The sequence below is a fragment of the Paenibacillus sp. J31R34 genome, from assembly GCF_059383715.1.
On record NZ_JBXENU010000005.1, the window covers coordinates 461,370 to 519,040 of the forward strand.

At 49.2% G+C, this 57,671-nt stretch carries 49 protein-coding genes and 1 riboswitch (2 of these 50 cut by a window edge); of the genes, 35 read left to right on the top strand and 14 right to left on the bottom strand.

Annotated features, from left to right (window positions below):
• From AC50YG_RS17010 to AC50YG_RS17035, 6 genes are all read left to right on the top strand, one after another.
• Positions 1-666, top strand: the 3' portion of a protein-coding gene (locus AC50YG_RS17010) for an aminotransferase class I/II-fold pyridoxal phosphate-dependent enzyme (RefSeq protein WP_341278801.1). 552 nt of this gene lie to the left of the window's left edge; 666 of the gene's 1,218 nt are visible here — the last part of the coding sequence; its start codon lies off the left edge, out of view; it ends in the stop codon at positions 664-666.
• Positions 667-880: 214 nt separating this feature from the next.
• Positions 881-1,453: a cob(I)yrinic acid a,c-diamide adenosyltransferase gene (locus tag AC50YG_RS17015; protein ID WP_473760375.1), complete on the top strand. Its 573-nt coding sequence runs from the start codon at positions 881-883 to the stop codon at positions 1,451-1,453.
• A gap of 17 nt (positions 1,454-1,470) precedes the next feature.
• On the top strand, positions 1,471-2,442 hold the full coding sequence (locus tag AC50YG_RS17020) for an RluA family pseudouridine synthase (RefSeq protein WP_494828195.1): 972 nt from the start codon (positions 1,471-1,473) through the stop codon (positions 2,440-2,442).
• Positions 2,443-2,472: 30 nt separating this feature from the next.
• Positions 2,473-2,856, top strand: coding sequence for an arsenate reductase family protein (locus AC50YG_RS17025; protein WP_494828151.1), 384 nt, complete (start codon positions 2,473-2,475; stop codon positions 2,854-2,856).
• A 7-nt stretch (positions 2,857-2,863) separates the two neighbouring features.
• Entirely contained in the window at positions 2,864-4,099 is a 1,236-nt protein-coding gene (locus AC50YG_RS17030) for an aminotransferase class I/II-fold pyridoxal phosphate-dependent enzyme (protein WP_494828152.1), read from the top strand.
• A 75-nt stretch (positions 4,100-4,174) separates the two neighbouring features.
• Positions 4,175-5,035 (top strand): 5'-3' exonuclease, encoded by an 861-nt coding sequence (locus AC50YG_RS17035; RefSeq protein ID WP_494828153.1) that lies wholly within the window; start codon positions 4,175-4,177, stop codon positions 5,033-5,035.
• Between the two features lie 299 nt (positions 5,036-5,334).
• On the opposite strand, the gene AC50YG_RS17040 is transcribed toward AC50YG_RS17035, so the two are convergent.
• Positions 5,335-6,612 carry an MFS transporter gene (locus AC50YG_RS17040; protein WP_494828154.1) on the bottom strand — a complete coding sequence of 426 codons (1,278 nt, stop codon included), beginning with the start codon at positions 6,610-6,612 and terminating at the stop codon, positions 5,335-5,337.
• A gap of 146 nt (positions 6,613-6,758) precedes the next feature.
• Here AC50YG_RS17040 and AC50YG_RS17045 point away from each other — a divergent pair, with 146 nt between their 5' ends.
• The 14 genes from AC50YG_RS17045 to AC50YG_RS17110 all read left to right on the top strand — a co-directional run bounded on the left by AC50YG_RS17045 (position 6,759) and on the right by AC50YG_RS17110 (position 23,123).
• Positions 6,759-7,568 (top strand): acyl carrier protein, encoded by an 810-nt coding sequence (locus tag AC50YG_RS17045; RefSeq protein WP_473760345.1) that lies wholly within the window; start codon positions 6,759-6,761, stop codon positions 7,566-7,568.
• A complete protein-coding gene (locus AC50YG_RS17050) occupies positions 7,565-7,840 on the top strand; it encodes a hypothetical protein (protein WP_494828155.1) in 276 nt (91 codons plus the stop codon). Before AC50YG_RS17045 ends, AC50YG_RS17050 begins: the two co-directional genes overlap by 4 nt.
• A gap of 14 nt (positions 7,841-7,854) precedes the next feature.
• Positions 7,855-9,024, top strand: a complete 1,170-nt coding sequence (locus AC50YG_RS17055; RefSeq protein WP_494828156.1) for a beta-ketoacyl-[acyl-carrier-protein] synthase family protein — start codon at positions 7,855-7,857, stop codon at positions 9,022-9,024.
• A gap of 3 nt (positions 9,025-9,027) precedes the next feature.
• Positions 9,028-9,852, top strand: coding sequence for a hypothetical protein (locus tag AC50YG_RS17060; RefSeq protein ID WP_494828157.1), 825 nt, complete (start codon positions 9,028-9,030; stop codon positions 9,850-9,852).
• On the top strand, positions 9,830-12,604 hold the full coding sequence (locus tag AC50YG_RS17065; protein WP_494828158.1) for an AMP-binding protein: 2,775 nt from the start codon (positions 9,830-9,832) through the stop codon (positions 12,602-12,604). The genes AC50YG_RS17060 and AC50YG_RS17065 overlap by 23 nt, the downstream gene beginning before the upstream one ends.
• 20 nt (positions 12,605-12,624) lie before the next feature.
• Complete coding sequence (locus AC50YG_RS17070; protein ID WP_494828159.1) at positions 12,625-14,955, top strand: PEP/pyruvate-binding domain-containing protein; 2,331 nt, start codon at positions 12,625-12,627, stop codon at positions 14,953-14,955.
• Complete coding sequence (locus AC50YG_RS17075) at positions 14,952-15,566, top strand: gamma-glutamyl-gamma-aminobutyrate hydrolase family protein (RefSeq protein WP_494828160.1); 615 nt, start codon at positions 14,952-14,954, stop codon at positions 15,564-15,566. Before AC50YG_RS17070 ends, AC50YG_RS17075 begins: the two co-directional genes overlap by 4 nt.
• On the top strand, positions 15,559-16,332 hold the full coding sequence (locus tag AC50YG_RS17080; protein WP_494828161.1) for a class I SAM-dependent methyltransferase: 774 nt from the start codon (positions 15,559-15,561) through the stop codon (positions 16,330-16,332). Before AC50YG_RS17075 ends, AC50YG_RS17080 begins: the two co-directional genes overlap by 8 nt.
• A 17-nt stretch (positions 16,333-16,349) precedes the next feature.
• Positions 16,350-17,087 carry a phosphocholine cytidylyltransferase family protein gene (locus AC50YG_RS17085; protein WP_473760331.1) on the top strand — a complete coding sequence of 246 codons (738 nt, stop codon included), beginning with the start codon at positions 16,350-16,352 and terminating at the stop codon, positions 17,085-17,087.
• Positions 17,088-17,107: 20 nt separating this feature from the next.
• A complete protein-coding gene (locus tag AC50YG_RS17090; protein ID WP_494828162.1) occupies positions 17,108-18,163 on the top strand; it encodes a hypothetical protein in 1,056 nt (351 codons plus the stop codon).
• The gene (locus tag AC50YG_RS17095) at positions 18,160-18,675 is read left to right on the top strand and encodes an adenylyl-sulfate kinase (RefSeq protein ID WP_473760328.1); all 516 of its coding nucleotides are present in this window, start codon (positions 18,160-18,162) and stop codon (positions 18,673-18,675) included. The genes AC50YG_RS17090 and AC50YG_RS17095 overlap by 4 nt, the downstream gene beginning before the upstream one ends.
• 34 nt (positions 18,676-18,709) lie before the next feature.
• Positions 18,710-19,519 carry a helix-turn-helix transcriptional regulator gene (locus tag AC50YG_RS17100; RefSeq protein WP_473760326.1) on the top strand — a complete coding sequence of 270 codons (810 nt, stop codon included), beginning with the start codon at positions 18,710-18,712 and terminating at the stop codon, positions 19,517-19,519.
• A gap of 242 nt (positions 19,520-19,761) precedes the next feature.
• Entirely contained in the window at positions 19,762-21,582 is a 1,821-nt protein-coding gene (locus AC50YG_RS17105; RefSeq protein WP_494828196.1) for a helix-turn-helix domain-containing protein, read from the top strand.
• 131 nt (positions 21,583-21,713) lie between these two features.
• Positions 21,714-23,123 carry a phosphodiester glycosidase family protein gene (locus tag AC50YG_RS17110; RefSeq protein WP_494828163.1) on the top strand — a complete coding sequence of 470 codons (1,410 nt, stop codon included), beginning with the start codon at positions 21,714-21,716 and terminating at the stop codon, positions 23,121-23,123.
• Between the two features lie 198 nt (positions 23,124-23,321).
• On the opposite strand, the gene AC50YG_RS17115 is transcribed toward AC50YG_RS17110, so the two are convergent.
• The gene (locus AC50YG_RS17115; protein ID WP_494828164.1) at positions 23,322-23,606 is read right to left on the bottom strand and encodes a hypothetical protein; all 285 of its coding nucleotides are present in this window, start codon (positions 23,604-23,606) and stop codon (positions 23,322-23,324) included.
• A 264-nt stretch (positions 23,607-23,870) separates the two neighbouring features.
• Between AC50YG_RS17115 and AC50YG_RS17120 the strand changes: the two genes are divergently transcribed.
• Positions 23,871-24,872: an HRDC domain-containing protein gene (locus AC50YG_RS17120; RefSeq protein ID WP_494828165.1), complete on the top strand. Its 1,002-nt coding sequence runs from the start codon at positions 23,871-23,873 to the stop codon at positions 24,870-24,872.
• A gap of 235 nt (positions 24,873-25,107) precedes the next feature.
• Entirely contained in the window at positions 25,108-25,569 is a 462-nt protein-coding gene (locus AC50YG_RS17125; protein ID WP_494828166.1) for a chemotaxis protein CheX, read from the top strand.
• Positions 25,570-25,656: 87 nt separating this feature from the next.
• Here the strand turns inward: AC50YG_RS17125 and AC50YG_RS17130 are convergent, their stop codons facing one another.
• Complete coding sequence (locus AC50YG_RS17130; protein WP_494828167.1) at positions 25,657-26,307, bottom strand: DUF2625 family protein; 651 nt, start codon at positions 26,305-26,307, stop codon at positions 25,657-25,659.
• A 140-nt stretch (positions 26,308-26,447) separates the two neighbouring features.
• Here AC50YG_RS17130 and AC50YG_RS17135 point away from each other — a divergent pair, with 140 nt between their 5' ends.
• The 4 genes from AC50YG_RS17135 to AC50YG_RS17150 all read left to right on the top strand — a co-directional run bounded on the left by AC50YG_RS17135 (position 26,448) and on the right by AC50YG_RS17150 (position 31,085).
• A complete protein-coding gene (locus AC50YG_RS17135; RefSeq protein ID WP_494828168.1) occupies positions 26,448-27,221 on the top strand; it encodes an SDR family NAD(P)-dependent oxidoreductase in 774 nt (257 codons plus the stop codon).
• A 26-nt stretch (positions 27,222-27,247) separates the two neighbouring features.
• Positions 27,248-28,789: a DEAD/DEAH box helicase gene (locus AC50YG_RS17140; protein WP_473760314.1), complete on the top strand. Its 1,542-nt coding sequence runs from the start codon at positions 27,248-27,250 to the stop codon at positions 28,787-28,789.
• Between the two features lie 257 nt (positions 28,790-29,046).
• The gene (locus AC50YG_RS17145) at positions 29,047-29,799 is read left to right on the top strand and encodes an ABC transporter ATP-binding protein (RefSeq protein ID WP_494828169.1); all 753 of its coding nucleotides are present in this window, start codon (positions 29,047-29,049) and stop codon (positions 29,797-29,799) included.
• On the top strand, positions 29,799-31,085 hold the full coding sequence (locus tag AC50YG_RS17150) for an ABC transporter permease (RefSeq protein WP_494828170.1): 1,287 nt from the start codon (positions 29,799-29,801) through the stop codon (positions 31,083-31,085). The genes AC50YG_RS17145 and AC50YG_RS17150 overlap by 1 nt, the downstream gene beginning before the upstream one ends.
• A 242-nt stretch (positions 31,086-31,327) precedes the next feature.
• On the opposite strand, the gene AC50YG_RS17155 is transcribed toward AC50YG_RS17150, so the two are convergent.
• The 3 genes from AC50YG_RS17155 to AC50YG_RS17165 form a co-directional block, all read right to left on the bottom strand.
• Entirely contained in the window at positions 31,328-32,263 is a 936-nt protein-coding gene (locus AC50YG_RS17155) for an AEC family transporter (RefSeq protein ID WP_473760311.1), read from the bottom strand.
• Between the two features lie 135 nt (positions 32,264-32,398).
• Positions 32,399-34,339 carry an ABC transporter permease gene (locus AC50YG_RS17160; RefSeq protein WP_494828171.1) on the bottom strand — a complete coding sequence of 647 codons (1,941 nt, stop codon included), beginning with the start codon at positions 34,337-34,339 and terminating at the stop codon, positions 32,399-32,401.
• Entirely contained in the window at positions 34,314-35,084 is a 771-nt protein-coding gene (locus tag AC50YG_RS17165; RefSeq protein ID WP_473761251.1) for an ABC transporter ATP-binding protein, read from the bottom strand. Before AC50YG_RS17165 ends, AC50YG_RS17160 begins: the two co-directional genes overlap by 26 nt.
• Positions 35,085-35,303: 219 nt before the next feature.
• Here AC50YG_RS17165 and AC50YG_RS17170 point away from each other — a divergent pair, with 219 nt between their 5' ends.
• Entirely contained in the window at positions 35,304-35,591 is a 288-nt protein-coding gene (locus AC50YG_RS17170) for a DUF1330 domain-containing protein (protein WP_473760307.1), read from the top strand.
• Positions 35,592-35,669: 78 nt separating this feature from the next.
• On the opposite strand, the gene AC50YG_RS17175 is transcribed toward AC50YG_RS17170, so the two are convergent.
• From AC50YG_RS17175 to AC50YG_RS17185, 3 genes are all read right to left on the bottom strand, one after another.
• Positions 35,670-36,686 carry a sensor histidine kinase gene (locus tag AC50YG_RS17175; protein ID WP_494828172.1) on the bottom strand — a complete coding sequence of 339 codons (1,017 nt, stop codon included), beginning with the start codon at positions 36,684-36,686 and terminating at the stop codon, positions 35,670-35,672.
• Entirely contained in the window at positions 36,683-37,402 is a 720-nt protein-coding gene (locus tag AC50YG_RS17180) for a response regulator transcription factor (RefSeq protein WP_494828173.1), read from the bottom strand. Before AC50YG_RS17180 ends, AC50YG_RS17175 begins: the two co-directional genes overlap by 4 nt.
• 137 nt (positions 37,403-37,539) lie before the next feature.
• Positions 37,540-38,835: an aminotransferase class I/II-fold pyridoxal phosphate-dependent enzyme gene (locus AC50YG_RS17185; RefSeq protein ID WP_494828197.1), complete on the bottom strand. Its 1,296-nt coding sequence runs from the start codon at positions 38,833-38,835 to the stop codon at positions 37,540-37,542.
• A gap of 199 nt (positions 38,836-39,034) precedes the next feature.
• Here AC50YG_RS17185 and AC50YG_RS17190 point away from each other — a divergent pair, with 199 nt between their 5' ends.
• On the top strand, positions 39,035-39,829 hold the full coding sequence (locus tag AC50YG_RS17190) for a helix-turn-helix domain-containing protein (RefSeq protein WP_338552302.1): 795 nt from the start codon (positions 39,035-39,037) through the stop codon (positions 39,827-39,829).
• Between the two features lie 195 nt (positions 39,830-40,024).
• On the opposite strand, the gene AC50YG_RS17195 is transcribed toward AC50YG_RS17190, so the two are convergent.
• The gene (locus tag AC50YG_RS17195) at positions 40,025-40,666 is read right to left on the bottom strand and encodes a pyridoxamine 5'-phosphate oxidase family protein (protein WP_494828174.1); all 642 of its coding nucleotides are present in this window, start codon (positions 40,664-40,666) and stop codon (positions 40,025-40,027) included.
• A gap of 198 nt (positions 40,667-40,864) precedes the next feature.
• On the opposite strand from AC50YG_RS17195, the gene pdxR reads away from it, so the two are divergent.
• On the top strand, positions 40,865-42,352 hold the full coding sequence (pdxR, locus tag AC50YG_RS17200) for a MocR-like pyridoxine biosynthesis transcription factor PdxR (RefSeq protein ID WP_494828175.1): 1,488 nt from the start codon (positions 40,865-40,867) through the stop codon (positions 42,350-42,352).
• A 213-nt stretch (positions 42,353-42,565) separates the two neighbouring features.
• Here the strand turns inward: pdxR and asd are convergent, their stop codons facing one another.
• A complete protein-coding gene (gene asd / locus AC50YG_RS17205) occupies positions 42,566-43,354 on the bottom strand; it encodes an archaetidylserine decarboxylase (protein WP_494828176.1) in 789 nt (262 codons plus the stop codon).
• Positions 43,355-44,094: 740 nt separating this feature from the next.
• On the bottom strand, positions 44,095-44,856 hold the full coding sequence (locus AC50YG_RS17210) for a TspO-related membrane protein (RefSeq protein WP_494828177.1): 762 nt from the start codon (positions 44,854-44,856) through the stop codon (positions 44,095-44,097).
• A 142-nt stretch (positions 44,857-44,998) separates the two neighbouring features.
• Between AC50YG_RS17210 and AC50YG_RS17215 the strand changes: the two genes are divergently transcribed.
• The 3 genes from AC50YG_RS17215 (at position 44,999) to thiC (ending at position 48,747) form a co-directional block, all read left to right on the top strand.
• On the top strand, positions 44,999-45,295 hold the full coding sequence (locus AC50YG_RS17215; protein ID WP_494828178.1) for a hypothetical protein: 297 nt from the start codon (positions 44,999-45,001) through the stop codon (positions 45,293-45,295).
• An 88-nt stretch (positions 45,296-45,383) separates the two neighbouring features.
• The gene (locus AC50YG_RS17220; RefSeq protein WP_494828179.1) at positions 45,384-46,553 is read left to right on the top strand and encodes a glycosyltransferase family 4 protein; all 1,170 of its coding nucleotides are present in this window, start codon (positions 45,384-45,386) and stop codon (positions 46,551-46,553) included.
• Between the two features lie 34 nt (positions 46,554-46,587).
• Positions 46,588-46,693: riboswitch (TPP riboswitch) on the top strand.
• A gap of 284 nt (positions 46,694-46,977) precedes the next feature.
• Complete coding sequence (thiC, locus tag AC50YG_RS17225) at positions 46,978-48,747, top strand: phosphomethylpyrimidine synthase ThiC (RefSeq protein WP_494828180.1); 1,770 nt, start codon at positions 46,978-46,980, stop codon at positions 48,745-48,747.
• A 12-nt stretch (positions 48,748-48,759) separates the two neighbouring features.
• Here thiC and AC50YG_RS17230 read toward each other — a convergent pair whose 3' ends face one another.
• Positions 48,760-49,332 (bottom strand): NAD(P)H-dependent oxidoreductase, encoded by a 573-nt coding sequence (locus tag AC50YG_RS17230; protein ID WP_494828181.1) that lies wholly within the window; start codon positions 49,330-49,332, stop codon positions 48,760-48,762.
• 63 nt (positions 49,333-49,395) lie between these two features.
• A complete protein-coding gene (locus AC50YG_RS17235; RefSeq protein ID WP_494828182.1) occupies positions 49,396-49,977 on the bottom strand; it encodes a TetR/AcrR family transcriptional regulator in 582 nt (193 codons plus the stop codon).
• A gap of 199 nt (positions 49,978-50,176) precedes the next feature.
• Between AC50YG_RS17235 and AC50YG_RS17240 the strand changes: the two genes are divergently transcribed.
• The 3 genes from AC50YG_RS17240 to AC50YG_RS17250 all read left to right on the top strand — a co-directional run.
• Positions 50,177-51,223: a FecCD family ABC transporter permease gene (locus tag AC50YG_RS17240; RefSeq protein WP_473760269.1), complete on the top strand. Its 1,047-nt coding sequence runs from the start codon at positions 50,177-50,179 to the stop codon at positions 51,221-51,223.
• Between the two features lie 2 nt (positions 51,224-51,225).
• Positions 51,226-52,260 carry a FecCD family ABC transporter permease gene (locus AC50YG_RS17245; protein WP_494828183.1) on the top strand — a complete coding sequence of 345 codons (1,035 nt, stop codon included), beginning with the start codon at positions 51,226-51,228 and terminating at the stop codon, positions 52,258-52,260.
• 272 nt (positions 52,261-52,532) lie between these two features.
• Positions 52,533-57,671, top strand: part of the annotated coding region (locus AC50YG_RS17250) for a hypothetical protein (RefSeq protein ID WP_494828184.1) (this coding region is incomplete at its 3' end). 144 nt of the annotated region lie beyond the right edge of the window; 5,139 of its 5,283 annotated nt are in view.

Genomic DNA, 57,671 nt, shown 5'->3' on the forward strand with positions numbered 1-57,671 from the left:
TTATGTTATCCGAGCAATCCGACTGGCGGCATTATGACTTATGAGGATTGGCTCCCGATTGCCAAGGTGGTCGAGGATAATGATCTGATTGTCATTTCAGATGAAATTTATGCCGAGCTTACTTATGGAACAAAGCATTGCAGCTTCTCGGCGATGCCGGGCATGCGGGATCGTACTATTCTCGTCAGCGGCTTCTCGAAGGCATTTGCGATGACGGGCTGGCGGCTTGGCTATGCTTGCGGACATCCTGATCTCATTGCCGCAATGCTTAAAATTCACCAATATACGGTCATGTGTGCTCCGGCAATGGCACAATATGCTGGTGTAGAAGCGTTGACCAGAGGCTTGGAAGAGAAAGACCGGATGGTTGATGCTTACAATCAGCGTCGCCGCCTTGTTGTGAAGGGCTTCCGTGATATCGGGCTGGAATGCCATGAGCCGGAGGGAGCATTTTATGCATTTCCTTCGGTTAAGGCGACGGGGCTTACATCCGAAAAATTTGCCGAACGCCTGCTTGAGGAAGGCGGCGTAGCAGCTGTTCCGGGCGATGTGTTTGGCCTTGGCGGCGAAGGACATTTGCGCTGCTCCTATGCAACCTCTGTTTCGAACTTGGCTGAAGCGCTCGATCGCATTGGCGGCTTTGTTCATAAGCTGAGGCAGGGATAAACGGGAAATCCGAAGAGCAGCGTTCTGAAGCTTTTTATATGGAAATTTTTGAACGATAGGCGGTGTTCCAGTTCGAGCTGGAATGCCGCTTTTTTGTGCCGCACACGGGCAGATTTCTCCGGGAATGCTTCGGCAGGAGTGGCCGTTTATGGTATAGTGTATAGTAGCTTTTTAAAAACAGACGGCAGTGTAACGAGAGGGGCAAGATTGAGCCATGAGATTATATACGCGTACGGGAGATAGTGGAGAAACGGCCTTAATTGGCGGGCGTGTCCGCAAGGATGATATTCGGGTAGAAGCCTATGGCACGATTGATGAGCTGAACTGCTTCGTTGGGCAGGCGGCTGCAGAAGCTGCACAGCATGAGCAGCTCGCAGAGATGGCAGCACTGCTGGTCGATATTCAGCAGGAGCTGTTTGATTGCGGATCAGACCTTGCTTATGCGAGGCCGGGAGCACCGCTTAAAGTGACGCCGGAACCGGCAGAGCGGCTGGAGCAGGTCATTGACGTATATATTACGGAGGCGCCGGAAATTACTCGGTTTATTTTGCCTGGGGGAAGTCCGCTGTCGTCACTGCTGCATGTTTGTCGCACCGTTTGCCGCCGGGCCGAGCGCCGTGTCGTGACGCTGGCTGCGGATCATCCAGCTAACCCAGAGGTGACGAAATATTTGAATCGCCTTTCGGATTTCTTTTTTGCAGCTGCACGTGTAGCGAACGCCAAGCTCGGCGTTCCGGATACCGAATATGTTAGAAGCAAGGAAGTGTTCCGGAAACGGAAAAAATAATGGATGCGGGCGATTTGATGAATACCGATGGAATAATGGATATGGATGCTAATTATTATAAGCCTCTGATTGTCGTCGTGGGGGCGGAGGATGCGGGGAAGTCCGTACGCGCCATAGTGGAGCGAAGGCTTGGCGTATCGCGCAGCCTGCTGTCGCGAGTCAAGCTGACGGAACATGGCATTACGGTCAATGAACAGCGTGTCTATACGACCGCGACTGTTGCGGAAGGGGATATTATTCGCATTCGGATGGAGAAAGAGATATCGGAAGATATTTTGCCGGAGCCAATCCCGCTCCAAATTGTGTTTGAGGATGAGCATTTGCTCATTCTCAATAAGCCGCCCGGCATTGTCGTGCATCCAACGCATGGGCATTACACGGGGACGCTGGCAAATGGCGTTGTGCATCATTGGCGGGAACGTGGCGAGAGGGTGCGCTTCCGCCCGGTAAATCGCTTGGATGAGGATACCTCGGGGCTTGTTGTCGTTGCGAAGAGCCCGTATATTCACCAGCAATTATCCGACCAGCTCCAGGCAGATGCCATTACGAAGCGTTATGCGGCTTTCGTATATGGTGTTCCTCCCGAGCAGGCAGGTACGATTAATGAGCCGATTGACCGTGATCCAGATTCGCCGCATGTCCGTATTGTGACGCCGGCTGGCTATCCCTCGGTCACGCATTATGAGGTTGCGGCGGAGTATGGAGATGGCGCTGCAACCCTTGTTCGTTTGCGGCTGGAAACAGGACGCACGCACCAAATTCGCGTGCATATGAAATATATCGGCTGCCCGTTGATAGGCGACGCTATGTACGGACTGTCGCCAGAAGCAGAGGAAATCTGCGCAGCGTGGGAGGAAGCAGCTGGCAGGCAGGCTCTGCATGCGGAGATGCTAGGCCTGACCCACCCAATGACGGGGCAATGGATGGAGTGGCGCGCCGAGCTGCCAGAGCAGCTCAAGCTGCTGGAGCAAATGTTGGAGCAAAAGTAAGGATACGAGCCAGAAGGAGGAGAACCGACTATGAGTGAAAATACATGGCAAGCGGGGACGATAACCGTCTATCAATATCCCAAATGCGGAACATGCCGCAATGCGGTGAAATCACTGCAGGCGAAAGGCAATCAGCTGGAGCTGAAGCATATTGTGGAGGAGACGCCTACAGCTGAGCAGCTTAAAGAGCTGGTCAAGCTCAGCGGACTTGGGCTAAAGAAGTTTTTTAACACCTCTGGCGACGTATATCGGGAGCTAGGTCTGAAGGACAAGCTTGCTTCCATGAGCGAGGACGAGCAGCTTGGCTTGCTGGCTTCAAATGGCATGCTGATCAAACGCCCGATTGCGACAGATGGTACGAAAGCGACGGTTGGCTTTAAAGAAGAGCAATATGAACAGGAATGGAATGGGTGAGCGTAGGATGACAACAGGAAAGTGGCGTTCCAGTCGGCTGGATGAGCTGGGCTCCTCCATTTTTGCCGAGGTCATTCAGTGGAAGAAGCAGGCTGGAGCTTCAGGCATGGATGTGATTGATTTAGATATCGGCAGTCCGGACAAGCCGCCTTCAGAGGCCGTCATGCAAGCTCTCGGCGCTGCTGCGCTTCGCCCAGATCAATATGGCTATATGGGCACGAGGGGCAGTGACGCTTTTCGCAAAACGGCAGCGGAATGGATGGCATTTCGTTTTGGCGTTCAGGTAGATGCAGAAGCGGAAATGCTTTCTTTAATGGGCTCGCAGGATGGGCTGGCTCATTTGGCGATGGCGATCTGCAACGCGGGGGACGAGGTTCTGCTGCCGAATCCGGGTTATCCGATTTATGCAGGCTCGCTTGCAATTGCCGGTGTAAAGCCGATTTTTTATCCGCTGACGGCGGCGGGCGGATTCTTGCCTGATGTGGAGGCCATCACGGAAGAGGAGTGGCGGCGTGCCCGGTTTATTTTGCTCAATTATCCAGGGAATCCGGTATCTGCTGTAGCGGATATGTCGCTATTTGATAAGGTGCTGGACAAAGCTCGCAAATATGACGTACTCGTTATAAACGATGCCGCCTATTCTGAAATGGCGTTTGACGGTTTTGAGCCGCCCAGCATTCTTGCCGCGGGTGGAGCGATGGAGCGCGCAATTGAAATTCATTCCTTATCGAAGAGCTTCAATATGGCTGGCTGCCGCATCGGCTTTGTGACAGGCAATCGGGAAGCGGTTGGCGCGCTGCGCGAGCTAAAGGAAAATATTGATTACGGCATTTTTGCCGCCGTGCAGGAGGCGGGCGTTGCGGCGCTGAAAGAAGCGATGTCCAAGACAGCTCCTCCTAAAGTGGGGCAGCTGTATGAGCGCCGCCGCGATGTTTTCATCGACGCACTTGGTGCGAGAGGCTGGCAGGTGGAGAAGCCTAAAGCGACGATGTTTATTTGGGCAGCGCTGCCAGCTATGGAGTGGACGCATCCGGAGGGGCCTTGGACGTCGCGTCTGATTGCCCGTGAACTGCTCGAACAGACGGGCGTAGCGGTCATTCCAGGCGAAGCATTCGGCAGCGAGGGTGAAGGTTATGTGCGTCTGGCGCTTGTGGTGGATGAGGCGCGGCTGCTTGAGGCAGCGGAGCGCATTGGCCGTTTTATTCGTGGCGAAGCACGTGTGCATCAACGCTCAACAACATAGCAGAACCCTTCTAATAAGAGTGCTCTATGATTCAATATGTACAGATCGTATTCAAATAGGGAAGGGCTTTTTATAATGAATGAAAATAAGATTCTTATAGTGGATGGAATGGCTCTTCTTTTTAGAGCATACTTTGCTCAGTCGTATAGTCCTAGGCGCATTGAAGACGGGACCCCAACAAACGCAATATATGGGTTCTTACAATACCTTTTTGACGCAATCAACCAGTTCCAACCTACCCATGTGGTTTGCTGCTGGGATATGGGAAGGAAGACATTTCGAACGGAACTTTACTCTGGTTATAAAGCTAACCGACCAGAAGCTCCTGAAGACTTAGTGCCGCAGTTTTCTTTAGTTAAGGATATTGTAGCAGCTCTTGAAATTCCTAATATCGGTATTGAAGGCTATGAAGCGGATGATTGCATAGGTACCGTGTCTCAAAAGCTAAGTCAGTTAGGCCACGTATATATCCTCACTGGGGATCAAGACATGCTCCAGTTGGTATCTGAGCGCATTCATGTAGTCATCATGAAGAAAGGCAGATCCAACTATGCTGTTTATGATTTAGATTTTCTGAAAGCTGATAAAGGTATCCATCCTTTTCAGGTCATCGAGATGAAGGGTCTTACAGGGGATACAAGTGATAATTACCCCGGAGTAAAGGGAATAGGGGAAAAAACCGCACTTAAATTACTGAGCGAATTCGAATCAATCGACGGCATATTAAGTAATTTAAACCATTTACCGAAAAGTGTAAAATCGAAAATCGAGTCTGATTTAGAGATGTTGCATCTTTCAAGAACGCTTGCGAGAATTAACATTGAGGTTCCAATTGAATGCTCCCTCGAAGAGTGTTTATGGAAGGTGAATTTGGAATCAGCAGAAATTTTATTTGAAAAATATAGGCTAACCTCTTTATTAAAAATGATCGGTTAAATACTAACTAGCGAAGGCTAACGGCTATCGAGGACATCTCGATAGCCTTTTTATATTTTTTTATAGATCCCATTAAACATGAATGTAGCCGTTCAGAACATGCAGTAGAGCATGGGCCTGTTTGATTTGTACACCAATCTATGCATGGAAACACCTGTGAACAGCCCAATATCAAAGGGGAACAGAGCTATTATTAAAAAATGGTAAAGGTTGAAAAAAGGTGAATCCTCTCAATCTAATAAATGTTAATCCGTGAAATATAGATAATATCATTAGAATGGACCGAAACGGTATAGTCGTTACATGGATTGGGTTTTTTGTTGATTATTGCTAGCGATATCGGCAATTGGGTTGATCTGAAGCTTCAAACGAAACATCAGAGAGATGACAACTGTGGAGACAATAAACGCAATGCCTGAGCATATGTACATGAAGGCTAATGGCAGGAACGTGCTAAGCCATCCGGAAACCATGGTCATGAGTACCATGGAGCCCATGAAGATCGGGCCAAAAGCTCCGTTAACTCTTCCAACATAAGCTTCATCCGTCGTTTTCATGACAATGGAGTTAATTCCCACTTGTATGAAGGGGAGGACAAAACCGCGAATGAACTGCATCGCCAGAGATAAGGAGAGAAGGGTTGAAAATCCCATGCCGATCACGGAGAAGGCGCTGAAGAGATTGCCGATGGCTAAAATTTTCTGAGAGGGTACAAGCTTCGAGATTCCTACAACGAGCAAACCTCCAGCAATGGTTGCTACAACATTGGTACTGGCAAACCACTGATAATATTCTTTATCCAATTGCAGCTGATCAACGACGATGAAAATGCCGAGCGGCTGAATGATACCGACCGCAATTCCCCCTAGGCCGTAAGCGATGCCAAGCAAACGAAGTGCCGGATTTTGAAGGACATATGTAAAGCCGCCGCGTAATTCAAACCAGAAGGAATCCCTTTTGTTCCCGGTTTTGTCCTGCTTGTCTGGTGGCAGCAAGGTTAAAGTGATGGCCGACAATACAAATGCGATGGCTACTAATGCGAGGGAAACGTTAATGCCGTATGCGCTATAAACGAAAGTTCCAAATACCGGACCTATGACCACAAAGACGCTAATCAACGTTTGGTACATCGCCATGCCTGTCTGAATATGCTCCTCCGGCACATGCTGCTTAAATAATTTCATTCCGGAGGGCTGAGAGAATTGCGATAGAACCGCGGATAGCAGCGTCGTGAAGAATATTGCTTTCCATGAGCCTGCGATTAAGGCTGCCAGGATGGCCAGCAGCGATAGGGCACTGAGCAAATCACAGTAAATCATGGTTTTTTTGGGTTTCCAACGATCCGCAAACGTTCCGCCGATGACAGAGAAGATGAGAATCGGTGCAAATTCGGCCACATAGAGCAGTGACACGGCAACGGTATCGTTATTCGTCATTTCCATAACGAACAGTAGAATGGCAAAATTCCGCATCCAGACGCCTATTTGCAGAAACAGACTGGATATCAGAATGACACGAATAAACTTGTTGCCGAAAAAATCGGACGCAGATAAAAACCGTTTTACTCTTTGCACCATGATTGATCGCTCCTATTAATCTTTGATCTTTCCGTCTTTGCATTAAAAATACCACGAACCGCTCACACCTACAACAGAACCTTAAAATGTGGATACATTATGTGATTTCAGCTATTAACGATTAATAGAAAGGAGGTGAATACAATTTGGAAGACCAAAATCAATTGAAGTGGATTATCTTGCAAATGCTTGTGACCTCAAACAGCCGTACCACGGATTTGCTCGAGGTTATAACGATGGATCGGCTGCGGCCTATTGTTGCGAGTCAATCTCATGTATCCGGAGGGAAGATCTTGCGTGAGTCTTTCCTGATTACGGAGAGGGATGGGCGGTATGTATCGCAGAATATCGTTTTAATTGATCCGGCCTACGTTCCCTCTATGCTGCTGGAGCAGATTATGAGTAAGAAGGAGGGAATCGGTCATGTGCTCAGAGTAAACCATACTCGTGATATTCGGAGCATGATTCAGTACGGCTGGCGGCTGACAGCCGAGGCCGTGGATTTATTCGATAAACCATATCACCTTCGATTTCAAGAGCATCGCCGGGTTCCATTCAAGGAATATAAGATGACTTTTCCTCCATTTCAGGAAAGCGGCGTGCATCTCATCGAATATTTTAATCCAGATATGATCCGAATGAATACCAAATCGACCCAGCCATTTATGGATGAGGAAGGGGACTACGATAGGATGAACAGACAACAAATGTTCGATGAAGTGATGAATATGATCACCAGGCAGATGAATATACAGATGAATCAAGACGAGGTTGACGAGACAATGCCACTTGGGGACAAGGGGCTCGAGCTTGACTCTATTCAAATTATCGAGCTTGCTGCAAGAATAGAGACGCAGTTCGGCTTGACCATAGCCGATAGCGAGCTCATTCAAATTAGCGGGTATACGGTCGGACAACTGATTGGCACTCTGCATGAGCGAGTCAATGCAGTATGAACGAGAGTCCGCTGATAAGCAAGGGGGCAATCAAAAGTCTGCTGCTAGAGAATCAGTTGTTCGTCTCAAGGCCAGATGAGATGAACGATGATTCACCCATTATGATGGATTCTTTATGCCTCATATGGTTTCTCGATATGCTTGAGCATCGAAATCATATCTATTTGCAGCTTGAAGACGAGGACTACGAGCGCTTCGACTCTATCACATCCATTTACCGGCTCATTCAGGAGAAGGGAGCAATGATTGAGAGGCATACAAACATGATGTGAGAAAGGGGTACGCGATGAGCAATCGGGTAGTGGTAACGGGAATCGGTTTAATGATTCCAAACGGATTTGGAGAAGAAGCTGTTAAGAGGAGCGTACTGGCGGGAGAGCATCTTTTTAGGCCGGTTACACGCTTTGATAGCACACCTTTCCGGTCTGCTTTCGCAGCCGAATCCGATTTCAAAGGAAGCTTGCTCGAACTGGGGTTGCGCTTGACCGAGGAGGCCGTTGCTTCCTCCGGCATAAACGATTTATCGGAATCTTCCATCGTACTTGGCCTGCAAGGCGATTACAATGCGCTTCAACAGTACTGGAGGATGAAGTCCTCCGGTCAACATTCAGCTATACCGATATCGGAATTTCTGCCATCCTACCATTTGAAGGTATTAGCTGACCTGTACCGAGTTAAGGGCCACAGAAAAAAAATAAGTTTAAACAATGCTTGTATTGCATCCAGCAACGCAATAGGCGTTGCTTACGAGATTATTAATAGGGGACAATCGGAAACAGCACTTTGCGGCGGATATTCTCTAGTAACGGAGGAGATGTTTGCGAAGTTTAATTCAGGCCGCACCTTTGCTTCGGACGGCCGCGTAAGGGCATTTTCGTCCAATCGATCAGGCATGCTGCTCGGGGATGGCGGCGCTATGCTTTTGCTCGAAAGTCTGGAGCATGCCCAGAAGCGCGGAGCTACGATTCTAGCGGAAATGCTTGGCTGGGGACTATCCTGCGACGCCTTCCATGTGTGCCAGCCTCACCCTGATGGAACCGGTATGGCACTTGCCATTGAGCGGGCATTGGCCGCAGCTTCTATTCAAAAGGAAGAAATAGATTATATTCATGCCCATGGAACAGGCACTCCTCTTAATGACCGTGCAGAAACGGCGGCGATTAAGCAAGCGTTTGGTTCGAAGGCTTATGATACACCGATCTCATCGACGAAGACGGTGACGGGACATATTCTGGAAGGCACAGGAGCAGTTGAGACCGCTCTCTCCATCTTGGCTATGAAGCACAATACGATTCCGCCCACGATGGGGTATGAACAGAAGGATCCCAATTGCGACTTGGACTATGTACCGAATTACCCAAGGAAGAAGCAGCTGAACAAGGTTATTAATTTAAATGCATCCTTCGGGGGCAACAATACGGCTATTGTTCTGCAAAAATCGGTTGAGAGGGGGTAATTTATGCTGAAGGTGACAGCGACTGAATGCTTAGGTCCATGGGGACATTCCATCGAAGGTCTCGCCGATTATGCGGATATGCTTAAAGCGGCGGAAGAGCCAACCCGGTCGATTGCGATAGAACCCGTCCCCGGTTTTATCGAATCCGCCTTCAATCCCATGGTGTATCAGATTTTGAAAAAACATGTGGAGTCGGGTACGATTCGCTCGCACCAGAAGCTGGCTATCTTGCTTGGCAGTGCGTTTGGCGATACGGCTACTGCAGATCGGGCAAGTCAGAACTTGCTTCAAGGCAAAGTTCATAATCCTTTATTGTTTTATCAATCCGTTCCTAATTCCATTCTTGGCTACGCTTCCAAACAATTTGGCTTTACCGGCTTGATATCAGCGGTCTCCCACTTCGGGAACGGACTTGTCTCCTTGCTCGATCTAGCTGCAATCTATATGGATCAACCAGATGTTGAGCAGGTACTAGTCATTGGAGTAGAGCTGCAAAGCAGCCGTTCCGACGAACTGCTTGCGGAGCTTGTTGATTCAGAGGTGACCTTGCGATCATGCGATCATGCCATCTCGCTCTTACTGGAGAGCGCCAAGGGAGATGGTTTCTCAGATTGTGGCGATGAGCTTCTTATTTATATTGAAGCGGTCGAAAGCTTGACTGAGCCCTTGAGCACCGGGCTGCCTGTACGACCGTTTGCCGGCAACCAAGGGTTAGCGGATTTGGTCATTGCTGTCGATCGATTAAAAAAAGGGGAATTAGCCGCCCCGGTTATTATTTACGATTATGAATTCGGTGGAGGCTGCCATGCAATTAAACTCAATCGATAAGCAAGCATTCTATCAGGCGTTGATTTCAAGCTCAGCAGAGCCCTCGCGCTTGGCTATGAAATTCTCTTCTTCTGTAACGTACGGGCAGCTTTTCGAGGAAATCGAAAGAGGGCGGCTGCAGCTGTCGGAAGCAGGCGTCAAGGAAGGGGATCTCATTGCGCTGCAAGTCAAAAGCTCCCTGACCTTTGTTTATATGTTATTTGCCGTATGGAGTCAAGGGGCTCAGGCGATGCTGCTGGACAGCCGTTTGAAACGGACGGAAACCGAGGCGTTGCTGCAGGAATATGGTCCACACTATTATATTCGCTCAACCGATCAGAGTCATCCGCTGGCAACCTTTGCCGAAAAAGTTTCCTTCGAAATCGTGAAGCTCCAGCAAAGCAAAAGCTGCGAGCCCGAATGCGTGCTTCATTTGTTCACATCGGGCTCAACGGGCAAGCCGAAAGCAATCGGTAGAACGGCAGAAGCGATCCTTGGCGATCTGCACAAATTGACAGCGGTACCTTTGTTATCAAGCGATGATCGTGTTCTGGCCTTGTCCCCGCTTACGCATACATTCGGTTTGCTTAATGGACTGCTGCTCACATTATTCACAGGGTCGTGCTTATATTTTCCGCGAAGTCACCAGAGCCAATCTATCCTTCAGACACTCCGGGAGGAAAGGATTACGGTGATGTATGGCGTTCCGTTCCACTATCAACTATTAGGACAAGCGCCGGGTTCGGGGCCTCTCCCTGACCTTAAGCATGCCATTTCTGCTGGGGAGGCTCTCTCTCTAGAGGTTTATGAAGCTTTTTACGACAGATATGGAGTCAGGATCGGTCAGCAATACGGGACAAGCGAGACCGGCGTTCTGACCATGGACTGGGACGGCAAATATCCGGAGAGCGTAGGTCGCCCACTGCCGGGAGTAAGCTTGCGGATTGAGAACGATGAGGTGCTGGCGGAATTGCGGGAATCTCCCTATCTTCCTCGCACCGTGAACGAAAGATGGAGCAAGGGATGGTTCAACACATCGGATACGGGTTCCATTAACGAGGAGCAGTTTTTATATTTAGCCGGGCGTTCAGACAGTATTAAGATAATCGGCGGACTTAAAGTGAATCTTCAGGAGATCGAGCTTAAGCTGAAGTGCCACCCGAAAATCCGTAATGCGCTTGTCTGTTTGTCAGAGGACAACAAGATTGTTGAAGCTCATATTGAGCGGCAGGAATCATTGCTGGAGTCCAGCTTGCTGGAATGGTGTCGAGAACACATGGCCGATTATAAAGTGCCTAGACGGTTTTATTGGACAAGCAAGCTTCCAAGAACATCGACGGGCAAGTTGATTCGGATAAATCCCCATTTACTGAATCGGGAGGAGGAACGGTTGCAGAAGCTGCTTTACCAGGAACCTCAAAAGGTGTCACTGCTGCTGGAGCTCGGATCTTTATACGAAAAGCAAGGCCGGCTGCTTGAAGCAAATGATCTCTATAGGAGAGCGAAACGTTCTTCAGTCTCTAGTGAATATATGCCTGAGATTGAGAAAGATCTTGCGCGTATTCACATGCTTATGGAACGCGCTGCATTCACGAAGAGAGACTTTGCGGCTTCATTAAATAAAGTGGTAAGTATGTATTGCTATGGTCGAAGCGGCACGCATTTGATGAAAAGTCTGCTAGACGGTCATCCGAATATTATATTAACCATGTTGAACGGTATGGAAATTTTCAAGCTGTGGCAATCAACGATCAAACCGAGTGAAGGGAGCATGGACAAGGAGGGAATCGTTGATGCGATATTCAAAACGTTCCCTGACGAGTTCAATGAGGGCTGCATTCTCGAAGAACCGAAGCAAAACGGGATGTGCACCTTAGGTGAAGGCAGAGATCAGATTTTCACGATTGACCGAGTCCAATTTAAGACGGCATTTCTGGAAATTACGGAGTCGGCGGATCTGATGGACAAGGCATTTTTCTACCAAGCCGTACAGCTTGCGGCATCTTGCGCGATGGGAAGAACCTATGACTTCACCTCAGAGCTTCCGGTCATTATTGAAGGTGGCATTCACTTCGGAACGAGCGTCGCGGAGACCGAGCAGCTCATTGAGCTTTTTCCCTTCGCTAAATTATTTCATATGATTCGAAATCCCGTTATTGCGTTTGCTTCCGCACTGAACTACCAGTTGCATGTAGGCAAAGCGAGTGTTTATAACTTATGCTTTCAACTGCAAGCTCTGTTCCATGGCGTCCCTGTATCAGCGCGCTGGACAGACCGGACGTATTTGGTGAAACTAGAGGATTTGCATGTAAAGCCGGAGGCTACACTTGAGCTTATATGCAAGCATCTGGGCATTGATTGGGATGAAAGTTTGCTTCACAGCACGTTTGGCGGCATGAAATGGTGGAATTCATTAACATCCGAGGTTGTATCCGGATTTAATACACGTACCATCTCGAAATCTTATGATGAGTTATTGTCTTCTTTCGACAAATTCAGGCTTGAGAGCATGCTTCGAATTAAATATCGGGCATGGGGTTATCCAGGACACGATTATTACAACTACGATAACCTGATGGAGCTCCTGGCATTCCCGTTTAAGTTTGAGAAGCAATATGGAGAGTTCGTAGAGAACCCTGCCATTATTCGTACGATGGTACATCGTCTGTGCATGAAATTACTCGCAGAAGAGCATGAGCTTGGCGACACCGACAGATTGGAATATCAAGTCCAATTATTGTCTGAGCGTCAAGTGGACAATGCCGTGCGATAAGGGGGCTGGGTGAGAGTGGATTGATCCTATTCGGTACAAAATCAGAAACGTTGGAGAGGCTTGAGAGACTAGTCAAGTGTGCAATCGTACTACCCCAGCTTCAATTTACCGCATATGAGTGGCGTTATCGCCAATCGGACGTTTTAGACAGCCTTAGGCAGCTTTCATGGTCGGGGGCGCCACTAATTGTACGAAGCAGTGCGGCTTGGGAGGATGGGGCTGCGGCTTCCTATGCAGGTCGCTATGATTCCGTTCTTGATGTGTTTGGAGAGAGCGAAGTCATACAGGCAGTTAACAGGGTGCTTGCCTCCTATCAAGACGAGGATCCGGTCCATCATGTATTCATACAACCGATGCTTCCTAATGTTGCGATCAGCGGAGTTGCCTTTGGAGTTAATCCTAATAATGGCGGCAATTATATCGTCATCAACTACGATGATGTCAGCGGTGCAACCGATGCTGTCACCTCAGGCGCAACTAATCATCTCAAAACCTATCATTATTTCAAAGGTTCGCCACTGCCTGCAGTGAGGCCACTGGGTCAAATTGTTGACTTGATGGATGAACTGGAGCATATATTCGAGACACCCAGGCTCGATATTGAGTTTGCAGTGGACAAGGCGGGCAAGCTGTATCTTTTTCAGGTTCGGCCCTTGTTATTAACCTGCGATTTAGCAAGCCTTGACCATCAATCTGCGATACTAAAACGGATCTATGACAAAGTAGGACAAGGTCAAGCGAGGCAGCCTTACCTTTATGGACACAAAACGGTCTACGGTGTCATGCCCGACTGGAATCCAGCCGAAATAATCGGCATTCGGCCCCGGCCGCTCGCGCTATCGCTGTACAAAGAATTAGTGACGGACAGCATATGGGCCTATCAGCGGAGTCAATACGGATATAAAAATGTCAGGAGCTTTCCTCTGCTCATCGATCTAGGAGGATTTCCATATATCGATGTAAGAGTCAGCTTCAACTCCTTCTTGCCAAAGGAGCTGGATGCCGAATTAAGCGAGAAGCTCCTGAATTATTATATGCAAAGCTTGATCGATAACCCTCAGAATCATGACAAGGTCGAGTTTGAGATCATCTTTTCTTGTTTTACCTTCGATCTGGATACCAGATTGGAGATTCTCTATGAGCATGGATTCACAAAGCCGGAATTGGAGCAGCTTAGTCTTTGCCTGAAGGATCTCACGAATCATATTGTATGTACGGAAAATGGCTTGTTACAAAATGATTTGAGTAAAATCAACCAGCTGGAAGCAAGGCGTTCGGAATTGCTGGACAGCTCAATCGACAAGGTTTCAAAAATTTACTGGCTGCTAGAGGATTGCAAGCGTTATGGTACGCTGCCATTCGCTGGGCTGGCAAGAGGGGGATTCGTAGCCGTACAAATGCTTCGTTCCCTCGTCTCCATTGGTATTCTATCGGAAAGCGACTACCATCGTTATATGAGTAGTCTAGAGACAGTCAGTACACAAATCAGTATGGATTACGCACAGCTAGATATGGAGGAATTTCTAGCGAAATATGGACATTTACGACCTGGAACCTATGAGATTTGTTCGCTTCGTTATGACGAAGCACCAGAGCAGTATTTTGAATTTTCCTCTTCGCGCGAGCTGAGCGGTGTGATAGAGAAGCCATCCTTCTTTCTTTCGCTTGCTCAATATAAACGGATTCAAGCTTTGCTGATAGAGCACGGTCTCTTAGATGGAAATGTGCTGGGGCTATTCGACTTTTTTAAGACGGCGATTGAGGGAAGGGAATATTCCAAGTTTGTATTCACAAAAAGCTTAAGCGAGGCCATTCGGCTATTTGGTCAATTGGCGGAGGAATGCGGTATTTCGAAGGAGGAGGCTTCCTTTGCCAATATTGAGGTAATCAAACGAGCTTATGAGTCGGATTGCGATATACAAGCCTTGCTGCAGGGTAGCGTTAAGGCTGGCAAGCAAAGATATGAGGCGACCTTGCAGCTGGAGCTGCCGCCATTGATCACCGAGCCATCTAATGTATGGTGTTTCAGTCAACCGGAGCTGGAGCCGAATTTTATTACCATGAATCAGGTCACCAGCAAGATTGCATTCTCAAATGAGGATCATGAAAGCTTGCGGGGAAGCATTTTATTTCTTCCGAGTGCCGATCCCGGTTATGACTGGATTTTTTCCAAAGGAATTGCTGGCCTAGTAACCATGTACGGAGGCGTCAATTCACATATGGCTATTCGTGCTGGAGAGCTTTCGATTCCCGCCGTAATTGGAGTAGGAGAAAATTTGTATAACCACTACGGCAATGCCAAGGTGCTTGCCATCGATTGCGCGGGGAAAAACATGAGGATCATTCAATGATTATGATTGGCATTACGATGCGTGTCGATGAGGTAGCAAGCCGCGGTGAGCGAAGAGACGCTATTGACCAAAGCTGGATCAACCTTTTAGCCAACTGCGGCTATATGCCGATTCTGCTGCCCAATCATTTGCCAACGGTACAGGAGATGATACGCAGTCTGCCGATCCGAGGCGTGATTATGACGGGGGGCAACGATCTGCTAACGTATGGCGGGAGTTCACCTGAGAGGGATGAGGTAGAGCGATTTCTCATTCAATATGCATGTGACAGTGGCAAACCCTTGCTGGGCGTATGTAGAGGTATGCAAATGCTTCAGGATTTTTGGGGCATCGAACTGGAGAGGATCGAGGGCCATGTTGCGGTGCATCATGCTGTGCATACGAATGAAGGCAGCTTGAGCAAGAACAGCTTTCACCGCTACGGATCTCGAAAGACTGTGGATAAGCTCGTTGTAACCGCAAGGGCTGCCGATGGGATCATTGAGGCGGTCATGTACAAGCATGCCAGCATCAAAGGAATTATGTGGCATCCAGAACGGGAAATGCCGTTTGAATCAAGTGATATGAGCATGATAAAACATTTATTCGGAGGAGAGAATGAGAATGAATAAAATGATGCACGGTGATTTTACTTTACTGGCCAAACAATATGTCAACAGACCGGGTTATTCAGAAGATATTCTTCGTGCGCTGATGTCGCATACGGGAGCAGCTAGCGAGGGTTTTGTGGCAGCAGATGTAGGTGCGGGAACCGGGAAGTTAACCGAAATACTCGCTAAGCTCGGAATGAGGGGTGTAGCTGTCGAGCCTAACGATGCCATGCGGGAAGAAGGTATTCGTCTGGACACCTGCAATAATCAGTTTGCTTGGCAAAAAGGTTTTGCGGAGGCAACAGGCTTGGCGAATGATTCAGTAAACTGGGTATTTATGGCCTCTTCCTTTCATTGGACAGATCAAAAGCAAGCGTTAAGCGAGTTTCATCGTATCTTGAAAGAAGGGGGGCATTTTACTGCTTTATGGAATCCGCGGGATATTGAGCGAAATGAACTGCATCAGCAGATTGAAAGCATAGTAAAACATTATGTCCCTGATTTAAAGCGTGTTTCATCAGGCTCGCAGAGCCACATGAGCGGCGTCGAGGAGGCGCTGTTATCTACGGGGCATTTTGATCGCTTAATATTCATGGAGGCTCCTCATACCGTTATTATGACAAAAGAACGTTATTTGAACGCTTGGCGTTCGGTAAATGATATTCAAGTACAAGCGGGGCAGATTCTGTTCGAGAAGATTATGGACGAGATCAGCTTATGTTTAGGCCAGATTGATGAAATTGAGGTGCCTTACAAGACGAGAGCTTGGACAGTCCAAGCCATATAGGAAGCGGGTTGCATGAGATGAAAGCTATTCTATTGGCGGCAGGACGTGGGAGCAGGTTAGGCTCCCATACCCTGCATGAGCCGAAATGCCGCACTATGCTGCTAGGCAAACGATTAATTGATCGACAGCTTGAAGCACTTCGCGAGGCTTCCATCCGCGATATCGCGATCGTCCGCGGATATATGGCGGGTAGGATACAAGTGGCTGGAGCAACATACTTCGAGAATAGGGAATGGGAACAAACGAATATGCTTGCCAGTCTGTGCTGTGCTTCCGATTGGCTGGAGCGCGAGCCTTGCATCGTTAGCTATACCGATATCGTCTATACGTCTGATGTTATCGAGCTTATGCTGCGCGCAGATGAAGATGACGATATTGTCATTCCTTACAATATCAACTGGCTTCCCTTGTGGGAAGACCGATTCCATAATCCGTTAAGCGATGCCGAAACGTTCAGACTGGGAAGCGACAGCCGAGTTATTGAAATCGGCGGCAGGCCAACATCTCTTCAGGAGGTGGAAGGGCAATTCATGGGGTTGCTCCGTATTTCGCCAAAGGGGTGGCGGATGATTCAACAATTTCTCTCCTTGCAGGATCAAAGCCTAGTGGAGCGCATGGATTTGACGGCTTTGCTAGCCGGATTAATCGAACAGGGGATTGCCATTAAGGCAATTCCTTATCGCGGACTATGGTTAGAAGTTGATCACGAATCAGACCTGTTGCTCTATGAGAACAAGTATGGAGACAGGCTATAAACCGGAAGGAGGGAATGACGGTGTTCAAACTGGATTTTGTGCCCTATAACACGAACCGAATTGATTGTTATTGGAATAATGTGATCGCCATTCTAATGACGAGGGATTCGGCTTTTGAATGTATGGTCCCTCTTATTACATCTCAATATGAAATAGAGATCCCCAATCGTGAATTAATAACTGACGCAGCTTACAAGGAAAAACAAGAGAATGGCGCATTGGTCCCGTATGTTACAAGGAATTTGCCAGACGTGCTATATGATGAATATTTTCAGAAGGTTGAATTGCCACTCTACAGAGATACCGATGCTATCGAACTCGTCAAAGGTTATTTGAATCAGGGTATGTATTGTATTCTACGATTGAATCGTTTTCATTTTCCCTTCTGCCTTGAATGCCGTAAAACGGATTTGATTCATCCTGTTTTGATCTATGGGTATAGTGACGAGCTATCCACATTCTATATGGTGGAAGACTGCGTTCCACCAGGGAATATCGTTAAGCATGAAATAAGTTACCAGGATTTCCAGCTTTCCTACGACTCGATTCCCGAAGATCAGTTGTTTGGATTAGGGCTCCGCGTTATTAAGGAGCAGTTGGACCCGCAGGTGCCTTATAGGATCATCCAATCGAATATTGAAAAACAGCTTTATGGCGAATCTATAGTTTCGGAGGAAATGACAATAAAGAGAGGTCTAGGTGTATTGGAGTACCTTCGCGATCAATTTAGTGAAATTATTCTCTCTGCCCATGCTCTCAACTCCAATATGACTCACCGACTGACATACTCATTATTTTATCAGGAACGCAATCTAATGCTTATTGACTATTTGAAAAAGCAAGGTATATTCGGTAGCAATGTTTATGAAGAATTGCACAAGGGCTTCACTGATCTGTACAACAATTGGACGTTAATCCGAACCAAGGTCGTTCAATATTATGTCAAGCCGGATCGGCCTAATGCGCAAGCCTATGCGTTGACTATACGGCCTTATTTGGATGCTTGCATGAAAGAAAGTGAGCTTCTTATGCAGCTGCTAGAATGCTTGAATAAAGTCGGGGAGGAAACAAGTTGAACGAATCGGGCCGCGTTTATTGGATTACAGGACTTGCGGGCTCAGGAAAAACCACAATAGGTAAACGAGTATATACTCAGTTGAAGGCAAAAAGCGATGCGGTTGTTTTTCTTGACGGCGATATGCTAAGAGAGGTTTTCGGCCATGATCTTGGCTACTCTAGCGCTGACCGACATGCAAGTGCCATGCGTAATGCAAGGATGTGCAGGATGCTGGCTTTGCAAGGATTGGATGTGGTGTGCGCGACGATCTCTATGTTCCATTCCTGCCGGGCATGGAATAAGGAAAATATTTCGCATTACTATGAAATCTACCTGCGTGTATCCAAAGATACGCTAATTGCTCGTAATCAAAAGGAGCTGTATACTGGGGCTTTGAACGGACAGGTACAGGAGGTTGTTGGTATGGATATGGATTTTGAAGAACCATCGCAACCTGATCTAATTGTCGTTAATGAGGCATCTGCTTCTTTAGATGCAATTGTTACACAAATCTTGAAGCTGCCTGAATAATCGGGATTTGGCGGAGAGACGGGGGAATGAGGTTATGTTAAAGATTCAATTCTATTCCTTAATATCTCAGCAGTCGATTACGATGAACAGAAAGTCGCAACGACCCCTACAGCTGATCCATGGGGATCAAATCATGCTGCTGCTTGCGCTCAATCCAATGGAGCTTATGCAGGAGCAGCAAGCCATTTCGTTAGGCAGGGAGGAGCTTCTGCTTGCCTCGGGTCCACTGTGCATCGTGCCGCAGCACGAACCTACGATTAGCTATAAAGGGATTGTCTGCAATATTGAAGGTGAACGCACAGACGAGGAAGCCGAATGGACTATATCAATCATCAAACCCGCTGATCGGGAATTAGCACAGCAGCTATTGAAAAATCCTGTTCAGACTGAACAGGATATCCATGTATTAGAGCGGTATCTACAATTATTCATCCAGTCGAATCCGAAAAGAAAAGTATGCGCAATGGAATCAGCCCGAAGGTCTTCTGAACAGATCGACAAACGAATAAGTTTCGTATATCGCTATATGCTGCTTCATTATGAGAAGCCGCTTACGCTTCACGACCTTTCGAAATTAGTAGGCTGCCATCCCGTTTATTTGAGCAGCGTATATACGAGAGTGTATCAAGTATCCCCGATGCAGCATTTGCAGCAGATTCGTATGAGAAAGGCTAGTGTGTTTGTTCGAAGCACGAATATGAAAATGAAAGAAATCGCTCATTCCATAGGCTATGTATCTAGCTCCCAATTCGGCTCCATTTACAAACGTTATTATGGCGTTTCGCCAAATCGGGATCGCGCAGCTACCATGATGAATACAAGTTGGATAGAACCCTATTATTGAGCCTTGCCTTACGTCCCATTTTTATGGGGCGTTTTTTTTTGGAACCTTTATCCGTTATCCGATACATGCGAACGACAATACTCTTTATAGGAACGCCATTATGTTACATCTAATAGCTGAAAAGCATCTATAGTTTACTAAGCGTAAACTATAGATGCCCATCTTATCTTTTTTTTTCATATTATGTATAATTGGTAAAGAGATTAGATTAGACTGTCCACATAATGGAGGTATTTGCTGTGATGAGGATGAATGATTATTACCAATTGATATCATTATATATTTTTATTGTATCTATAGCGATTATTTCCTTTTTATTTATCTTTCTCGGTGCATCACATCAAAATTCCAATAATAAAAATATTGAGATTAATCAAGCCATTGAAGCTGAACAACGAATCATTCCCGATTTAGGCGCATACTCCCTTCAATCATCCAAAGATAGCGATTCAAACTCTTTGGGATTAATAGGTAATATAAATTTTAATCTTGCAAATTCGAATAAGGAGAATGCTGACTCTACGACTATCGTTCATTCCAAGTATACAGACTGGAAGTTCTATTCAAGTAGGGCGGTTGACATAAATGACACAACGCTTTCTGTTTTTTCAGGCAGATGGATGTTAATAGTGGTCATTAGTATCTTAATGATTCTTGTTGGATTTACTCTTGTAAAACATATTCGCTATAAACCGACTCAATCCATCCTTAATAAGCTGGGGCAATACTCCATTAGACAAAGTGAGGAAGTAGGCATTAAAAATACGAATAATGAATTTACGTTCATTGAGATGGCATTGGATCAGCTTCTTAAGAAGTCCCTAGATTATGAAAGCTTGTTTAAGGAATACAGTCTGCTTCGCCAGCAACGTCTATTTTATGATTTGCTGTCAGGGCAGCAGGTCTTGACTGACAAGCAGTTCGAGACTCAAATGACAGCTCTTAATATGCCGTATCTATTCGATCGCCTCAGTGTCATCATAGTTGAAATAGATTACTACACACGTTTCACAGAAAAATATAATCCCAGAGATCAGCATCTACTCAAATTCATAATTGAAAACGCATTTCACGATTTAGGAGAGCAGTGTAAGATTTTTGTTTGGCATGCTTGGATGGAGCCAAATCGTATCGCGTTTGTTGTTCATCAATGCAAATCAGAATTATCAGTTGCGAAACCAGTAATAGAGCTTGCGAGTGAATTTCAATCCTGGATTTTGCACAATCTGGAGTTGACGGTAACGATAGGGATTGGAGCTGATTCAGATAGCATTGAGACAATCGCGGAATCGTATCGCAATGCGAAGGAGAATGTTTCTTTAAAGCCTGTTTTTGGAACGAATACGTTGATAGATAATCGGGTAAGCTCAGGAAAAATCAGTCTGGACAATTACGCCTATTTGCAAGCTATAGAAAATATTGTACACTCGTTCCGCAAAAATGAATGCGATTGTAATAAAAAACTGACACAACTGTTCAAGCAGCTAAGAGAGATGAGATTTGATAAACATGAAATGTTTGCGTTCGTTAAAAGCTTTGTGATGCAGATGGAGAAAGAAATCAACGTATTGAATCCGGGAATTCAACAGCTATGGAGGAATGAATTCCTTTATAAGTTTACAGAGCTTTGGGCTCAGTCAGAAACTTTGGATGAGCTTGAGAAAGAGCTTATGAGTACGATGCTGGCATTCGAAGCTAGTGCAGATCAAGATCGTCAGGCTAGAAGACATCATGTTATCGCTTTCCAAGCCAAAAGCTATATCGATATGAATTTCGCTGATCCCCTTCTTTCTCTTTCGGGTGTTAGCGCCTATCTTAAACTTCAGCCCAGTTCATTAAGCCAGCTTTTTAAGGAAGAACTGGGCGAAAAATTCATTGATTACGTTCTGAGAGTCAGGCTTGAATATGCGAAACGATTATTATCGGAGACGGATGAACCGATTCAATCCATTGCGGAGCAAATTGGTTATCAGAACGTCATTTCATTCTACAGAGCATTCAAAAAGATTCAAGAAATTCCTCCAGGAGAATATCGAAACATACACCGAGCCCATTCGAAATGATGAGGAAAGCGATCTATTTTTAAAAAAGGCATAAACAAAGTTGGACCAAATGGTTCAATTGTTCCCTAGTTCTGCCGATATAGGTATAAGAGCCTAATTTTGGACATAGCTAGGGAGGACTAGAAACAACAATGAAATCATTAAACCAGTCATCATGGAAAAAAAGTATGCAGCGTACAGTCTTAGTCGGAGGCACGTCGCTTCTGCTGCTAAGCTCAGCAGGCGGAGAAACGGCCTACAATTTTGGAGGTTCGGCGTATGCAGCTGAAGCACAATCAACTGTCAAAAATGTCACGATTACGTATCCAGCATCAGCCGTAACGGTTGCTCTTAATGAAAGGCTGCCGCTGCTCGCAAAGCTGAAGCTGTCAGAGCAGGTGACGCTGCGATATGAATCAGGCAATGGCGCGGTAGCGCGCGTGAACAGCGATGGCGTTATTATCCCTGTCTCCGCAGGGAAAACTAAAATTCGTGTTCATGTGACCTCCGCTTCCTATAAGGGCAAGCTTGAGCTGCCAGTAACGATCCGCGCAGCATCAACTTCTTACAAGGCTGTGGCGGCTTCGAAGCGCGTGTCCGCAGGGGGACGTTCCTTCACCGTTCAAACCGTGGCGATTCCGAAAGGGATGCCCGTAACAGCAGGCCTGTCTAGCAGGACAGTCGGGTTGACGCAGGGCTTATCTGGAATTGCTTCCCTGTACAATGCAGCAGCAGCCATTAATGGCACGTATTTTGAATCGTATGGCGGAATTCCTGAGCCTTATGGCAACATCATTAGCGATGGCGTTGTCGAGCATATTGGAAATACAGGAACGAGCATTGGGTTTCAATGGGACGGCTCGGCTCTTATGGATACGCTGCAGGTGAAGATGAGCGGCAAAGTAAGCAGCCCCGGGAAATCCTCACAAAGCTGGTATGTGTATTTCGTTAATCGGACACCTACTCCAGGCAGAACAGCTGCCATTATGTACACGCCGAAGCGCGGCAGCAAAATCGGCATGACCACAGGCTCAGCCGTAACGGTTAGCAAGGGTATCGTAACGAAGGTTAGCAAAAATACGAATGTCGATATTCCGAAGGACGGGTATGTTCTCTTCTTTACAGGGGAGGAGGAGCATTTGGCGAGCCGTTTCCAAAAAGGCAGCTACGTTGACTATACCGTCAGCTATAACGATGTTTCCGGCAAAGCGATTGACTGGAGCGAGGTGCATACCGCAATTGGTGCGGGCCCGCGCCTAGTGAAGGATGGCAAGCTGGCCGTTGATCCAGCGAACGAGGGTTTTGTCAGCCCGAAAATTTTAACCGACTCTGGCGCACGAAGCGGAATTGCGATAATGAACGATGGCTCGATTTTGCTGGTTACGGTTCCGGCTGCGACCATAAAGCAATGGGGACAAATTATGGTCAGCCTGGGTGCTAAGCAGGCGATGAATTTGGATGGCGGCGCATCTTCCGGCTTGTATGCGAATGGCAAGCAAATTACGCCTGCCGGACGCGAGCTCAGCAATGCGCTTGTATTCAGCTCCTTGCCAAAATGGTAAGGGTTGCTTGAAAGCTGTTTAATTGACAGAAAGAGAGCACTAAAAGGCAGCATGACGTAAAAAATACGGCCTGCCTTGAAGCGGCAACAGCCAAAAAGGTTCAGCGAGACGAGGTCTCGCTGAACCTTTTTTTCATACCTGGCGAGCAGGCGTTTGTGCGGTAAATTCGTTGAAGGGGCTTGAGTAAAATTTGTCTTTCTAGCTCTGTTCCTCTTCTTCTGTCTCGGTGGAGAGCACAAATTCATCATCTGCTCCGGGATAGTCGCGTTTCAAATCTGCATGCAGAGCGCGGTTTTCATAGCTGAAACGGTTATTAGGGCGCTGATCTTTGCGCCATGGCGAGCTTTTGCCAAGCGGCAGACCGGGTCTCTCCGCTGCGTAAGGCCCTTCTGGAAACTCCTCCGGCACCAGGTCATTTCGCTGTGATTCTACGGTTGAGACATCGGTTGAGCGCTTGCGGTCCTCTTCGGTAAAACCGTCCATGTGGATCATCCTTTCTCCTTCCATTTTGCATTTGCAATACCTGCGCTTTCATTGTTCCCTGTTCGAAGGGCATCATGCAGTTTATAAAGCAACTGCTATATCTGTATATAAAAGCTTGTCAGATTGAAAAGCATATGATAATATACTGCTAATCGAATATTTGAACGTGAGGAAGCACCTCTCTATGGCTCTGGATGAGCTATGGGGAGGTGCTTTTTTTATGTCCTTTTATTTGAAATTGGAGCAGCCAGGGAGAGATGAAAGATGCAAATTTTCTTTTTGAACACATTTGAAAAATCCTCGATGGAGGAGGGCGTACATACCGCCCAATTGTCGATTTGCGAACAGGAGGGCATTTGGTCAGTACTATGGGTCGATGGCGAGCATACGGCAACTGCGCCTGATGTCTGGTATGAAGGCGTTTCCTGGGAGGACATGCTGCTCGCCTTCCGCCATGGAGTTGCGGTACGAATGGGAGAGGGCTTTACGCCGGTCATTGAATCTATGCTGGAAGGCCGGCGCCATTCGGGAATGGGCAGCTTGCAGGCTATGGTGCAGTGTTATGGCGAACTGAACGCAGATCAAGACTTGTTTGAACAATTAAGAGATTGGCGCAGGGTGAAAGCAGGAGGAGAGAAGAGGTCGGCTTACCTCATTGCAACGAATCGGATGCTGTGGATGTTCAGTACGTTTATACCGCATACGGCCGAAGAACTGCTGCAAATTCCCGGGTGGGGAGAGAGCAAGCAAAATCGATATGGAGCTGAAATTTTGGCGATTACAGAGAAGCATGCCCGTGAAACAAGCTTTCCGCTTGACTGGGTAGAGCAGCTGCTGGACAAGTCTGATTTTACAAGGTGGTTGTATAAGCAGAAGGAAGTAAAATTCAAAAACGAGATGGACAAGCAGCTGCAGAAAAAGCGGATTCTCAGCTGTTTGAACAGCGAGGAGACGCTGGAGCAGCTAGGCGCCGGCCTCGAGCTGTCGCGCAGGGAAATAATGGACAGAATCGAACAGCTTGAAGCTGAAGGATATGATGTCGAGCCTCTTATTGCACGCGAGCTGCTGCATATGCCGGAATCCGAGCAGCAGCTTGTCTGGGAAACGTTCGAGCAGTTGGGCGACCGCTACTTGAAGCCTGTGCTTCAGCAAGTATATGGAGCAGAGGGCTTGAAGCATGAACAGGTGGATATGCTGTATGAACGGCTGCGGCTGCTTAGAATCCGTTACCGCAAGGCTCATGCAAATCAGGCGCAAGCTATATAAGCCATGATTGTGTGTCGCTGCGTTCATCTAGTACTTTATGTCCGAAAATTAACTAGGTCCATAAATTTGGTGCGAAAATCCTCAAAATTGCCTTGTAAAGCATTTGAAAATGAACACAAACTCATAGGTCTTAAGGTTCAAAAATGATAAAAATAGTATACTTGTCCTATTTTTAAAAGTATAATGAGGAATATAAAAAATCGCGATCTTTGTCGAAAAGGAGCGTATTCCCGTTATGAAGGCTGAGTATATTAATCCGTTTCTTGAAGCGGCAAAAAGTGTAATTGAGCAGGTCATCCAGATAAAGCCATCGGCAGGGCAATTAGGCTTGAAAGATGTTAAATTTGTTGAAAATTACATTTGGATACAAATCGGCCTGAACGGACAAATGAACGCTGATATCGTTTTTGGACTAAGCGAATCGGTAGCGATGAAGATGATATCGGCTATGATGGGCGGCTTCTCGATTTCTGAAATTGACGAAATGGGCAGAAGCGCCATTTCTGAGCTTGGCAACATGATTAGCGGGAATGCGAGCACGATGTTATCGAATCAAGGCGTCCATGTAGATATTACACCGCCGAAGGTCATTCAGTCTGCAACTGCTGCTGGCTTTAAAGCGCAGCAAGCATTAACCGTTCCGCTTATTATGGAGGGAATTGGTGAACTGGATATTCAGGTGCTGGTAGCATCGTAATCGTAACGGCGAAAAACTCCTTAGGGAGTTTTTTTGCATTTATAAGAGTTGAATTTATATTTCCATCTTTTTGGAGGAAAAGGCTTTCTACGGCTGGGATAAAGTGTTTAATGATTTGCCCATTTCCTGATGGAGCTCATACAGCTCAAGTACGCTTACGGGCCTTTTGGATGCTTGCTCGATATTTTGCCCTTCGGCAGTCCATAGGTAGGGGACAATGGAAAAGGCTTGATCTCCTTTTAGCGTTTGGGAGTCCGCCATCCAGCTTTCCCAACGCATTGTCTTATAAAATAAATGCAGATCGCCATTCAACGCCCAGCCTATAAACTCGGAATAGGTACACTCGGTATCCTCCCATTCAAGCGTGTCAGGTGCCAAATAAAACACGGTTTTATAATTGGAATGAATGGCAAAGAAGCCGCCAATTATATCATAGGCTACGACCAAAATGTTTTGGATGGGATTGTTCCAAGTTGCTAAAGAGCCTGAAAGCCGCTCATTTCCTGCCCCTAATATTTTTAACCACCCATAATCGACAAGCAGTCCTCCGCATTCCAAGGCAATAGCCCCCAAATAGGAGCGATTCGTAACTTGCAGATGCTCCAGCGTTTTCCTGCCATCCTCAATGGAACAGCTGACAATGGTAACGGGATTGGCAGCTTCGGATACAAGGCTTTGAATTTCTTCCCATGCATCCTCAGGCACCATTAATTCCTTATAGGATTTCATTTTGCTCATCCTTCCTTTCCTTATTATTGTACTGAGGCAGAAGCGCATTGTCCAAAATCAAAAAGTGGCGGAAGCCTAAGCAATGTTTTACAAAGGTTTCTTTGCTTAAAATGCCCTGATCAAGTAGAATTAGCTTTAGGTGATGACGGATGTTAAATGGCAAAGTTGTGCTTATTTCCGGCGCTTCCAGCGGGATAGGAGCACTTGCTGCAAAGCAGCTTGCGATGCGCGGCGCCATTGTGGTGCTGACCGGACGAAATGTGGAGAAGCTGAAGGCGCATGTGGCAGAAATCGGCAGCAATAGCTCCTATTTTCAGATGGATGTAACGAGCATGGAAGATGTTCAGCAGGTCACTCAGGCTGTCCTGCAAAAGCATGGGCGTCTCGATATATTGATTAATAATGCTGGTTACGGGCAGTTTGAATATTTTGAGACGATGCCGGTCGAAGAATTTGACCAGATGATGGATACGAATTATATGGGTATCGTTCGCTGCACGAAGGCTGTGCTGCCATATATGCTTTCCCAAGGCAGCGGTCATATCGTAAATATTGCCTCACTCGCAGGCAAGATCGGCTCAGCCAAGTCAACGGCCTACACGGCAACGAAGCATGCGGTGCTCGGCTTTACCAATTCGCTGCGGATGGAGCTGCGGGGCAAAGGGATTGTCGTATCGGCGGTAAATCCCGGACCGATTGACACGCCGTTTTTCTCGCTGGCAGATCCGTCAGGCAATTATGTGAAAAATGTCAGCTTCTTTATGATGAAGCCTGACTATGTAGTCAAGGCCATTGTGCGGCTTATTGAGCGCAGGAAGGCAGAAATTAATTTGCCGAAATCGGCGGCGTTCGGCATTAAGCTTTATCAGCTTTTTCCGCGTCTGATTGACCGATTGTTCGGCGGCATGCTGGATCGAAAATAGTGTTTTGAACAAGAGAGGACTCGAACATGAGTAAGCAAAATTGGTTGGATTTAGGTTTAAATGAACAGCTGGCGGAAGCGCTGGTTGAAGAGGGTATACAGGAGCCTACTGCGGTGCAAGCAGAGGCCATTCCGGTGCTGCTCGGAGGGCAGGACGTTTCCGCACGTTCGCAGACGGGAACAGGCAAGACGCTGGCCTATTTGCTGCCTTTGCTACAGAAGCTGAATGCATCGTCGAAAGAAATTCAGGGCGTTGTCATTGCTCCTACGCAGGAGCTGGCTATGCAGATTGTACGGGTAGCTGAATTTTATGCGAAGCCGCTGGGCCTCCGTGTGCAGCAGCTAATTGGCGGCGCAGCGCTCAAGCGCCAAGTAGAGAAGCTTAAGCTGCATCCGCAAATTGTCATCGGTACGCCGGGACGTATTCACGAGCTGCTTAAGCTGCGCAAAATCAAGCTGCATGCCGTCAATCAGGTCGTCGTTGATGAAGTGGACCAAGTGTTCCAGCTGAGCTCGACTCGCGAAGTGGAGACGATTCTTTTTGCTATGGGACAAAATCGCCAAATCGCTTTTTTCTCGGCGACTTATCCAGAGCAGATGGCACGCTTTGAAAGCCGCTGGATGAATGAGCCGCACCGAATTCAGGTTGCCCCTGAGCATCGCGTGTCGGAGACAATTACGAATTATTATTTCGTATGCGACAAACGGGACAAGCCGGATATCGCCCGTCGCATCATTCGCATGCTGAAGCCAAAATCGGCGTTGCTGTTTTTGAATGAGACGGATACGATTTCAAACTGGGAAGCGAAGCTCAGCTATGAGGGCTTTACGGTAGAGGCGCTATATGGTGATGCTGACAAGCAGCGTCGTGCTGCTACGCTTGCGCGCTTTCGCGAAGGTGCGTGCCAGCTACTGCTTGCGACTGACGTTGCCGCGAGGGGACTCGATATTGAAGGCTTGCCGCTCGTTATCAATCTGGAGCCAGCGCTTGATGCTGATCATTATGTGCATCGGGCGGGCCGGACGGGCCGCATGGGCCGCACGGGAACCGTTATTTCCATTGTTACGCCGCAGGAGCATTTTATTATGGACAAGTTCCGCAAGCAGCTTGGCATTGATCTTCCGGAGAAGGCGATGCTTAGAGGCAAGCTGGTTACACCAGAGGAAGCGCGGAACGATAAATCCTCGTTCAAACGTCCGGATTATACGGGAGCGCCGAAGAGTCGTCAGGCGTCAGGCAGCGACTTAGCGCAAGGTGATGGAGCGCGGGGCGAGAGGCAGCGCGGAGAGTTCAGACAAGGTGCAGGTGGGCAAGCTCCGCAAGGCGAGAGGCGCCGGGGCGAAGTTCAGCCGGGCAGCCGCAGGAATGATGCACAAGCAGATGGGGCAGTGCGAGTGAGGACAGCGGGAATCGCTGCCTCCGCAGCTAACGAGCCACAGAAAGCGGCTGTTCCAGCGAAACCGAAGGCGAAGGTGCTGTCCAAGCAGGAGCGCCAGAAGAAGAGCAAGGATAAAGGCGCTCCGAAATGGCTGAAAGCAAAGCGCGAGTCGGGCGATACGAAGGAGTAAGCTTTTAAGCAAGAATAAGGTTATAATTCAAGCCCCTTTTCCAGAAAATTGGTATGAAGAGGCTAGCTGGCGTCCAGCCATTTTTCCTTGGCGCCACGCTAGCCGTTTTAGCTTCAGCTATTGCGGAACGGGGGCTTTTTTTAAAACATAAGCAAGGGTCTGAATAGATACTAAGAATGGGGAATTTTGAATTTTGCTTTCGAATTCGGTATGCTGAAGAAGCGATATTAATTTTATAGTATGAAGGTGAATGGATAATGATAGAGCCTGTATTGGAAGTTGCCGATTTGACAGGAGGATACAGTCCGCGCCGTCCTGTCCTGCATCAAGTATCGTTTCAGCTGCGTCCAGGCGAAATGGTCGGCTTAATTGGCCTCAATGGGGCAGGCAAAAGTACGACGATTAAGCATATTCTCGGCTTGATGAAGCCGCAGCAGGGTGAGGTTAAAGTTGGCGGCGTCAAGCTGGAGGAAGATCCGGATCGTTACCGTTCCGCTTTTGCCTATGTGCCGGAAACCCCCGTGCTATTCGACGAGCTTACGGTTGAGGAGCATTTGCGTCTGACGGGAATGGCCTACGGGGTCTCTGTTCAGGAATATGAAAAGAAGCGAATGGATTTATTGAACGAGTTCCAGATGAATGCGAAAAAAGGAGCTTTTGCCGCCCATCTATCTAAAGGGATGAAGCAGAAGGTCATGATAATGAACGCGCTGCTGTCAGAGCCGCCATTATACATCATTGACGAGCCGTTTCTTGGGCTGGACCCGCTGGGCATTCGCTCCTTGCTGGAACGGCTTGTGGAAGTTAAGCAGAACGGCTCGGCTATTTTGATGAGCTCGCATATTTTGGCTACGGTCGAAGCTTATTGCGACAAGTTTATTGTGATGCATCATGGACGCATCGTTGCCAGCGGAACGCTTGCGGATGTATGCGAAGCGGCGGGCATAGCGATGCGCGGCGGAACGCTGGAGGATGCGTTCTATAAGCTTGTTGCTGGAGACAAGCCATGATGGCTAAATCGCAAGCAGCTAATCAAGAGCAGCGGCAACTGCAGGAACAGGCGATGCAAAAGCTATGGAAAAAGCGTGCCCGAAGCTTCCGCGAGGAAACGCTGCCGTATTTGCGCTATATGGGCCAAAGTGGATTCCCGCTGTTTCTTTCGCTGTTTGTCATTACCGGAGTGCTTAGTTATTTTAAGCTGATTCGTGACGTACCGGCTGATTTTCCGACCGCGCTGGTTGGCATAGTGGCACTGGTTCCCGTGCTTTGCTGGAGCCCGTTTCGCACCTTTCTGCAGGCGGCAGATGTCGTCTTCCATATGCCGCAGGAATCAGCGATGCGCCGTTATTGGGGACTTTCCTTTAAGCGAAGCATAATAGCGTTGGTAGCTCTCTGCGCCTTCATACTGCTTGCTTATTGGCCTATTTACACGCAGGGCACCGGCCCAGCGGATATGTGGCTGCTGGTTTTGGCTGCGGCTGTGCTGCGCATAGCCAATACAGCTGCTTCATGGCGGGAACGGCAGCTGGCCTGGGGCGGCATGAGAATGCTGTTTCGAGTGGCTCGCTGGGCAGCGACGGCGCTTGGTTGGGCGGGTATGCTGACCCGTGCACCGCTGTATGCGGGAGGCTTTATAATATTGCTCATCCTGCTATTTGCCCTGCTGTACAGGCTCCCTAGCCGATTCGTCATCCCATGGGAGCGGCTAATTGAAGAAGAGGCAGCGACGAGAAGAAGGTATTACGTCTTTTTCGGTTTGTTTATCGATGTGCCAACGATGCCATCACGAACAGCCGGCCGCAAATATCTTTCCTGGGTCATGAACTTTATACCCTATCGCCGCCGCCTGACTTACGATTATTTATATGCGGCTTCCATGCTGCGAATGGAAATGGGAGGCATTTTGCTAAGGCTGCTCGTTCTGTTCGCGCTTATAGCCTATTGGATGGCGGATGCGGTCTGGTTGTCCGGCTGGGGGGCTGCCTGTGCTTATGCAGTATTTATGCTCATTGTTGGGGCCCAGCTTGGCGGGCTTCGCCATACGCATCGTTATACGGTATGGCGGCATGTTTATCCGCTTCCTGATGCGCAAAGGATGGAAAGCCTCATCCGACTGGACCGATGGACGATGCTCATTATTGCCCTGCTTATGTGGCTTCCTGCGTGTATTATGCTGCTGCTTGCCAACTGCCTGCTTGCTGCAGCAGCAGCACCGATTGCAGCGATCGTCTATTTACTTGCGATTCGCCCGCTCAGACTGCGCCGCGCTTTTGCTGCTGATGCGGAAGAAGATTAGATCGCCTCACCTGCCAGGGTGGCTGCCTAATATAGATAAGGCACAGCTATCTCGGTGAAAAAGCTAGCAAAAAACGTCCAGCTCCACCGAAACAGGTGGGACTGGACGTTTTTTAATATAGGAAGAAAGTATAGCATTACGCGATACCGTCTCTATATTTCTCGGAAAGAAACGCGCCGCGCTGCCAGAGGACAGCGCGGCGCGTTTCACCTTGCTGGCATTTATCCTGTTTGCTTAAGTGCTCAAGTCGGCTGCACCAGGACAATCAGCAGAGGCAGCACGATAAAGGAGGCGAGCGTCGTCCATAAAATACAGCGGGAAACGAGCCTCGGCGATGCTTCAAATTGCTCTGCCATAATAACGGCGTTGACTGCCGTAGGCATCGAGGCGAGTATAAGCAGGACGGCGAATAGCATCCCTTTTACCTGTAGCAGCCAGAGCAGAAGGGCTGCGATGACTGGAGAAAGCAGCAGCCGGATCGCGATAGCCGTCCAGAGCGGCTTGCTCAGGACCGAATCGGTCGCTTTATTGCTGCTGCGCGCTCCGGCCATCTGTGCGCCTAGCAAAATCAGCACGACAGGCGCATAGGCGTAGGACAGCATTGATAGGCCTTCCTCTACAGCCGCGGGCATAACCATACCTGTGTACCGGATAATGACCGCGAGCACAACGGCGTATAAAGCGGGAAGCTTGCACACCGATTGGACCGCTTTTTTTACCGAGAAATGGGAGCGAGCTGCGAAATACACGCCGACGGTATTGACAAGAATCATTTGCGAGATGACGTAGACCGATGCTTTGGCAAGCCCAAGCTGGCCGAAGGCGAGCAGCACGAGCGGCAGTCCATAGTTGACACAGTTCGTAAATACAGATACAAGCGTGAGGCCAGCTTGGTCTGCTGGAGAAAGCCGCAGCAGCCGGGAGACGAGAACGGCGACGAGCCAGAGAGCAACCAGATTAATAATGCTGAATGCGCTCGTCTGAATAATATCTGCCATCGACAGCTTGGCGCTGATCAGCGTCTCCAGAATAAGAGCCGGGCTGAGCAAATAAAGGGCAATGGTCGATAGGGGCTTCGTCTCCAGTCCCCGCCAGCGCTTCAAGGCAGCTCCTCCAAGCACAGGCAGCGAAATCGGCAGAAACACGCCATATACGATAAGCAAAAATGAATGCAGCATACGAATCAGTCCTTTGCCTAAATCAATATGCCTTATTTTTGCATAAAGCGTCTGTTAGCGTCCAAGACCCTTTTCCTATATATTCATAAGCTTTGGCTATATACAGCTCTGCGAGCCTTCAACGCATTCCCCTCATTATGCAAGCTTGAGATGCATATGGCGCAAATACCGCCAGCGAATCATGAGGAAATAGGCGAGCTGGAGGAGGAAGAAGCTAATATAGATCATGAGTGCTGCATTCAGCATCGAAATATCGAGCAGCAGCGCAATATTTATAAAGGCGACGATGCCATGCACAAGCGCAATCACAAAGGGCAGGAAAAACATGATGAGCAGCTGCCTTGTAACCAGCCGGTTCAGTTCCTTGCCGCTGAGGCCGATTTTGCTAATCATCTGGTATTGCTTCTCATCCCGTTCCAAATCGGCATACAGCCTAAAGTAGATAAAGCTGACAGCATAGGTGAAAAAGACCCCGCCCACAAGCACGCTAATAATGAGCAATAGCCCGTTAAGCTGCTTGAATTCATACCATTCAATCACGAGTGACCGTATATTATAATAGCCCTGCGTGTCCTGTGGGATTTCCTTCATAACGCTTTGCGCCACGCCGATCGTGTCGATCCAATTGGGAATGACATAATAATACGTGACCTGGTTCGTGTCGTCTTTCATGCGGTTCATTGCTTGGAAATAATCGTCCGAAACGACATAAACATCATTGTAATTATTTAATACGAAAGAAGGAAGTCTCTTTACTACAGTAAGCTTCCGCTGCTTTTTGCCTGGCGCGACGTTTCCTAAATCCAAAATGGGCTCAAAGGCCGTCACGTTCTGGGCGCGCGAGACTTTGCCTGAGGCGATAAAAGCTTCGCTGGGAACATTTAGCGTCTCGGCGGCGAATCCGAGTGTAGTGGCAAGCTGATTGTATTCGGACAGACTCATGACCGACTGCCATTCTTCCGTGTTTTTAATGTGTGAAGCGCCTTTTGTAAAAGTAAAGCCGCCCTCTGATAGTCTATGCTCCAATAGCGCCAGGTGCTGCTTCGTTTGTAATTCGCTTTGCGCAAGAGATTCGCTATCGCCGCCATAGGAATCATAAATAAAGGCGTAAGGATTGTCTTTTTCCGACAGCTTCGGATCGCCAATCGCCAGGCAAGTGCCCATACCGCACAAGGCGACTGCCGTTACCGTTGCCACCATGAAAAACATATTGGCATTGTCTCTCATTCGGTAAGCGAGATCGGAGAGCGTCAGCAGATTGATTTTTCGCAGCAGCAGGCTTTCCCGTTTGCGCAGCGCACGAATGACATAGACGCTAAGCTGTGTGAAAAGAAAATAAGTCCCTAATATGACACAGCCAATGGCGGCTGCGAGAAGTGCCAGTGAGAAGGCGCGACCCAGTACAAAATAAAAGACCATTCCATAGCCTGCGAGCAGAAGAAAAGCAGCGAGCAGCGACAGCAGTACAGAAGCTTTCGGCTCCTTCTTCGGCTTCTCGTCTGAACGAATCAGCTCAAGCAGCTGAGATTTCCGCCCAAGGCGTGACGCGAGTATGGACAGAAGCAGAAATACGATTAAAAAAGCGCCTGCCGTAATCAATACGCTCTGGATAGGGACGAGGAATTCGAGTCCTTGCTGCAGCACCAGCAGTCGTTCGGTTATAAGCAAAAACAGCTTGGTGAACAAAATGCCAAAGCCGATTCCAAAAACAGTGGAGATGAGGCCAATGATCATATTTTCCACAAAAATCAATCTGCGGTACTGCTTATCGGACATGCCGAGCAGCATCAAAATACCGAATTCACGTTTACGCGCCTTCAGAAAGGCACCGGCGGAATACATCAAAAACAAAAATGAAAAAATAACGATTAAATACTGCGAAATTTTTAGCCCCATCGTGCCAAGCATAGAGGCAGTTGGACTACTGGCGGCGATTTCCCCCTGCAAATCCGGATGATACAGCAGCACCGAATAGATGAAAAAAATCATGACCGCGAACGAGCTGCTCATAAAATGTGCAGCGTACGTCCGTTTGCGACGCAGTACATTATTAAACGCGAACTGTCGGAAATTCATTTTCAGTCCCCCCAAGCAGAGCAAGCACATTAATGATTTTCTGATAAAAGGCCGCGCGGTTGTCGCCGCAATTCACTTCACTGTAAAACTGGCCATCTTTAATAAAAATAACCCGGTGACAGTAGCTCGCCGCCATAGCGTCATGTGTAACGAGCATCATCGTCGTATTATCCTCGCGATTGAGCTTGCTCATCAGCTCCATGACATCACGTGCTGATTTTGAATCGAGGTTGCCTGTCGGCTCGTCGGCCAGCAGCAGCTTCGGGTTATGGATGAGTGCCCGGGCAATGGCTGTACGCTGCGCCTGGCCGCCGGATATTTCATACGTTCGCTTGTCCGAAAGCTCAGCAATACCGAGTTTTTCCATGATGGAGGTGGCTCGCAGCTTCATTTGGGCGATATTTGTGCCGTCGAGCGTGAGTGGCAGCATAATATTTTCACTGACCGTCAGCGTATCGAGCAAATTAAACGATTGAAAGACGAAGCCAAGCTCCCGCCGGCGGAAAAAAGCAAGCTTTTCCCGTGACAGCTCATACGGGTCTTGGCCAGCAATACGCAGCTCGCCGGAAGTGGGCTTGTCGATCGTCGATACCATGTTCAGCAGCGTCGTTTTGCCGCTGCCCGATGGGCCCATAATGCCGACAAATTCACCTTGCTGGATCGTTAAATCAATGTTGGTGAGCGCTTTATAGGTCACTTTTCCGGGATAAATTTTGTTCAGGTTTCGTGCATATAGCAATTCCAATTTGATCTCCCCTTGCTTGTTTGTCAATAAACCCAGTATACCCCTCATCCGCGCCTGCTCCTATGAATGCAGCTTTCATTTACCTTACAGCTTTGTAAGATAACGCTGCCCGCTTTTGTATCTATAGGAGAAGCGAGATCAATTCTCGGCTCTAGTTCGTATACTGAACGCAAGGAAGGGGAAGCTGGCCTTCCTCATCAACGAAAGGAGCTGTTGGATTTGAGCGCATATCTCGTGATCGATATTGATATTTCTAACCCGGAAAACTTCAAGGAATACGAAAATAAGATTTTTGATGTCATGGCACATTTTGGGGGCCGCCCGATCGTTCATGATAGCAGCGTAACGACGATGGAAGGAGATTGGCAGCCGAAAAGACTTGTCATTTTGGAGTTTCCTAACAAACCGAGTATCGAGGCCTTTTACAACTCGAAAATGTACGAACCGTTGAAAAAAATAAGATGGGCAAACTCTACTGGGAAAGCGATCGTCGTGGAAGGCTTATAATCACGAAAAACAAGCAGATTGCCATCCTAAGACAGTCTGCTTGTTCGATTCTTGTACGTTTAAAACTTTAAAGCACGATTACTTTGTATGTGGATCAACGGACTGAACAGCGGCAAAGGGGAAAATAATTCGCAGCGTCGTGCCGCTGCCTTCTCCTACTTTAGATTCAACCTCGATCTCATGATTCATTTTATCGAGCACGGTTCGGACGATGTAGAGGCCCATGCCCGTTGATTCCTTGAATGTCCGTCCATTTTCCCCGGTGAAAAAGGCGTTGAAAATGCGGCTCAAATCAGAGGCAGGAATGCCGACACCATAATCCTTCACCTCAAGGATGACCGAGCGCTCGCTTCGGCAGCCGCTAATCGTTATTTTCGCGCCGCTGCCTGCTGAATAATTGACCGCATTGGCGATCAGCTGCTGCATAATAAATCGCAGCCATTTGCCGTCTGTCTCCACGACTAAATTTTCCTCGATTTGCATATCCGGGTACACGAAGCTGCGAATAAACAGCCGCCTGTTTTCCAAAATCACCGCGTTGGCAAGCTCCCGCAATTGAATTTTCTCCACCTGAAAATCCTGCTCGAACGTTTCCAACCGGGCGACGTACAGGACCATATCGAGCCCTTTGCGAATGCGATCTGTCTCTTCCCTCATGCTGTTGTTACGCTCATCGGCTTCTTCCGACAGCATAAGCTCCAGCACGGAAAGCGGCGTTTTCATCTGATGCACCCACTGGTTCATAAAGGTCAGATGATTTTGCTGCTTGCGCTCGCCCTCAATAATCTGTTTCTGGTAGTGGCGATATTGAAGCTGCAGCAGCTCGGCAAGCGACGCAGGGAGGGGAGCGGACTCAAGCTGCTGGATTGACTCCTCAAGACCTGTCTGTCTGCTGCTGAGCAGCGTATAAAATCGGCGGTGAGTCACATAACGGTAAGCCAGAAAAGCAATAAATACGCAGAGGCCAAGCAGCAGGGCATACGAGGCGATAACCATATCTTTATAGCCATCCAGCCAGAACACGGCGGTCACTACGACGAGCTGGATGAGCATAAATAATACAAGTGCAAGCTGGTCCCGTAAAAATAGCTTCATCGGCGATCGCTCTGCTGCTCGCCATTTGTCCAGCTGTCGTTCAGGCGGTAGCCTGTGCCGCGTATCGTTTCGAGCGCTCCTTCGATGCCGAGCTCAGCCAGCTTCTTGCGAACTCGCGTTATATTGACGCTAAGCGCATTGTCATCGACATACGTATAATCATCCCACAGCTTCTCCAAAATCGTTTCCCGGCTTACAAGCCTTTGGCAGCGCTGGAGCAGCGTCTCCACAAGCACGGTTTCCTTTTTCGTCAAAGCTACAAATTGTCCGGATAGATGAAGCTCCATTCGCTCGGGATACAAAATCAATCCGGCATGCTCGACCATCCGCTCCCCAGCAGCTTGGGCATAGTCGCCGTAAACACGCCTCAGCTGGCTGCGGATTTTCGCCATTACGACCTCATAATGGAAGGGCTTGGTCAAATAGTCGTCGCCGCCATTTTCGATGGCGCGCACCGTATCCATTTCACCGCTGCGGGCAGAAATGAAAATAATCGGGCAGGTGGAAACGGTGCGAATTTGCCTGCACCAATAAAACCCGTCAAAGCTTGGAAGGTTGATATCCATCAGCACAATATGCGGCTTTACCTGCTCGAATTGCTCCATGACGCGGGCAAAATCAGTCGTCACAACCGCTGTGTTGCCATATTTCTCAATATGTGCCCGCAGAAGCTCAGCGATCTTCGCATCGTCCTCGACAATCATGATCGTATACATCGTTATTCAGCTCCTTACGCAGCATATGCTCTACTTCAGTTGTTCTCATTTTATTATAAAACAAAATAAACCCCTTGGCCGTAACCGTATTATACACGGCTACTATCCAAGGGGAAAGGAATGAAATGCTGAAATGGTTAAGCGAGTAGTTCGGTCACTGCTTTATAAATCGTATCGTAAAGCGACTCCAAGTCCGCTTCCTCAATGCAGGAGAAGGCGACGCGAAGATCGGTCTCGCCAAGGGCAATCGTACCGATGCCGTATTCTTCAAGCAGGCGCACACGAACGGCCTCGGCCGATACGCCGCTGAGCTTGAGACACATGAAATAACCGGAGTTGAACGGGTAATAGGCTAGCGTATCGCCATAACGGCCGCTATCAAGCAGCGCTTTGACGCGGTTAGCACGACCCTTCATAATATCGTATTTCTCCGCTTTCTGCGCGTCAAAATCAGGCGATTGCAAAGCCTTCAGCACAAACGTCTGCGAAGGGTGCGGTCCGCTGGAAATCGTAGCCCGAATAATGCCGAGCGTCTTCTGCTCTAGCGCATTCAATACTTGGCCCGAAGCTGCAGCGTACGTAATGAAACCGACGCGGAAGCCCCACACATAATCCTCTTTCGTCGCGCCGTCAATTTTGATAGCTAGGACGCGTGGGTGCAGGTCGGCAAATTTGCCGAACAGCGACTCGTGAACCGAATCCTCGAAAAATAAGCCGAAGTAAGCGTCATCGGTTACAACAACGACATTAATGCCTGCATCCGCAGCGTCCTTGACAGCGGCTACAATCTCTTCGCTTTCTTGGAGGCCTGGCGTATAGCCAGTCGGGTTGTTCGGGAAGTTAAGCAGAACGATGGCTTTGCCTTTATCCTTCTGTGCAAGCAGCGCTTCACGCAAGCCCTCACTGTTAAACGTGTTGCTATCATTAAGTAAAGGATATTCCACGATTTCCGCGCCGCGGCGGATGCCGAAGGTCAACTCGTAGTTTTCCCAGTTTTTATTTGGAATAATAACGGTATCGCCCGCATCTGCGAACAGGTCGGCGACAATGCTCAGCCCATGCGTTAAAGCGTTCGTGACGATAGGATTGCTGAGACGCTTGCCTTCCAGCGAAGGATTTTCTTTCAGCATTTTCTCAAGCCAAGCTGCGCGCAGCTCAGGTTTGCCCGCAGGGGGCGCATATTCATATAGATCTTTAGGATTGTAAGCAGTCAGCGTATCCTGAATTACCTTAAGGTGCATCGGCTGTCCGCCTTCGATCGCAATGCCGATTGTGGCATTAAACGTCTTGGCCTTCGCCTTCGCTTCTGCGGATTGGCTAAGTATGCCTTCCTTCGGGAAATATATGGCTTTTCCTAAAGCTGACAACATGGCATGGACGTTCGGACTTTCTGCGGAGAGCGTCTCATTCAACTGCTGAGCAAGTGGGTTCATGAACTTCATTCCATCCTTCCCAAAAATCAATTCATTTTCTGATCATACTTATCGGGAGCTATTATATCATTTTTTAACGTGCTAGAACCATTTCAAATTCAAATTTTTTTGGAAAATGTGACGACTGCCAGCCGGGGTTGCGCTAAAGTTTGGCGCTGGTGTATGATGACGGCATAGGCTTACGTATCAGGAGGGTTTTATGCTGCATTTATCACCCGATGCATATTTATTGCTGCCGCCTTTCGCGAAGATCGTTTGCGAGCCGGGCTGGAAATGGCAGCGTCGTGAAAAGCCGATGGCTAATTTTGATTTATTTTATGTATGGAGCGGTGAAGGGGAAGTCGAAGTGGGCGGCGTTCATTATCCGGTGGGTAAAGGAAGCTGTTTCCTGTTCCGTCCAGGCGACTACACGAGTGCGACCCATAATCCGCAGAAGCCTCTGGTTCTAACTTACATACACTTTGATACGGCAGAAGAGCCGGTGCTGGTGCCGGAACGGTACCGCCAGCTGCTTGATACGGTAGATTTTGAATATATGCTGTCGCGTTATGTGCGGTTGTTTTTGGTCAAAACCTATGCGGCGGAAATTGAAGCTCGCCTTGTGCTGAAGCAGCTGATGATCCATCTGCTGCGGGAGGACCGAGTGACGAAGCAAACGCCCGTGGAGAAAAAAGCGAGCAATCAGCTGACCGAGGCGATTCACGAGGTCGCCAATTATGTCCGGCAAAATCCCGGCATTGCCCACCGGGTCGAGGATCTTGCAATGCGCGCCCAGTTGTCGCCGCGTTATTTTTCAATGAAATTCAAGGAGCTGATCGGCATGTCGGTCCAGACGTATATGATCAGCACCCGCATTGACCGCGCCCAGCACCTGCTGATGCACGCAGGCATGAATGTGACGGAGGTGGCGGACGCTCTCGGCTACCGCGATATTTTTTTCTTCAGCCGCCAATTCAAGCAATATACCGGACGGAGCCCGTCGGAAATCCGTTAGCCGTCAGAAATTGGTTAGGATAAGTTGTTCGTTAGGATAAGTTGTTCGTAAGAATATGCGGTTCGAAATAATAAGCAGTTCGTAAAAAAAGCCGGTGCGGCCTTCATTCCCGACAACAAAGGGGAGAAGGGCGCTCGGCTTTTTTTGAAATATAAGCATTTATAAGTTTCACACTTGCAAATGGATGGGGTATGGTTAGTCGCCGGGATGAGCTTGTTCCTTATGGTGCGGGCAGTAACGGCGCATGAGGTCGACCGTCTCCTCATCGAGCTCCCGTCCGCGTGCCAGCAGGCCGTTAGTAATGGCTTCGCGGTTTTCCTCATTGGCATTTTGGCCGAATTTGAATTTGGCGCTCATTTGCTGTGGCTCGATTTTTACGACGGCAACTCCCTTGAGCCTGCCTCTATAGGCGGGATCATCTCCGGCAATCGGCAAATGCCCGCCTTCTGGCTGGAGCTTGCCCATCAGGGCTTGCAGCGCCTCGCCTTTTTCCATCAAATCCTCGACAACCGATGCCGTGCCCTCAATAATGACCGATTTGAAAAAGGCGGAGGCCGGACAGGCCATCAGCGGATCGGTAAAATGGGAAGGAATGATCGCATATTCCTTGGCCACACAGAAGGTGACGCGCGGATCTGCTCCGAGCAGTTCCATTTTATCCCCTGCGCGGCTGCCGTGAAAATACACGTTTCCATTCAAATAAATGTAATTCAGCGGGGTAATGGAAGGGGCGCCATCCGCTCTGGCTGTTCCTAGAAAGCCATAGCTCATTTCCTCCAAAAAGGCGGTAACCTCTTGTACATCTTCACTTCCGATTGCAAATTCTTTTCTGCGCATAGCGGACTGCTCCTTTCGTAAACATAGCGATAACTTGAATTGGGGATATGCCAAGCGTTCAGCTCGTTATTTGCAAGTTTAAACGGAATATTGACATATAAAAAGATCCACTTTACAGTAATTTTATTGAACCACTTTTGTAATGGATGGAAATAGACGGAAGTAGTAGGCAACAGGAGAGTCATAGGAGGTTGAATGATGGATGATCGCTGCCGTGCGGCATATGAGCGATATTATGAGGAGCTAGGGCGCAAGGCGGATGCGCTTTTTCTGGCGCTGCGCGAAGAAATTGTGTCGGGGATGCTGGGGGATGGGGAAAAGCTCGCCTCCAGCAGAAGGCTCGCCGAAAGCTATGGCATGTCTCGTGGTTCGGTCAATGCCGCTTACGATATGCTTTATGCGGAAGGTTTTGTCAGGCCCGGAAGGGGAAGCGGCACCTACGTTTCCTACAGCAAGCCGGCGGCTTCCAAAGCGGAAGATGGGCAAGAGGGAAAGGCCAGTGCACTTGCGTTATCCTCTTGGGCGCAGCGGCTGCCGCAGATTAAAGGATATACGAAGCTGCCTGTGCGTGAGGAGTCAGATTTCATTGCGTTTGATGTAGGTTATGCGGATACGCTGCTGTTTCCGCAGGATGAATGGAAGACGGCGATGTTTGCAGAGGTCAGGGGGCTGCTGGAGCGCCAGTATGAGGATTACTGGGCGATAGAGGGACATCTGCCACTGCGCGAAGCGATTGCTAGCGAGCTGCGCCGCGAGCGCAGCATGATTACGAGCGTGGATCATTTATTTATTACGAGCGGCTCCATGTATGGCATTGCCCTGCTCGCCCAGCTGTTGATTGAACCAGGTGATCATGTCGTGGTTGAAAACCCGTGCTATCCTGGCATTAGGCGGGCAATTGCGGCTGCGGGTGGCGTCATTATAGATGCGGCTGTCGACGATTATGGCATTATTCCGCAGGACTGGGATGCGAAGCTGCTGTTTGTAACGCCGACGCGCCAATATCCAACCGGCGCCCAGCTTGCACCCGAGCGCAAGCTGGAGCTGCTGCAATGGGCCTCCCGGCGCGGCGCTGTCATCATCGAGGATGATTATGACAGCGAATTTCGCTGGGGCGGGCGCCCGGCGGAGCCGCTCAAGACGCTCGACCACGAAGGACGGGTCGTGTACGTAGGCACTTTCTCCAAGACGATGTACGCCGACCTGAGGCTGGGCTATGTCATTACGCCGGATGCGCTGCGGGAGCCGCTGAGGCGGGCGAAGTTTTTGCTTGAGCCAAGCCCAAGCTCAATCGCGGAGCAGCGGGCGCTCGCCGTGTTTATGGCGAGCGGGCAGTATGTTCGGCATTTGCGGCGGATGAGGCGCAGCTGCGGACGGCGCCTCAAGCTCTTTAAGGAACAAGCCGCGGAGCAGCTCGCGGGCTTGTTCCGATTTACGCCGTCGGATGCAGGCTTGCATCAGTACGGCGTGTGGCTTGGGGCAGCCGCGGATTATGAGCGGCTGATTGCGGCCTGCGAGCGGGAAGGCGTTAGCTGGAACCGCGGCGAGCGGCTGTGGCGCAAGCCGGAGGAGCGACGCGCTCCGGCAGCGCTGTTCGGCTTCGCGCATTTGGCCGAAGCCGATATTAAGGAGGGCATGCGGCGAATTGCGGCATGCTGGGAGGTCGTTCAGCGGCAGCGCGGCTGAACGAATGCAGAACGAATGCAGAACGAATGCAGAACGAATGCAGTACGGCTGCAGAACAAAGCAGCAGCATTGCCGTGGCTCGCAGCCACGAAAGCAGAAAAAAAGCTCGCTGTCTGTCGGAGAGATTTCTCCGCATAGGCTGCGAGCTTTTTTAAATATAAAAATGCAGTGTGCGTTTTTCTTGCAAATGCGCTCGAATAGCGAGCGCAAGGCTTAACGCGGCAGCAAGCGGCCAAGCGCTTCGCCCATTTTCACTTTTTGACCGAGCTTTAAGCTAGGAAGCGGGGTAAAGGTTTTATTTTCAGTCAGCAGCACGACCGTAGATCCGAACTCAAAATAAGCAAGATCGCCACCCTTTACCGTTTGCGGCGGCAGGGGCTCAACATAGCGGATACTGCTGACGTTCATGGCGCCGACTTTCACGACAGCCGTTTCGCCGCCCTCATGTTTAATATAAGTAATAAGCCGTTCATTGCGGCTGAGCACCCGGCGCATTTTGGTTAAGCCGAAATCATTGACCGGATACACCTTGCCGGGAATATGCTCGCTCTCAACAATAGTGCCATCCACAGGAGCATGAATCCGGTGATAATCGGTCGGGCTCAAATAAAGGACAAAATAATGGCCGTTCCGATAGTTTTCCGCCCTCGGTGAACGGTTCAGCAGCTCTTCAATCGTGTAATCCTGCCCTTTCACATTGACAATTGTGCCGTCTTCGATCGGGCCAATTCCTGTAATAAGAGCGTCAACCGGACTCACAAGGCTGTCTGCTGCATGGTCTATTTTTCGCATGCCTGGCTTTAATCGACGGGTGAAAAATTCATTTAACGTAGCGTATTCATTTAGCGGTTTCTCGGCTTCCTCGACCTTAATTCCATACATGGAAGCAAAGCGCGGAATAAAATGGCGGCTCGCTCTAGATTGTGCAAAACGCCCAGTCAACCTCGAAATCGACTTGCGTGAGCTTAATTCCGTCATGGCACGAAGTAATCCATCTAGCATGCTCGTACCGTCACGTCCTTTCTTGCTTCGAATAGTGGTGCTTGTCCCAAACAGTGTGCCACAACCCGCATCACAAAGCAATAGGTTCGATTCGCGACCTTTTAATAGGTTGGGAAACAGGAAGGGGCGATTAACCGATTTTTTTTCTTTATTATGCTCTTTCTAGCATATGGACACTTGGTGAACAAGCTAAAAGGAAAAATGCAGATATGTGAAATACACGATTTTCATTCCATTATGGTATGTATGCAAACTGGAGTCGGCCTGCTGCACTCTACTTAATAATTATTCGAGGCCAGTCTCCTCTGACGATTCAAGGCTTAAGGAATCGCGGCATGCGATTGTTGCTGAGACAGCACGGTTCGAGGTATTCCCTCCATTTTTGGAGGACACAGATAACGCTATTCGGGCATTTTCTACGATTTCAGGCCGTAAGTGGACAGGAGATCCGTTAACGCCCTCAATATCCGAGCAAAATGGCCATTTGCAGCGCATTAGCTGCTCCTGAGTCCGCAACCTGTGCCATACCCCATGATTCGGTTGAAATAGCTGCTGCTGTGTCCGCCAAACTATGAAACTGCAATTAAGTAAGTATGTTCATGTTCATATAAAAATAGTTAATGATGAGGCAAGTTAGGGGGACGGAAGGGGGCATCTTTGAAATAGATTGCATGGAGTAACCATACATTGGTTTCAATGTTTGGTTAGATGAAGTCTCATCTTAACCGCTCCTTCCACCACTACCCACGAAGCCTGCGCAGCTTCAACACCAGCAAAAACACAATAAACAACGCGAGCACAATCGTGACAGCGAGCGTGCTGAATACGATGGCATCCTGTCCCTGCTGCTTGACGATGATGGCGATGAACGCCCAGACGAAGACGGCTACGAAAGCGGCATCGCGGTAGCTCCAGCCAATGATTAAGGCGAGCAAGGTAGCGACTGCCAGCAAAATAATCGTCCATGCCGTCTCAGACAGCCCAAAGCCCTGCCAGCCCGACTTGTAGAGCGCGGAAGTTATATTGACGATGGTCGCAACGCTAATCCAGCCGAGATAAAGACTAAAGGGCAGCTCTACGAAAAAACGTTCGCCAGTCATTGCCGTCTGCCAGCCGGGCGTTCTGGCACGCGTATAGATGGCGATCAGCGTAATCAGCAGCGCGAGCATAATAAATACGCTGGCATACACCTTCTCGTATTGCCAAGCAAAAATCCAGGCCGCATTAAACAGGCAGCTAACGAAAAACAGGATGCCAATCTGTGCGGGCAGCCTGCTTGCTCTGCCTGACGGCAGAAAGGAATAAATCACAAATCCGGCAAGCAGCAAATAAATCAGGCTCCATATGGAGAAGGCATAGCCAGCGGGCATGAACAGAATCGGGTATTGCGCCGCAAGCTGGGCAGTCGTTTTGCCTCCAAGGGGCAGGGTAACGGCGAGTGCATTGACGACAATGACGATCAGCAGTCCAACAGCGTTTAACCAGCGATAGGCAGCGTTCATTATATTTTTCTCCTCTCCTTGAGCATCTCTATTGTCTTATTCACCATGTCAGGCTTTTATTTCACTCCATCTCGTTTATTTCTTGCACAAAAAGCTCAAGCTTCATGTAGGAAAGCGCAAAAGAGAAGGGGTATTTGCTTAAATGACCATAACTGTCTACATCACACTTATATTTGCTGCCTGCTGTCTGGCAGCAGGCTGGATTGGCTGCCGCAGCCGGAAGGCGCAACTTGTAATGGATGCGCTGGCAGCCATTTTGCTTTTTACGACGTTTATTTCCATTGCTTCGGCGATAACGAGAACGATGCTGAGGGACACCGTGTTTATGACCGAAATTCATGCGGTGCTGCTTAATCCAGTTTTTATAATAGGAGGGGCTTATTTGGCTATCTATACACCTGCGCGAATGGCTTTGAATGTGCTTCGGCCGTCCAGCTAGCAGCAAACTAGTGGCAATGTGCGAGAGCAGCGCGTATGCTATCGCAAATATATGGCCATTTTAATGCGCAAGGAGGCAGTTGCACGAAATGACGCTTGCCAAAGTGGCGTTTGTTACGCCAGGGTCATTTCCGATCCCATCCGCGAAAAGTAGCTCGGTCGAGCGGGTAGTCGAAAAATTCGTCCCACTTCTGAAAAATCGGATTCATCCCCGCATTTACGGCAGGACGACAAAAGGACTGAAAGGCAACGGGCTAGTGGGCGGCGTCGACTGCGTCAGATTCCCAGCGGTGAACAAAGCAAGCTATATTGCCGCTGTTGGACGTTCCCTAGCTGCCTACAAGCCGCATGTTATTCAGGTGGAGAATCGTCCCCATAACGTGCTTGCCCTTAAGAAAAAGCTGCCGGCCGCCCGGATTTGGCTGAGCCTGCATTCCTCTACTTTCCTAAGTCCCGGGCATATCTCACCGGCCAGGCTGCACCAAAGCCTGCAAGCGGCCGATCGCATTATTGTAAATAGCGAGTTTCTGCGCCGCGTCGTTGCGACGAGGGCGCCTGAATCGGCAGCGAAAATACGAGTCGTCTATCCCGGCGTAGAGACGGAGCTTTTTCCGTCGCGGTTTACCGAGGAAGGGCGACAGAAGCGGGAGCGGCAGCGGCAGGCGAAAAAGCTGGTGGGCCGCGAGGTCGTTATTTTTCTCGGCAGGCTCATTCCGCTGAAAGGCGCTCACCATCTGCTGCATATTATGCCTGAGCTGGTAAAAAAACATCCTAATATGCTTGCTGTCATCGTTGGCAGTCCGTTCTATGGCTCACATCGCTCCACCGCTTATTCCCGCAAGCTCCAGCAGCTCGGCCGCGCTTACCCCAATCATGTACGCTTCGTTCCTTATGTGCCTTATACCGAAGTGCCGGGCTGGTTTTTAGCCGCAGATATGGCAATCGTACCTTCCGGACAGCGTGAAGCTTTCGGGCTTGTTAATGTCGAAGCGATGGCGACGGGCCTTCCAGTAGTAGCCACACGGGCAGGAGGCATGAAGGAAATTGTACGGGACGGCGTCACTGGCTATTTGATATCGCAGCAAAATCTGGAAAGTGAGCTGAAAGCCAAGCTGCATGCTTTACTCGAAAGCTCCGAGCTTAGGGCGAGTATGGGGAAGAAGAGCCGCGAGCGGGTGGAGCGGAATTTTACTTGGCAGCATACGGGTCGCAGCTGGATGAATGTGCTGAATGAACGAAAACTGTTTGATTCGAATTGACAACCAGTATATGGGAGCGGTATAGTCTAACAAGGAAATCCACTAGGGGCGCCTTCATGGCTGAGATAAAGCGAATGAGCTTTGGTCCCTTTGAACCTGATCTGGGTTATGCCAGCGTAGGAAAGTGGGAAAGTGAGTTCATCGCGAGCAGCTTCTTTTTGCTTTTTTAGCATGGGGGAAGCTCTGCCATTCGCGTATGTTTGCACATTCTGCCGCTTCTTCGCCGGAGCGGTTTTTTGTTGCCCTCTGGTTGAAAAAGCAAGCAAGCGGGGCGCCTTTTGGCGTCTTCGTTTGTGGGGCGTCGTCATCCCGCCTAATGGAATGAAAGCAAAGGAACAGGCGCCTAGCGCTGCATTTTCCAACTGAATATACGTTTAAAGGCCTCCTGGTGGAATTTCATTATGCCATGGGAGGTTTTTTGCATATGACGATCTTTATGAATCCGCTGCCGGGTAGCAGCAAAGTGTACGAATCGGGAGCAAGACTGGATATTTGGGTGCCAATGCGCGAAATTGAGCTGGAGGCGAGCACAGGCAGAAACGGAGAAAAAATACCGAATGCGCCGATCCGTGTGTATGACGCGAGTGGGCCGTATACAGATACCGCTTATGAGGCGGATGTTTATAAAGGGCTGCCCCATGTAAGAAGAGACTGGATTGAAGGGCGAGGAGATGTGGAGCGGTATGACGGACGCACGATAAGGCCAGAGGATAACGGCTTCATGACGGCGGAGAAGGCGAGCGAGCGTGGAGCGGAGCTTTTTCCAATAACGACGCGGCCGCTGCGGGCGACAAAAGGACATAACGTTACCCAGCTTCATTATGCGCGCCGAGGAATCATCACGCATGAAATGGAATTTATTGCGATAAGAGAAGGGGTGGACCCTGAATTTGTCCGCTCGGAGATTGCGCTTGGGCGTGCGATCATACCAGCCAATATTAATCATCCCGAGATTGAGCCCATGATTATTGGTCGGCAATTTCATGTGAAAATTAATGCCAATATTGGAAATTCCGCAGTGGCTTCTTCTATTGAGGAGGAGGTGGAGAAGATGACATGGGCGACGCGCTGGGGCGCGGATACGATTATGGACTTGTCCACAGGGAAAAATATTCATACAACGCGCGAATGGATTATTCGCAATTCTCCGGTTCCGGTCGGCACGGTGCCGATTTATCAGGCGCTGGAGAAGGTGAATGGCAAAGCGGAGGATCTGTGCTGGGACGTATTTCGCGATACGCTTATAGAGCAGGCGGAGCAGGGGGTTGATTATTTTACGATCCATGCAGGCGTATTGCTTCGCTACATTCCGCTCACAGCCAAGCGGGTGACGGGCATCGTATCGCGTGGCGGCTCCATTATGGCGGCATGGTGCCTGGCCCATCATCAGGAAAATTTTTTGTATACGCATTTTGAGGAAATTTGCGAAATTATGAAGGCTTACGATGTGTCATTCTCTCTAGGAGATGGCCTGCGTCCGGGCTCGATAGCCGATGCCAACGATGCCGCGCAGTTTGCCGAGCTGGATACGCTCGGCGAGCTGACGAAAATCGCCTGGAAGCATGATGTCCAGGTGATGATCGAAGGGCCGGGGCATGTACCCATGCATCTGATTAAGGAAAATATGGACCGCCAGCTGGAGGTATGCGATGAAGCGCCTTTCTATACGCTGGGGCCACTGACAACCGATATTGCACCAGGCTATGACCATATAACATCCGCTATTGGCGCAGCCATGATCGGCTGGTTTGGCACCGCGATGCTCTGCTATGTGACGCCGAAGGAGCATCTTGGGCTTCCGAACAAGGAGGATGTGAAGGAGGGGGTTATTACGTATAAAATAGCTGCCCATGCCGCTGACTTGGCCAAAGGCCATCCAAGGGCCCGCCTGAGGGACGATGCGCTGTCGAAAGCGCGCTTCGAGTTCCGCTGGCGCGACCAGTTCCATTTGTCGCTAGATCCTGAGCGCGCCATGTCGTACCACGATGAGACGCTGCCGGCGGAGGCCGCCAAGTCCGCCCATTTCTGCTCGATGTGTGGACCTAAATTTTGCAGCATGCGCATTACGCAAGATATTAGAGAGTACGCGGAGCGGAGTGGGCTGGAGACGACAGAGGCCATTGAAGCGGGAATGAAGGAGAAGTCCGAGGCGTTCAAGGAATCGGGAAGCAAAATATATATTAGCGGAACATAAAATGATAGTTGCTTAGGCGTACCGTTCTCCGAGCTGCTTTACCTTGGAAAGCCAGCCTTGCCTTTTTGCTAGCGATGATTTTCTGACCTCATACAGCGTTGTGAAACGGACGGATTTGACGCCGCAAAATTGCAGGATGTTGATTTTCATCATTTTGTGGCCAGCCATGCCTTGGAAAAAGCGGTAGTACCAGCCCGGCGCGTCCATCGTGACGATGATTCGGGCTGTTTTTCCTTTGAGCAGCTGCTCGGGAAGCGCCTTTCCTTTCACATATTTATAAGCAAAGCCGGGCAGAAAGACGCGGTCAATGAAGCCTTTAAGCAAAGCGGGAGGCCCGCCCCACCAGGTTGGATATACAAAAACAAGATGATCGGCCCATGTAATATGCGCTTGCGCGTCCTGCAAATCCTGCTCCAGAGGTGTCTTGTTTCTGTAGCCTCCGGTCAGGACGGGATTGAAGTTGAGCTGGGACAAATGAATAGTACGGACCTCGGCGCCAGCAGCTCCTTCGGCATAGGCGGCAGCGAGCGCCTCGCTGTAGCTTCCTTCAGCGGGATTGCTTTGAATAATTAATATTTTTTTCATCGTTTTGAAACACTCCTCTTATTTTAGTTAACAAACACTAACCAATAGATCAAAAAGAAAAGGTCACGAATGACCTACTAAAGCTAATAGATGCCGTTTAATCTGCTCGGCATCCGGCGCAAGCTGGGAGGGAAGATCGCCATGCATGCTGGATACGGCTAGCTGGGTTATAATGCCGATCACCATGACAGCCGACAGGCGGGCATTTTGCTCTGGAAGCTCGCCGCGCTCTATGCCTTGCTCTATAAAATCAATTAATGCATCAAGCGGCTGCCTAAGCTGCCCTTCCATCCTTGCTGTATAAAACAGCTCATGCTGTTGGGCAAGCAGCAGCAAACCGTACTGGTCCTCATCGTGCATGTGCAGCACCTCATCGATTAATTGCCGAAATCGGTTGGCGACGCTTCCGTCCTTCTGCACATAATAATCGATTAAAGAGGTGTAGCTGGCACAATCCTGCTCAAAAATTTCCAAGGCTACGGCATCCTTGCTTTTAAAATGCTTATAAATTGCCGCATCCGTAACACCGGCAGCATGCCCGATTTCTTTGACGGAAACGCCGTCAACGCCCTTCGTGGCAAATAGCAGCATCGCCGCCTGCAAAATATCCTTTTTTTTACTATCGGCATGTGATTTTTTATTCATGTTTGTATTGTAAGTGAACACTAACTAAAATGCAAGAGGCAATAAATTTATATTTAACCCTCGAAACGGTAGCTTTGCCACCAGAGGATGGTGGTAGCCGTTTACGCTTGAATAAACAAACAAACTTTGGTATATTTGAAAACGAGAATCGTTATCATGATACCATTTTGTTTGGTGTGAAGGGAAAGGTAGCTGCATCATGTCGTTGAAACAGGAGCAAAAACAGGAATTAAAGCAGATGAGGCAGCGTTCAAGGCCGCTAGTAGCGACCATCATTCTTATCGTTGGCACAGCCGCTGTATTATTTGGCCTTGCTTTATCTATTTCGGTCGGAGCGGCTAAAATTAGCTTATCCACGGTCTGGACTGCCGTTTTTAATTTTAATCCGGATATTACCCAGCATCAGATTATTCAAGAGCTGAGAATGCCAAGGGCGCTTGCAGCTGCACTTATAGGGGCTGCCTTCGCGGTATCAGGCTCCGTTATGCAGGGAATGACCCGAAATCCACTGGCCGATCCGAGCTTGCTCGGGCTTAATGCGGGCGCAGGCTTTGCGCTGGCGCTTTGCTTTGCTTTTTTCCGCGGCATGTCGCATTTGGAAATTATGATTATTTGTTTCTTTGGAGCGGCGCTTGCCGCAGGTATCGTCTACGGTATCGGCTCGCTCGCCAAGGGCGGCTTGACGCCTGTCCGGCTGACGCTTGCGGGCGCAGCTATTAGTACATTGTTCATGAGCCTGTCGGAAGGGATTCAAATTCACTTTCAAATTGGACAGGATATTGCATTTTGGTATGCAGGCGGCATTGCCGGTACAAAATGGTCGCAAATTGGCATTGTTGCCCCTTGGATTATCGGCGGCATCTTGGCAGCCATTGCGATTTCACGCTCCATATCCTTGCTCAGTCTAGGCGATGATGTGGCGGTGTCCCTCGGTCAGCGTACGAAGCTGACGAAGACGATTGGCATTATTGTCACGCTCATTTTGGCCGGTGCATCGGTATCCGTTGTCGGAGCGGTTGGCTTTATCGGACTTATTGTTCCCCATGTGGCCCGTTATTTGGTTGGCGTGGATTATCGCTGGATTATTCCGTGTTCCGCCGTGCTTGGTGCTCTCTTGCTCATCGTAGCTGATATTGTAGCGCGTACGATTAATAGTCCTTATGAGACGCCGGTTGGCGCTCTGATTGCTATTATTGGTGTTCCGTTCTTCCTTTATCTTGCGGTTAAGCAAAGGGGGAACTTATAGTTATGAGCACCGCTACTTTAATTTCAAAAAGCGAGCAGCAAAGAACAAGGCGAGCTATAATAGTCATGTCCATTATGGGCGTTCTTATTATTACAGCTTTTGTGATTAGTATGAATACAGGCTTTATTAAGCTTACTCCACTTGATGTGTTCAAAACGTTATTCGGATATGGAACGCCGAAGCAGGATCTAATTTTATTTGATTTCCGCTTGCCTCGTATCGTTATTTCCGTTTTGATCGGTGCTGGCTTTGCCGTTTCCGGCTGTGTGATGCAGGGTTTGTTCCGCAATCCGCTGGCCGATCCGGGCTTGCTCGGCATTAATGCTGGAGCAGGACTAATGGTTATTTTATATGTCTCCTTTTTCCGTGATAATCAGATGGCGTCGCCATTTGTCATGCCGATGCTTGCATTCTGCGGGGCTGGACTTACTGCCTTGCTGATTTATACATTATCTTATAAACGTTATCACGGGCTGCTGCCTACGCGGATGATTTTGGTCGGTGTTGCAGTGCAAGCCGGAATTAGTGCGCTTGTTATAGTACTCAGTCTAGCACTTGATCCGAATGACTTTCAATTCGTTCAAATTTGGTTGGCTGGAAATATATGGGGTACGAACTGGAAGTTTGTACAAGCAGCCCTTCCATGGATATTAATTTTGATTCCATACGTGATGTACAAATCTCGTACAATGAACGTTTTGAACCTTGGCGAACAAATGGCAACGGGACTCGGGTCGCCGGTTGAGAAGGACCGGATGAAGCTGCTTGCAGCAGCGGTAGGTCTGGCTGCAACGTGCGTGGCCGTTGGCGGTGGTATTTCCTTTGTTGGGCTGATCGGTCCGCATTTGGCTCGTCGTCTTGTTGGACCGACGCATCAAATTCTCGTTCCGGCTTCAGCGATGGCAGGAGCATTGCTCGTCATTGTGTCCGATACGCTGGCCCGCTGGGCGTTTCAGCCTTCGGAAATTCCGACGGGTATCGTAATCGCCGTCATTGGCGCTCCGTATTTTCTTTACTTGCTGTCCCGTTCCAAATAGGCTGTGGCAGCTCCATTTATTAGTGTTTTATGAGGTCTTTCGAAGCGCTTTGCGCTTTCGGAAGGCCTTTTTTCTGTATGGAAGTGAAACGGACGTTACCGGGGGAAAACGGTGCCTCCTGTTGTGTTTGTGGGCTCTTGCCCCAGTCTTTTACTTTACGAGGATTGTTAGTCCGTCATGCTTCTGCCTGTCAGCCTGCAAGATCAAGTAACGAGCCCATAGGTTTGTGCATATATTGCCTAAGACAAATCAGGTGGAAGAAGGAGAGGGCAATGGCGAAAAGCAGAAAAACAGGAAGCACGAGAAGAAAAAGGCCGCTTTTTTACGTTGATAATCCGAATGCTTCTGAATTGAAATGGCTCGATGATTTAAATAGCAAAAAGGCGCAAGCCCAAGCAGCACAGAAACTGGAAGAATCAAAGCCAGCAAATGCAGGGCAGGGGAAGACGGTTAGCATTAATGCGATTGCGGCGCCGGAAGCTTCATTCAGCATTGACCAGCTGCAAGCTGAAGAAGGAGAACTACTGCCAAGCGAGGCTGATGCAGAACTGCAAAGTATTCAATTGGATGGGAAGCAAGGATCGTCGCCAATTTTTAAGCAAGAGGCGCCATCAGTGGATGTGCAGGAGGAACTGCTGCTGGATGTAGACCAGCCAGTTGAGCTTGCATTTGCCAGCGACCATGAAGAGATTGCTGAGCTGAGTCATGGAGAGAATACTGAGCTGAGCCATGAAGAGAATACTGTACTGAGTCATGAAGAGAAGCTGGCGCTGGTAGCAGAGAAACAAAATCCTGAGCTTGGCGGGCCAAATCCATTTATTTATACCGACGATTTAGTGGATGGTTCGGTTACCGGCGACAAAATTGCGCCAGCTTCTATTGATTCCACAAAGCTATGTGCGGGAAGCGTCGATGGAACAGCTGTGCAGGATTATGCGATTGAAGCTATTCACATTGCTAGGGGAGCTGTATCCGGCAGCAAAATCGCACCAGAAGCGATAATATCGGAACATCTGGCCAACAATGCTATCGCAGGAACAAAGCTGGCAGATGGCTCCGTAACAGGAGAGAAGCTGCAAAATAACAGCATTTCTTCCGAGAAGCTCGCAGATCGTACGATCGGTTCCGACAAATTTGCCGATGGCTCGATTGAAGCGAGGCATTTGAAACGGATGTTAGTAACGGAAGAATTGCTTGGACAACAGTCCGTCACCGCTAGCAAAATCAAAAGCGGAGCTGTCCGTCCCGAGCACCTTTCGAATGATGCAGTAAACAATTCCAAGCTCGCCGATGGAGCTGTAACCCGCTCCAAGCTGCGCGATGGTTCTGTGCATACGGAGAAGCTAGCCCCAGAGTCCGTCGATTCCGTGCATATTAAACCTGGGGTATTGCTCGCCGATCATGTTGCCGTCGGAGTAATATCGGGAAAGCATTTGGCCCCAGGCGAAATAAGCGCCCAGCATCTGGAAGTAGGCGCGGTCGGAGCAAGGGAATTGCAGCCGAACGCAGTAGACGCCGAGCGTCTAGCAAGAGGAGCGGTATCCAGCGCTCATTTGCAGGCGGGGGCCGTTCTGGGGCCAAATATCTCACCGCGCCAAATCGAAAGCGGTCATCTCGTTGATCAAGCCGTAACAGCCTCCAAGCTGATGGATCAGTCCGTATCAACAATCAAGCTGGTTGATCATGCGGTTACCGTTTCCAAGCTTTCGGAGCAAAGTGTAACCGCGGCAAAGCTCGCCGATGATGCGGTGCAATCCAGACATTTGAGCCGTCTCAGCATAACATCTGAGAAAGTAGCGGACGGACAAATACACAATCGTCATTTGGCGGTAAATACCGTATCTGGCGTCCAACTGCGGGAAGAGGCGGTTGGTACGGAGCATTTGCGCAGCAGCTCCGTTACAGATGAGAAAATTGCGCCGGGAGCGATTCGGGTGCAGCATTTGACAGATGCGGCTGTTGGCAGCAGACAGCTTGCGGAACAAAGCGTCACTTCGGCTAAGCTGGCTGCTGGAGCTGTATCTGCTGCGCATCTTGCAGATAATTCGGTAGATACGAAGCAATTGCGCGATGAAGCGATTACGTTTCACAAAATCGCGCCGGAAGCGCTGCGGGCGTACCATTTTGCAAATGGAGCTGTTACGGGAGAGGCCGTGTCGCCTGAAGCGATAAATTCCAATCATTTACAACCGCATATTATTCATGAGAAGCATGTTGTAGATGATGCGATTACAACTCGAATGCTCCATGATGGCGCCGTGACGAGCGCAAAGCTTGCTTATGAAGCTGTGACAGAAAGATATATTGCACCTGGCGTTGTATCTTCGCATCATTTGGCAGATCACAGTGTCAATTCACTCAAGCTTTCCCCGGAAGCGGTGACGTCGGATAAGCTCGCAGACTACAGTGTAACGGGAGCAAAGCTTGCTGAATCAAGTGTGACGGGAACTAAGCTTGCCCCAGGAACCATTCAAGGCGAGCACATCGCTCCAGCTGTTATTGAAGGCATTCACATTCAGCTAGGCTCGCTTAAGAAAGAGCATCTGCAAAGCGGGATTATTGTGGCCTCCCATTTGCAGCCTGGAGCGGTTGGAAGTGAGCAGGTTGCTGACTTGGCGATTCACTCTGCTAAATTAGCGCAGGATGCTATACAGCCGAAGCATATTGCGGGAGAAGCGATTCACAGCCGTCATTTATCCAATGGGTCGGTGTTGGGTATTCACGTACAGGAAGGCAGCATCCGCGATGTTCATTTAGCGGAAGGTGCTGTGACGGCGTCGAATCTGGCGGAAGCAAGCGTTGCAAGCGAGCATATTCAGAAGGGGGCAATTGGCAGTGCAGCGCTCCAGCAGCGTATTATCGGTACGGAGCATTTGCAAAGTCAAGCGGTAACATCTGAACAGTTGGCCCCGCTTTCTGTAGGAGAAAAGCATATTCAGCTGTATAGCATCGACGAGGGGCATTTAGCTATAAACAGCGTCGCTAGTGCTAATTTGCAGGATGGCAGTGTGACAGAGTTAAAGCTTGGAAAGGATTCCGTGTCTGGCGAGCATTTGCAACTGGAGACGATAGCTGGCAAGCATCTTCGGGCGGAAACGGTGCAGGGCTATCATATTCGTAAAAACTCGCTGTCTTTAGCGCATCTCACAGCCGATGTTATTACAGTTGACCGTGCTGAGGATGAGAGTATTTTTGGAAGCAAGCTGAAAAATGGCACAATCCGCACTGAGAAGCTGGCGGATGGCTGCATCACGACGGAAAAGCTGGGCGAGGCGAGCATAACGTCATCGAAGCTAGCCTTTGCGAGCGTAAGCAGTGAGACGCTGGCGGAAGGAGCTGTGATCGCCGAGCATCTGACGGCACAGAGCGTAACGAGCGATAAGCTGGCAGATGGCAGTGTCACGACGGAAAAGCTCAGCGAGGCGAGCATAACAGCATCGAAGCTGGCCTTTGCGAGCGTAGGCAGTGAAGCACTGGCGGAAGGAACCGTAATCGCCGAGCATCTGACGGCACAGAGCGTAACGAGCGATAAGCTGGCGAATGGCAGTGTCACGACGGAAAAGCTCGGCGAGGCGAGTGTAACGTCATCGAAGCTGGCCTTTGCGAGCGTAGGCAGTGAAGCACTGGCGGAAGGAGCCGTGATAGCCGAGCATCTGACGGCAATGAGCGTAACGAGCGATAAGCTGGCGAATGGCAGTGTCACGACGGTAAAGCTCAGCGAGGCGAGCATAACGTCATCGAAGCTGGCCTTTGCGAGCGTAGGCAGTGAAGCGCTGGCGGAAGGAGCCGTGATAGCCGAGCATCTGACGGCAGAAAGCGTAACGAGCGATAAGCTGGCAGATGGCAGTGTTACGACGGAAAAGCTGGGCGAGGAGAGCATAACGTCATCGAAGCTGGCCTTTGCGAGTGTAAGTAGTGAAGCACTGGCGGAAGGAGCCGTGATAGCCGAGCATCTGACGGCAGAAAGCGTAACGAGCGATAAGCTGGCGAATGGCAGTGTCACGACAGAAAAGCTGAGCGAATCGAGTATAACGGCATCGAAGCTGGCATTTGCGAGCGTAGGCATTGAGGCACTAGCGGAAGGAGCCGTGATTGCTGAGCATCTGACGGCAGAGAGCGTGACGAGCGATAAGCTGGCGAATGGCGGTGTCACGACAGAAAAGCTGGGCGAATCGAGTGTAACGTCGTCGAAGCTGGCCTTTGCAAGTGTAGGCAGTGAAGCGCTAGCGGAAGGAGCCGTGATCACTGAGCATCTGACGGCTGAGAGCGTGACGAGCGATAAGCTAGCGGATGGCTGCATCACAGCGGAAAAGCTAGGTGAATCGAGTATAACGGCATCGAAGCTGGCCTTTGCGAGCGTAGATGGTGAGGCGCTGGCGGGAGGAGCCGTGAAGGCGGAGCATTTAGCGACGGATAGCGTGACGAGCGATAAGCTGGCGAATAACAGTGTCACGACGGAAAAGCTTGGTGAATCGAGCATAACGTCGTCGAAGTTGGCTTTTGCGAGCGTAAGAAGTGAGGCGCTGGCGGAAGGAGCCGTGATTGCTGAACATTTGACGGCAGAGAGCGTGACGAGCGATAAGCTGGCGAATAGCAGTGTCACGACGGAAAAGCTTGGTGAATCGAGCATAACGTCATCGAAGTTGGCTTTTGCGAGCGTAGGTAGTGAAGCGCTGGCGGGAGGAGCCGTGAAGGCGGAGCATTTGTCAACGGACAGCGTAACTAGCGACAAAATCACGTATGGCGCTGTTGCCGCGGAGCATTTGGCGACGGATAGCGTGACGAGTGATAAGCTGGCGAATGGCGGTGTCACGACAGAAAAGCTGGGCGAATCGAGTGTAACGTCGACGAAGCTGGCCTTTGCAAGTGTAGGCAGTGAAGCGCTGGCGGAAGGAGCCGTAATTGCTGAACATCTGACGGCAGAGAGCGTGACGAGCGATAAGCTGGCGAATAGCAGTGTCACGACGGAAAAGCTGGGTGAATCGAGCATAACGTCATCGAAGCTGGCCTTTGCGAGCGTAGATAGTGAAGCGCTGGCGGAAGGAGTCGTGAAGGCGGAGCATCTGTCGACGGACAGCATAACGAGCGACAAAATCACGTATGGCGCTGTTGCTGCGGAGCATTTGTCGGCAGCTAGCGTGACGAGCGATAAGCTGGCGAATAGCAGTGTCACGACGGAAAAGCTTGGTGAATCGAGCATAACGTCATCGAAGCTGGCCTTTGCGAGCGTAGGTAGTGAAGCGCTGGCGGAAGGAGCTGTGAAGGCGGAGCATTTGTCGGCAGCGAGCGTAACGAGCGATAAGCTAGCGGATGGCTGCTTCACAACAGAAAAGCTTGGTGAATCGAGCATAACGTCATCGAAGCTGGCCTTTGCGAGCGTAGATAGTGAAGCGTTGGCGGAAGGAGCCGTG

Excerpts from the sequence above, each read along its gene's own strand:
- AC50YG_RS17015 (WP_473760375.1), top strand. The coding sequence starts at position 881 with ATGAGATTATATACGCGTACGGGAGATAGTGGAGAAACGGCCTTAATT.
- AC50YG_RS17020 (WP_494828195.1), top strand. The coding sequence starts at position 1,471 with ATGAATACCGATGGAATAATGGATATGGATGCTAATTATTATAAGCCT.
- AC50YG_RS17025 (WP_494828151.1), top strand. The coding sequence starts at position 2,473 with ATGAGTGAAAATACATGGCAAGCGGGGACGATAACCGTCTATCAATAT.
- AC50YG_RS17030 (WP_494828152.1), top strand. The coding sequence starts at position 2,864 with ATGACAACAGGAAAGTGGCGTTCCAGTCGGCTGGATGAGCTGGGCTCC.
- AC50YG_RS17035 (WP_494828153.1), top strand. The coding sequence starts at position 4,175 with ATGAATGAAAATAAGATTCTTATAGTGGATGGAATGGCTCTTCTTTTT.
- AC50YG_RS17040 (WP_494828154.1), bottom strand. The coding sequence starts at position 6,612 with ATGGTGCAAAGAGTAAAACGGTTTTTATCTGCGTCCGATTTTTTCGGC.
- AC50YG_RS17050 (WP_494828155.1), top strand. The coding sequence starts at position 7,565 with ATGAACGAGAGTCCGCTGATAAGCAAGGGGGCAATCAAAAGTCTGCTG.
- AC50YG_RS17055 (WP_494828156.1), top strand. The coding sequence starts at position 7,855 with ATGAGCAATCGGGTAGTGGTAACGGGAATCGGTTTAATGATTCCAAAC.
- AC50YG_RS17060 (WP_494828157.1), top strand. The coding sequence starts at position 9,028 with ATGCTGAAGGTGACAGCGACTGAATGCTTAGGTCCATGGGGACATTCC.
- AC50YG_RS17065 (WP_494828158.1), top strand. The coding sequence starts at position 9,830 with ATGCAATTAAACTCAATCGATAAGCAAGCATTCTATCAGGCGTTGATT.
- AC50YG_RS17075 (WP_494828160.1), top strand. The coding sequence starts at position 14,952 with ATGATTATGATTGGCATTACGATGCGTGTCGATGAGGTAGCAAGCCGC.
- AC50YG_RS17080 (WP_494828161.1), top strand. The coding sequence starts at position 15,559 with ATGAATAAAATGATGCACGGTGATTTTACTTTACTGGCCAAACAATAT.
- AC50YG_RS17085 (WP_473760331.1), top strand. The coding sequence starts at position 16,350 with ATGAAAGCTATTCTATTGGCGGCAGGACGTGGGAGCAGGTTAGGCTCC.
- AC50YG_RS17100 (WP_473760326.1), top strand. The coding sequence starts at position 18,710 with ATGTTAAAGATTCAATTCTATTCCTTAATATCTCAGCAGTCGATTACG.
- AC50YG_RS17105 (WP_494828196.1), top strand. The coding sequence starts at position 19,762 with ATGAGGATGAATGATTATTACCAATTGATATCATTATATATTTTTATT.
- AC50YG_RS17110 (WP_494828163.1), top strand. The coding sequence starts at position 21,714 with ATGAAATCATTAAACCAGTCATCATGGAAAAAAAGTATGCAGCGTACA.
- AC50YG_RS17115 (WP_494828164.1), bottom strand. The coding sequence starts at position 23,606 with ATGGACGGTTTTACCGAAGAGGACCGCAAGCGCTCAACCGATGTCTCA.
- AC50YG_RS17120 (WP_494828165.1), top strand. The coding sequence starts at position 23,871 with ATGCAAATTTTCTTTTTGAACACATTTGAAAAATCCTCGATGGAGGAG.
- AC50YG_RS17125 (WP_494828166.1), top strand. The coding sequence starts at position 25,108 with ATGAAGGCTGAGTATATTAATCCGTTTCTTGAAGCGGCAAAAAGTGTA.
- AC50YG_RS17130 (WP_494828167.1), bottom strand. The coding sequence starts at position 26,307 with ATGAGCAAAATGAAATCCTATAAGGAATTAATGGTGCCTGAGGATGCA.
- AC50YG_RS17135 (WP_494828168.1), top strand. The coding sequence starts at position 26,448 with ATGTTAAATGGCAAAGTTGTGCTTATTTCCGGCGCTTCCAGCGGGATA.
- AC50YG_RS17140 (WP_473760314.1), top strand. The coding sequence starts at position 27,248 with ATGAGTAAGCAAAATTGGTTGGATTTAGGTTTAAATGAACAGCTGGCG.
- AC50YG_RS17145 (WP_494828169.1), top strand. The coding sequence starts at position 29,047 with ATGATAGAGCCTGTATTGGAAGTTGCCGATTTGACAGGAGGATACAGT.
- AC50YG_RS17150 (WP_494828170.1), top strand. The coding sequence starts at position 29,799 with ATGGCTAAATCGCAAGCAGCTAATCAAGAGCAGCGGCAACTGCAGGAA.
- AC50YG_RS17155 (WP_473760311.1), bottom strand. The coding sequence starts at position 32,263 with ATGCTGCATTCATTTTTGCTTATCGTATATGGCGTGTTTCTGCCGATT.
- AC50YG_RS17160 (WP_494828171.1), bottom strand. The coding sequence starts at position 34,339 with ATGAATTTCCGACAGTTCGCGTTTAATAATGTACTGCGTCGCAAACGG.
- AC50YG_RS17175 (WP_494828172.1), bottom strand. The coding sequence starts at position 36,686 with ATGAAGCTATTTTTACGGGACCAGCTTGCACTTGTATTATTTATGCTC.
- AC50YG_RS17180 (WP_494828173.1), bottom strand. The coding sequence starts at position 37,402 with ATGTATACGATCATGATTGTCGAGGACGATGCGAAGATCGCTGAGCTT.
- AC50YG_RS17185 (WP_494828197.1), bottom strand. The coding sequence starts at position 38,835 with ATGAACCCACTTGCTCAGCAGTTGAATGAGACGCTCTCCGCAGAAAGT.
- AC50YG_RS17190 (WP_338552302.1), top strand. The coding sequence starts at position 39,035 with ATGCTGCATTTATCACCCGATGCATATTTATTGCTGCCGCCTTTCGCG.
- AC50YG_RS17195 (WP_494828174.1), bottom strand. The coding sequence starts at position 40,666 with ATGCGCAGAAAAGAATTTGCAATCGGAAGTGAAGATGTACAAGAGGTT.
- pdxR (WP_494828175.1), top strand. The coding sequence starts at position 40,865 with ATGGATGATCGCTGCCGTGCGGCATATGAGCGATATTATGAGGAGCTA.
- asd (WP_494828176.1), bottom strand. The coding sequence starts at position 43,354 with ATGCTAGATGGATTACTTCGTGCCATGACGGAATTAAGCTCACGCAAG.
- AC50YG_RS17210 (WP_494828177.1), bottom strand. The coding sequence starts at position 44,856 with ATGAACGCTGCCTATCGCTGGTTAAACGCTGTTGGACTGCTGATCGTC.
- AC50YG_RS17215 (WP_494828178.1), top strand. The coding sequence starts at position 44,999 with ATGACCATAACTGTCTACATCACACTTATATTTGCTGCCTGCTGTCTG.
- AC50YG_RS17220 (WP_494828179.1), top strand. The coding sequence starts at position 45,384 with ATGACGCTTGCCAAAGTGGCGTTTGTTACGCCAGGGTCATTTCCGATC.
- thiC (WP_494828180.1), top strand. The coding sequence starts at position 46,978 with ATGACGATCTTTATGAATCCGCTGCCGGGTAGCAGCAAAGTGTACGAA.
- AC50YG_RS17230 (WP_494828181.1), bottom strand. The coding sequence starts at position 49,332 with ATGAAAAAAATATTAATTATTCAAAGCAATCCCGCTGAAGGAAGCTAC.
- AC50YG_RS17235 (WP_494828182.1), bottom strand. The coding sequence starts at position 49,977 with ATGAATAAAAAATCACATGCCGATAGTAAAAAAAAGGATATTTTGCAG.
- AC50YG_RS17240 (WP_473760269.1), top strand. The coding sequence starts at position 50,177 with ATGTCGTTGAAACAGGAGCAAAAACAGGAATTAAAGCAGATGAGGCAG.
- AC50YG_RS17245 (WP_494828183.1), top strand. The coding sequence starts at position 51,226 with ATGAGCACCGCTACTTTAATTTCAAAAAGCGAGCAGCAAAGAACAAGG.